Genomic DNA, 43,165 nt, shown 5'->3' on the forward strand with positions numbered 1-43,165 from the left:
ACAATATCCCCATAATTTAAGTCTGTGACTTGCGACATGGTACAAACATATATTTTGTTTATCGAATTAGAATATGAAACATCCTTAATAGTGTTTGGGTTTTCCGTTCTTAAAATAGAATCAGGAAACATTATTGAATGATATTTAGGATAAATACTTAACAAGTATTTTCGCACAAAGTTTGTATTGATATAAGGATAGTCCTTATAGATATTGTTTGTAATTAGTTTCATCTGTTTTAAATATACATTTTCTTTGTGATTGCCAGTTCCTTTTTGTCCATATAAATTAAAGCCAAATTGTTCTACTAAATTTATGAGAGCAATCTGTTTTGGAAATATTGTTGCATAACATACATCTACATTATTATTTACGGCACAGTCCATAATTTTTTTTATAAATTGTTCTCCCATTTTAGTGCCATGAGCTTCAATCTTAAAAGTGCCTACTTTTAAAATAGTATTTGCCGTAATATTAGGTATCGTGTCACTTACAATTTGTTTTTCAATTTTTAAGTATAAAAAACCTGTTATTCGATTGCTATCATCGTATTGTACAAGTGCGGACTGATTTTTTTTCCTCTTAAACCATTCATCAAAACCATCGTAATCTTGGCGTAATGAGTCAAAAAAAGAGTCGTTTAAATTTATTTCAGAAAATTTTTTGTAATTAATGTTGTTCATTATGTAACCTCCTCTTTTATAAATTGCAATTTAATAATACCAATATCGACTAAAAATGTCAAAAAAATCTCTTGATTTTACATCAGGAGATTTTTAAGAGTATGTCTGTATTTTGTTTTATACTTACTCTACACACTCACCCTTTACAGAACAGGGGGAGTATATGAGGAGAAAATACATAAATTATTATCAAAGAACTATATATGCAATTTATTACAGAAGCACAAAAACAATTTACTATAACCTTGCATTTGCAGGAGATACAAAACTGATAATATTCAAATAAATGTAAAAAGGGGTGAGTGTATCAACTCACCTCGTTTTTTTCCACCTGGATAGGCGGGGCTATCTTTTCTAATTTTTCCGGAGTATCCGGAACAAAAGCTGCTGGATTTTCATCATATCGTAATATGCCATCTGAGTCGGCAACAGAGTTATACTTTTCTACCATATGCTGCAACGCTTCCCAGTCTTTCTCATCGAAGAGAGCAAATGTTTTAAAAATATTTTTCACAAACTCATTTTCACTTGACAGCATCTGTTCAATAAGTGCATTGTACTCTGTTTCATCGCTGACAAACATTTCACCCTCACCGTCTAAAAGCCATTTTTCACTTACATTAAATTCTTTGCACATCAATTTGAGTAATGAAAGTTTTTGCTCTGGGCGTGCAAGACGATTACGCTCGATATTGTTGATTGTGTCACGACTTACTCCAAGTTGTTTGCCAAAAGCATCCATGCTCATTTTTAATGTGTCTTTTCTTAAAAATCTGATTCTTTCATGAAGTTCCAAAATATCAATCCTCCTCTTCATTATCATCATTATGAATTGCCTTTAAATATTTTGCCAGAAATACAATCAATATTGCATCACATATAACAGAAACAATATCGAGTATAAATTTAAAAATTTCCCATGCAGTCATTTAATCACCTCATTTCTATAAGTTGTAAATATAATACTATAGCTGATTAGGTTAGTCAACTAAAAAAAGTTGTAAAAAGTATTCAAATAGTGTTGACAAACCATATTACAAATGGTATAGTTGGTTTATCAACCAAAACGAAAGGAGACAAAACAATGTCTAATAAGAAAAAGCAAAAGAAAAACAAAAAACCAGATAAGGAGCCGAAACTTCTTACCTGGTTGACGATAATGAACGGTATCGTCTTAATGCTTCAGGGACTAACAACATTGGTTGATAAACTCATAGAGTTAATCGACCACATCTACAAAATGTTGTCCTGATGCAAAAGGGGGAGCAAGTTACCGGCTTGCTTCCCTGGTTAAATAATATGCTTTTTCTAAAGAGTTGTCAAATAGATAGAGAGGTGGAAATGTTATGGAAATTTTACAGTTATTATTTGCGATTGTGCAGATAGCGGTTGGAACAGCAACATTGGTAGTAGGTATAAAGGTTTTGAGAAAAGAAAGAGGTGAGGATGATGAAAAATAATAAAAAAGAAATCGTGGAAAAGGTAACCAAAGGATTTCTGGAATTAGGTACAGATAACAAGATGCTGATTATTGGCTATATGCTGGGTGTTGAGCATGAAAAGCAGAAAACAGCCGGGATGCGTGGACAGTCATGTAAGGCAAAAATAACGGCATAAAAAAACAACACTTGACAAACCCCGTTGCCAAAGCAACGGGGAAAACCCCGACTTTTTTCGTATGATTATGACATCAAATTGAAATGAGGTGTGTGTGGATGATAGTAACAACATTAAGACTTCCGAGAGAACTTCATAGAAAATTAAAAGAGGAAGCCGAGGAACAGGGAATGACATTTAACGGGTTTGTGTTAAGTCTTTTGTGGAGATATGTGAAAGCGAGGTGAGCCGGATGAGTAAATATGAACAGAAAATAAAAGCCGTAAAAGATTTACAGGAAGAATATGACCGCAGAAGTGAAATTGAGGAGCAGGCATTTGCACTTCTGGCAGAGGGAAAGATAGAGGAGGCAGGAGAACTTCTTAAGACATTAGATGATGAAATAAAAAAAGAAAATATCAATTTAAAAAGCCAGGAACAGTGGTTGAAAAATGAGTATGAAAAACTTTATACAAAATACTGTATCTGTGTAGAGATTATTGTAAGCATTGTTACCACAATACTTGTAACTATATTTATAAGAAAATTCACATAAAAGAGGAGATAAAGCATGAAGATATTTGATGTAGATGTGTCGGTAAGATATATCATATTTAAGATGGATGGTCATAAATATTGTATTCAGTTTAGGGAAAACAAAAGAAAAGGTATTTATGAAATAGAGGTATGTAGAGATGGAGAAGAACAGGAAGTAGAGATTAAATTAACATATCCGCCACTGAGATACATCATAAGTGAATTGTGGCGGATACATCGAAAACTTTGGATACGGCAGAAGATTAAATTATTTTTGCACAGATATAACCAATAGTTCTCATTTTTACATCAATGTAAAAATTGTTTTCTAACTCTGCAATAGCCGCTAATTCGTTGCTGCGAATTATAGGGTCAGGAGATAAGTAATATTTAGGGTCAGATTGAAAAAATATATAAATTTTTTCAGCTAATTCACTCATACGAACCCCCCCTTTCTAAATACTCGGTCGTTGGAGCAACCTGTATTTAGATTATAGAGGAGTATAGAGTGAAAAGCAATAGAGAGGAGGTGAAACATGGAAATATTTGATGTAGATGTGTCATTAAAGTACATAGGATTTAAGATGGATGGTCATCGGTACACGGTTCAGTTTAGAGAAAACAAAAGAAAAGGGATATATGATGTAAAGGTACTTAAAGATGCACAATGGAAAAGTGTAGAAGTCGAATTAACATATCCGCCTTTAAAAAGAATTCTAAAGGAATTAAGGCGGATATATATTCCTAATTGGTTAAGAGGAAAAATTAAAGAATTTCAGCACAAATATAACCGAGAGCCCTAGCAGTAACTCGGATGTAGTCATTTTTTACTAATTCTTTAATGGCAGAATCTTCAAGAGCTTTGACAGATAAATCTCTTGAAAAGTTATATTGTGGATGAGATTGAAACCATGTATAAATTTTTTCAGCTAATTCACTCATACGAAAATCCCCTTTCTAAATACTTGGTCGTTGGAGCAACCTGTATTTAGAGTATAGGGGAGTATAGAGTGAAAATCAATGTTTTCAGAAAAGAGGTGAGAGAGGTGGCAGATAGAGAAAAACAGACTGCTATAGAAAAAAAGCAGTCTGTAGAAGAATTATTAAATATAAATTTAACTGATAAAACAATCTTTATATGTATTACATATAAAGATTAAAAGGCACTGAGAAAGAGGAGTGATAGAAAAGAAATGAGAGATTTATTTTCATTACAGCATAGCATTTTTGAGGATGTGAAAAAAGACGATGCAGCGGGGATGGAACAGGAGTTCATAAAGGAGCTGTTTAACGATTTATGCCTTGAGATTGAAAAAGGTACGGATTTAAGCAAGTATCTGACTGTCAGTTTCAACAAAAAGGAAGAATATGTTATTCAGCTTAAGTTACCGATTTCTTCTGGAATTTTTAATGTAAATGATGAGAAATTATCAGAAAAGCGAAAGAATTCGTTAAAATGTATAGCTCATTGGATGAACTGTTTATATCAGGACATGATACATGAAAGAACGGCAGGAGAAGAATTTCCATGTCAGATATGTCCGATAAGTCCTGCACCTGTTTCGGAAGGAAAATGTGCAGGACCTACTGATATGTTTCAGCCATTTATGCGGATTAGTGGTGAAAGGATTTATTTCTTTAGCAAGGACTAATCAGCATCGAAAAATGGTTCTGCAATTTGGCATTGTTGATGTGTGCATATATTGGCATATTCGCAATCAACAGTTCCAAGAAGATAGTGACCGTTTGGGTCACCTAAAGGGTGGATGTATCGGTATCTTGCATTGACGGTAACATCACTGTTAGTTACAGGACAAGTACCTGTAATAGGTATGGTTTTAAATGTACTCATATAATATATGCCCCCTTTCTAAATACTCGGTTGTTGGCGCAACCTGTATTTAGATTATAGGAGAATACAGAACAAAAAACAATAATAGGACAAATTGAGATATACATATTTATAAACAGGAGGTGGAAAACATGGAGACAGTCACTACTGACCAGGGAACATTTGAGTATGTTGGAGAGTTTCATTATGAAGATGGTACAGTACACAGATACCGCAGGATAGATACACCGGAGGAAGAAAAAGAAGAAATCATCATGGGTATAAAAAAGATTTGCTTACAGTATCAGTTGAGAAAGCAAAAAGAAGCAGAGGAACAGAAAAGAAAAGAACAGGAGGAAAAGAAAAATGCAGGAGATAGTATCAGTAGAGGAACAGAGGATATTGGACGAGAGGATACGCAAGAGTCAGTTGGAGTGTCAGAAGTATAAACTTGAAAACGAGAGAGCAGTTATTGACAACCAAAGATTAAAGATTATTGCACACACAACATTGTTCGTAGCAGCAGTATTTGTAGCCGGGGCAGTGAGTGTGATAGTCACATTAGCAGAATACGGGGTGATTTGATGAAGTTAAAAGAACTTACAGACAGCATAGCAAATGCCACCAGAGTACATATAAAAGCGGATTCGCTTCTTTATGTCGGGTATGTTGGAAATCTTGCTTCAAAAGCCGGGGAGCTGCTTGAAAGGAATGTAAAAGAAGTAGGTTTTCACTGCATACCACGCAATAAATCAAAGGATGAAATCGACCAAAAAGAACTTGATGCGTATGTATGTGCAGATGTCTGGTTTGAGATTTATTTTGAAATAAAAATAGCATGAAAAAAGCCGCTTGGGAAAAAGCGGCTTAATTGTGACTTGCACAAAGTACAAGCACATGGCAATTCAAATATACCATAGTAAACAAGGTTTTGCAAGGGGGACAACCCCTTTACCGTCCTTGTAATGAGTATTAAAAAATGGGACATATGAGGTAGCACATGGCAAAAGAGGGAAAAAAGAGCAGATGGTATCAGTACAGCTTTGAGGATGTATATGGTAAGGAATGGAAAACCAAACCGCAGGTACCTCATGCACAGCTTACATTAGATGATATATATGACAGTTCGGTTTTAGGACAGGCTGATCCGGTAAAAGCAAAAATGGATTATATAAGAAAATGCAGGATATGTGAAAAGACGATAATATCAGGCAACTTTGTTGAGTGCAATATCTATCCGGTATGGAATACCAGAAAAGATACTCCAAAGACTAAAAAGAGCAGAGAGTCAAGAGAAGCACAGAAAAATCTAAATAATAAAAATGCACAGCTTACTGTTATCAGGCTGTTAAATACTAATTTTGTTAAAGGTGATCTCCTTATAACGCTTACATACAAAGACGGATATTATCCGACACTGGAGAGAGCCAGAAAAGATATAAATAACTATATTAAAGCATTAAAGAGAGAGCGTAAAAAACAGGGGCTTGATGAGCTTAAATATATTTATGTTATCGAGTATGTTCCGGAGGGTGAAGATACAAAGAAAGTGCGTATTCACCATCATATCATCATCAATGCCATGGACAGGGATGTGGCGGAGAGCAAGTGGAAGTTTGGCAGGAGCGAAAGCAAGATTGCACAGCCTGATGAGGATTTCGGTCTTGAGGGTTACGGCAGATACATAACCAAGCAGGAAAAGAGAAGTCACCACAGGTGGGCTTCGAGCCGCAATCTTAAAAGACCTATCGAGCGTGTGAACACTACTACACTCACAAAGAAAAAGATGTATGACATGGTAAAGTCAGGTGATGATATATCATCAATATTTGAAAAGATTTATAAAAATAAGTTTACATATACGGGTTCAAAGATTTTTTACTCTGATTATGTAGGTGGATTTTATATATATGGCACATTGAAAACAAAGAAAGGGGTCGTTGTGATGGAAAACAGGGAAGTTGCACCGGTGCAACCTGACCTGCCAAAGAGCAGGGTGTTTGTTGATATGACATGGACAGGCTCTATCAGGTGCGGTATTGCGAATTTTTCCGTAGTTTTTGAAACTATCGTGAACGGTAAGACTTACACGGTTGAAAAGTACGGAAAGATTTCAGGTACTACAAAGCATAGGGCAGCACTTTTGATAGCTGATTATGTCCTCAGTCAGTTTACAAAGCGGTCAGATATTGAGCTTCACATAGATGATGCACTGTTGGCAGCAGGAATAAATGACGGTAGATTTAGGGCTCAGAGAGAGTCGGGTTATAAAGGAATTAAGAACCTTGAGCTTATTGACGGTCTGCTTGCTGATATGGCATTGGGCGGTCACATTGTTTCGGTCGTTGATGAAAAGAAAAATGAATACAGTGAAGCGGAGTTTATACAGCTTCGTAAAAGGATTGCAAATATGCAATATGATTTTGAAATGGAGGATAGGAGATAATGGCAGAATTACATCATATAGTGTTCAGAAGCCAGGGGGGATTGAACTTTAAGTTAAATCTTATACCGCTTTCCATTGAAGAACATAAAGGTGATGACGGACCACATAAAAACCGTCAGAGAGATTTGGAGTTAAAGCAGTGGTTACAGGAACAGTTATTTGATTTATTTGACAAAGAAAAATCATACACACTTAAGGAGATTGCAATAAAACTCGGTATGAGAGAAAAGTCTTTATATAAGCCGTTTAAGAGCGTTGAAATGACAGCGGGCGAGTATATTGGACTAAATGTAGTAAAGCGTCTTATGGGTGGCAGATTTTATTGACTGTACCGCTTTATAGCGTATCACATACAGTAATTTACTATTTATTTTAATCTGTGGGGAATATCCCCACAGGGAAAGGAGCTTCGCATGGCAAGAGAGGTTAAAAAAGATGCAAAGGAAGAAATGTTTAAGGTGTTTGGGGAGTTTGAGTCTGCTGAGGAAATAAACAAGAGTGCTGAGGGACTTTTAGAGGAGGGTGACAAGGAAAATCTTTATGTGCTTGCAGAGGAGAACGGATTGGATAAAGAGGATGTGGATGATTTTATTGACGGCATGGGTGCGTTTTGTACACCTTTTTCTGCGGCTGTCGGTAAGCTGAATATCGAAAAGAAATATGCAGACAAGGATACGAAGATGATACTTAATACTATTGCGGCAATGGCTATGACTTTGTGCAGGGATGAGTCCTTTGCGGCAGCAGTAAGAGGAAAAGGCAAAAGTATTAAAGAGATAATAGGCAGTATGAAAAGTGCGGCAGGCAAACATAAGACGGGCAGCATGGGAGTGTGCTGTGGCACTGACAAACAGCTTATTGCCGTTATAAAAGCATATTATCTTGATGGAAAAGAAGCTATGGAAAAGATGATTGAGTCATTGTACTAAGGGGGCAGAGAAAGATGAAGAAAAAAGCAATACTTAAGATACCTCCTATTCCTACGGAGTACAGTGAGCGTGGAAAGCGTTACAGCGTATCGGCAGGAGTGGTGGATATAGACGGCAGCAGTATATTATTACTTGATGTTTATCCCAAAAATCGAAAGAAACCCCTTAGGCGGATTATAGTCACTCCGGTTGATTATGGCATTTATGAATATGACACAAAGAACTGGTCGGGCAAATCAATAGAAAATTCAGAGATATGGTTTCCGCAGACAGTACCAACACTATATGCAAGCCGTGATATGGCTTATTCTAAAGAGACATATGACATAGTGGCAGGATATGCAAAGAAAGTTAAAACGATACGGTTTATTGACGAGAATTTGTTTTATGTTGTAAGGCAGCTTGAGAGTGCCATTGCAGGTGAAAAGGCAGACAGAGCATATAAGAGGCGTATGCAGCGGCTTAAAGAAAGATGCAGTTATGTAGAACCGCTTGACGATGAGTTTAAGGCATATTGCAAAAAGAAGTTTGACAGGTTCGGTAAGCATATCATGTGGTATAAGCGAAAAGGGCGGTATGCTGATTTTAAGTGTTCGGCTTGCGGTTGTGAGTACAGACGGGCAACTGAGTACGGTGTGAGCTATGAGAGTCAGAGTGAAAATATTGTTGCAACACCAAAGCAGGGTATCATAAGCCGCTGTGAGATATGTGGAGCAATGGGAAAGTACCAGGCAAGGGAAAGAAAGTTTAATGAACAACTGACATTCTATAAGGCAGATACTTACAAAGACGGACTTGTGATAAGAGAGGTAGCCGCATCACAGGTGATAAGAAAAGATGTGAAGGAGGCTTATGAATATACTGAGATGACAAGGCTTTTCATAACAAAGGCAGAGGAACATAAAGACTTTTGTTATTATGACGGTTGGACAGATAAGACAGAGTGGTATGACAGAAATAGTTCGGGGATGTACTCATACCAGAGTCCAAAAGGTTTTTTATACGAGCCGTCACTTGCAAATATAAAAAAATCAGCTTTTAAATACTGTGCCATAGACAGATTTTTAAGTAAATATCCTAAGTCAGATATTCACGGATATTTTAAGGCATATAGGAGATACCCGCAGCTTGAATATCTTGTGAAAATGCAGTTGTGGAAGTTGGCAGAGCCGCTTACAGCTAATTTTTACCAGACAAATGATATGGATATGGCAGCAGCAAGACCGGAGGATATGCTTGGAATACAGAAGAAAGATATACCTTATCTTGTAGAACAGGAGGGAAATATAACAATATTGAATATATGTCGGCTTCAAAAGCAGACGGGGCAGCAGTTTGAAATGATATATTGTGCATGGCTTTATGAGATACTTTCAGTCGGTTATTCATCACATAGGATATATGAGCAGCTTTTACAGATTGCTGAACATATGAGTATTAAAAGGGTTATAAATCAGCTTGCAAAGTATGTGGGATATGAAAGTCCTGATGATTTAGAGGGCGATTATCCTAACAGATTTGGTTATCATTATCTGAATGAAAGGGCAGGAAAATATCTTGATTATTTACAGATGCGTATAGAACTTGGTTATGACCTTAGTAACAATGTGTATTCAAAACCCCGTGACCTTGACGCAGCACATCAGGAAATGGTTATGCAGAGCGATGCAAAGAAGATAAAAGAAAAAAGCATGACTGCTGATGAAAAATATACACAGATACCAAAACTTATAAAACAGCTTTCAAAAGTTTATATGTATAAGGATGAAAAGTATCAGATAGTTATTCCAAAGTCGGCAAGTGACATAATCGAGGAGGGTCATGTACTTCATCACTGTGTAGGCGGGGATAATTATCTTCGTGCACATAACAGACAGACCAGTACAATATTGTTTTTAAGGCATAGCAAAAATCCGGATATAAGATTTGTCACTATTGAGATTAAAAAGGATCATATAGTGCAATGGTATGGAGCATATGATAAAAAAACTGAGGAGACAGAAGTTAATAAATGGCTTAGAACATACAGAGAAATAGTAAATAAAAGATTGTCTGCTGATACGCAGAAAATAGCATAGGAGGTTATATGGAACTTACTGAAAAGAAAACATACAAGGAATTTAAAGCAGAGCTTGACAAAGAGATGCTCGTGGCGGCAAACAGTTTTTGTAGGATAGGATATTTGTTAAGAATAGCAAAAGACACAACGATATTGCATGAGAGCGGATATGCAAATATAAATGATTTTGCCAAATCGGAATATAATTTGTCTAAGGACATGGTAAGCAGGTATATAAGGATAAATGAAAAATATTCGGAGGGTGGATACGGAGAGCATATAGCGGCTGCATACAAGGATTATGGAGTAGCTAAACTTGCCGAGATGATAACACTCCCTGATGCTATAGCTGACAATATCCCGCCTGAAATGACAAAAGGTCAGATACAAAATATCCGTAAAGAAGTGAGGGACGAAGAAAAGATAACAGATATAGAAGTAGCATTGGAAACACCTGAAAAGCCTGCAGAAGAATTTGAAAATATATTTGAACAGTGGATGTATGTCTATTTTAAAGAAAATAATGAAAAATTTAAAACGGCAGCAGAGCTTTTAAAAAAGTATTCAGGAAATCCGATGTATAGCGAAAAAGAATTTGCTGAAAAGTTTTCAGATATTTTGAGTCCGAGCGGTGTGGATATGATTCCGGCAAGGGTAAAGGGAATAGGAAAGCTGATGCTGTCAATAAACGGCATTGATGAACCACCTGTTATTATAAATGTCCGTACCGGAGAGGCAGAGGAAACGACATGGCAGCAGTTGACTGATGCGTTTAAATTTGTATATGAAATGTGTAATGAAGATATTAAAATTGAGCCGGATGTTGATGAAGATGAGCAGGATATTATAGAACATGAACATACTGCCGTTACTAAAGAAAAGTCGAGTGCTGTTGAAAATAAGCAAACAGAACAGAAAAGTGATATAAGCGGTGATACAGTATCAAAAGAACCTGAAAATGCTGTGAGTGGTAATGGTTTCGATGCAATGAATCCTCCGGAAGAAAATGACACAGAAGAAAGCGATGTTGTTTCCGGTCAGTATGAGATACACAATTATCCTGAGGTATTACCGGAGAATGAAAAGTTTGTACCGGCTTTTGGTGAGTGGGTATCGACGAGAAGAAAAGCCTGCCCTGATGAGCCGGGAGAATATATCGCATTTAGAAAGATTGATGAAGAACAGTGCAGGCAGTCGCTTATGAGTGTTGTAGAGGATAACGGGAAATTAAGATGGAGTTTTGCGGCGGACAGGATAATGTTCTGGATGCCATTGCCGGAAAATCCGGCACCTGAAGAATATTGATGGAGGTATAGAAAATGAGAGAGTATTTCAGAAACATAAGACAGAACCGTATAAAATTAAGAATGGCACAAAAGAGATTAAGAGATATGCAGGAAAACATGGCGGCAATATCCTCTCCTGACTTGTCAGGTATGCCAAAAGGCAGCCGCTCATCGGGAGATGCAAACATGGCACATGATGTATCTGAGATACTCGAACAGGAAAAATATATTGATATTCTCAAAAGCAGGACTGCGAGAGAAAGCATAAAGGCAGAGAAGATAATCCGAAGCTTAAAAAATCCAGTAGAGGCAGCAGTATTATTTGCAAGATATATTGATATAAAAGAGTGGAATGATATTGTGAAATTTATATACAGTGATAAAAAAGACCTCGACTATAATTTTGAGAAATATAAGAAAAGAGTGTATAGGGCACATAAAAAGGCATTTGAGCATTTGGAGGAAAAAAGAAATGAAAGTTAATAGGTTATGTTCAGGTTTAAGAGATAGAAATGGTCATTTTATTTTTGAAGGTGACATATGTATGCGCAATGGTGACAGGATGGAGCTTGTGAAAATATGCTATGGTGAATTTGATGTAATAGAACTTGAAAAATACAGAAGAGTTGACAGTGTGAAAGGCTGGTATTGTGATGTACTAATAACTGATGAAATGAGTTTAATGCGGCCATATAATATAAGACTTCCATTAAACAACTTTTACATTGAGCATTGGAACATGGAGATAGTCAGGGATGCTGAAATATATGACAAGTATTCTGATATAGAATACAATGCAACGGTTTTAAAAGAGACAGCAGAGTATAAAATAAATCAAAAAATTATATGTAATTTATAAAGTTTATATAATTTTAATAAAAATGGGAGTAAATGTCAGTGAATGTCACCTGAAAAGTATGATATTGTTATACTGCGAAGCAAAAGAAAAGTAACCTCCTTGTTAATTATGTAGATATGCGAAAGACCGGTGTAAAAGCCGGTCTTTTCAGTGTATAGGAAAATGCTTGTAATGTAGTGTGATGCCATTTTTTCTGTACACGGATATACATAAAACGAGTGAGGCGGCAGCAGAATGACCGGAGGTGAGCGGATGATTTATTCTAGAGGTTTAAGAAAAAAGGCAATAATCAGAAGATTATTAACAATATGGTTTTCATCCGTGTTCACAGGCGTTTTGCTTGGAATATTGCTTGGCTATATCATATTTTGAAAGGCAGGTGTGTTGTGATATGGCTAAATTAACAGAAAAGCAGCAAAGATTTGTTGAAGAATACCTCGTTGACCTGAACGCAACACAAGCCGCCATAAGAGCAGGATATTCAGTAAAAACGGCAGATGTGCAGGGCTCAAGGATGTTAAGAAATGTTAAGGTTCAAAGTGCTATTGGAGAGGCAATGGCATTGAGGAGCAGACGCACCGGCATAAATCAGGACAGAGTAGTCTTGGAACTTGCAAAGATAGCATTTGTCAAGATTACGGATATTGTAGAAAGCAGCGGAGAGATAAAAGAAGATGCCAGACCAGAGGACCTTGCCTGCGTAGAATCGATAAAACATAAATCTTTCAGCGGAGAAAACGGAACCAGTGAAGAGAGTGAGATTAAGATTTTTTCAAAACTGAAAGCACTTGAAATGCTCGGAAAACATCTTGGAATGTGGAATGACAAGGTAGATGTAAATGTTGCCGTGCCGATAGTAATATCCGGTGAAGATGCTTTGGAAGATTAGGTAAGTGCTTATGGTAAAAAATAGAATATCTTCACAGCACATATTCGCTTATCAGAAATTTATATTATATCCTGAAGAAAATAAAAAGACTAAGTCCGGAAAAGTAAATGTAAGACTGCCGGAGCTGGTCGGAAAAGGATATGGGACATACTGGAGATATAAGGGCAGGTATCGTGTATGTAAAGGTTCACGAGCGTCAAAGAAATCAAAGACGACAGCTCTATGGTATATCACCAATATGATGAAATATCCTGATGCAAATACGCTTGTAGTCAGAAAGACCTACAGGACTCTTAAAGATTCATGCTTTACCGAGTTGAAATGGGCTATTCACAGACTGGGTGTGGATGCACACTGGGATATAAAAGAATCGCCGCTTGAAATGACATACAAGTCGACAGGGCAGAAGATATATTTCAGAGGACTTGATGACCCGCTGAAAGTAACATCAATAACGGTTGATGTAGGCTGTCTGTGCTGGATGTGGCTTGAGGAAGCATATGAGATAAGTTCAGAAGATGACTTCAATATGCTTGACGAGTCGATTCGTGGAGCTGTTCCCGATGGCTCAGGACTTTTTAAACAGATAACGCTTACTTTAAACCCGTGGAATGAACACCACTGGATAAAGAAGCGTTTTTTTGATGCAAAGAAAGACCCTGATATACTTGCAATGACTACGAATTACAAATGTAATGAGTGGCTTGACGCAGCGGATTTAAAAGTTTTTGAAACAATGAAAAAACAAAATCCGAGAAGATACCAGGTAGCGGGACTGGGAGACTGGGGTATAGTTGACGGTCTTGTATATGAAAACTGGGAAGAAAAAGCGTTCTCGATTGAGGATGTAAAGAAAATATCAGGAGTAAAGACAGCATTCGGACTTGATTTCGGTTATACGAACGATCCGAGTGCTTTATTTTGCGGTTTTATTGATACAAACAGCAAAACAATATGGGTATTTGATGAAATGTATAATCCGGGCATGAGCAACGAGTCGATTGCCACGGAAGTTGAAAAGATGGGTTATCAGAAAGAAAAGATAACAGCAGATTCAGCAGAACCAAAGTCAATAGACCGTTTGAGAGAACTTGGACTAAAGGGCATAAGAAAAGCCAGAAAAGGAAAAGACAGTATCAACAATGGTATTGATTTTATACAGGATTATCACATTATCATACATCCACGATGTGTAAATTTCATCACAGAGATAAGCAACTATACATGGGATACAGATACAAAAACAGGAAAAAAGATAAACAGATCGATTGATGATTTCAATCATCTTATGGATGCAATGCGTTATGCACTTGAAGATATATCAAGAGGTGATGCGTTTAGCTTTGATTAGGAGGAAACAGTGAACGGATTTAACAGATTGATTGACAGGATAGCTCATTTCATACTTTACGGAGTAAACGGCGATATGAGCGACAAGGAATTTCTTGAACAGTCCATAATGCGGTGGAAGAACTCACCCGAAAGGCATATGCAGATAAAAGGGCACTTATATTATGACAATGAGCACGACATACTGATGCGAAAAAGGACAATGATAGGTGAGGACGGCAAACTGCAGGTAGTTGAAAATCTTCCGAACAACCGTAATATAGATAACCAGTATGCAAAGATGGTAAATCAGAAAAGTAATTATCTGCTTGGCAATCCGTTCACGATAGAAACGGACAACGAACAGTATTCAGAGCTTCTGAAAGAGGTTTTTAATAAAAAATTTATGAGGACTTTGAAAAAGTCAGGTAAGTATGCCTTAAATGGAGGTATGGCATGGCTTTATCCTTATTATGATGAGGAGGGCAGTTTTACTTTCAGACTGTTTCCGTCATATGAGATACTTCCGTTCTGGGCGGATTCAGAGCATACAAAGCTGCAGGGTGCGGTAAGGCTTTATCTTGTAGCCGGCTATGAAAAAAATATTCCCGTGGTTATAGAAAAAGTAGAAGTGTTTGACATGATGGGGGTGCACAGATATGTGCTTGACGGTGCCACACTCATTCCTGATGTGACTGTAAATGAACAGGACAGTTGTTATGTGACTATGACGGACGGAGACAGGGCAGCAGACGGTTTAAACTGGTCCCGCATACCTCTTATACCTTTAAAGCGAAATGAGCTTGAAACACCGCTTATAAAGAATGTAAAGACATTGCAGGATGGTATAAATGTAATGTTATCTGATTTTGAAAATAATATGCAGGAGGACGCAAGGAATACAATACTTGTATTAAAGAACTACGATGGAACAAACCTCGGAGAGTTCAGAAAAAATCTTGCCACTTTTGGAGCTGTCAAAGTCAGATATGACGGAGATACAAAGGGCGGCGTCGAGACTCTGGAGATAAATGTAAATGCAGAAAATTATAAAAGTATATTAGAGATATTCAAAAAAGCACTAATAGAAAATGCAATGGGCTATGATGCCAAAGATGACAGGCTCGGCGGTAATGCAAATCAGATGAATATCTTATCAATGTATTCAGATATAGATTTAGATGCAAATGATATGGAAACAGAATACCAGGCGGCATTTGAAGATATTCTGTGGTTTGTAAATATGCACCTTGCAAATACGGGGCACGGTTCATTTGAAAATGAAAAAGTAAACATAATATTCAACCGTGACATTCTGATGAACGAGGGAGAGATAATTGACAACTGCCAGAAATCATCGGGACTTATATCAAATGAAACCATAATAGGCAAACATCCGTGGGTGGATGACCCAAAACTTGAAATGCAAAGGATTGAGGAGCAGAAGCAGAAAGAGCAGGAGGAAGCCGCATCTATGTATGAGCCGTTCGGGCAGCAGGACGAGGAGGACGGACAGCAGGATGATGAAAAACAGGAAGAAACACCGGATGAGCGGAAAAAGAAAGAGGATGCAGGTGAAGAATAGTGCCAAATGCAGATTATTGGAAAAAGAGGTTTTTACAGCTTGAAGCAGCACAAAACCAAAAAGGAAAAAACTGTTGTAAGGAAATCGAACAGCAGTACCAGACATCAATAAAAAGTATAGACAAGAAAATAAATGAGTGGTACGGCAGACTTGCCGCAAACAATGATGTGACTGTGCAGGATGCGTATAAACTGCTCGATGCAAATGAACTTAAGGAATTTAAGTGGGATGTAAACCAGTACATAAAGTACGGCAGGGAAAACGGTGTCAACGGCAGATGGATGAAAGAGCTTGAAAACGCATCTGCCAAATATCACATATCAAGACTTGAAGCCATGAAAATGGATTTAAGGCAGGAGATTGAAAGCCTGACAGCCGGTCAGCAAAAGACTATAGATAAAACAATGCGAAATGTCTACAAAGATGGCTATATGCACACCGCATATGAAATTCAGAAAGGTATGCACATAGGCTGGGACTTTTCCACAATAGATAAAAGAAAGATAGACAAGGTCATAAACAGTCCGTGGGCGGCAGACGGTAAGAATTTCTCTGAACGCATATGGGGCAATGGAACAAAACTTGTCGGTGAATTAAACCAGATACTCACACAAAATATAATACTCGGTGAAAGTCCTCAAAAGGCAATAGATAAATTGTCAAAAAGAATGGATGTATCAAAGAGGGCAGCAGGCAGGCTTGTTATGACAGAACAGGCCTTTTTTAGTGCCGCATCGCAGAGAGAAGCCTTTAAGGAACTGGATGTAGAAGAATTTCAGATAGTGGCGACGCTTGACAGTCATACATCAAATATCTGTAGGAAAATGGATAGAAAACACTTCCCAATGTCAGAGTGGGAGGTCGGAGTAAATGCACCGCCGTTTCATGTATATTGCAGGAGCACAATAAAACCTTATTTTGATGATGAGGAAGAACTGGGCATAGTAGGAGAGAGAGCCGCAAGAAATGAGGACGGTGAGGTCTATTATGTGCCGGGGAATATGACATATAAGGAGTGGGAACAGGCATTTGTAAAAGGCGGGGCAAAAGATGATATGGAGCAGTTGAGTTTGCCGCTAAAAAAGATGCAAAATGGGTTGGAAGATGATATAATGAAATTGTCAGATAATGAATTGGGAGCAATTATAAGATATAAAAGTTTTGACTCCTATGTGATAAATGAAGTACTTAGAAACACAGACGATATTACAAAATTAAGTAATGAACAGCAGAGGTTTATAAATTTGTTAGACAGTGCATTGTCAAAAGTTCCGAAATATAAAGGTGATTTATTAAGAACTGTTGATTTTTCAAGTTGGTCGGATGCTGAAGAAAAAACAAGGGGTTTTGTAGAAAGTTTTGTGGTTGGGAAAATAACACACATACCACAATATTGGAGTACAACGACAGGAAAGGTGGATGTTGGTAATTCAGAAATACAGATTTATATTCTCGGTGCTAAAAATGGACATGATATAAGAAATATAGGATTAAATGAGAATGAGGTGCTTTATGAAAGAGGTTCAAAATTTTTAGTTATAGATAAATATTTTGCTGATGACAAATGGAGCATTTTGCTTAGGGAGGTATAGATATGTTGACTGCGAGAGAATGGATTTTATTGCCACAAGAAGAACAGATAAAAAGAGGAAAAGAGCTTTCACCAGAGGAATGTAGAAAACTTAGAATGGAATTGTCAATACCTAAGTTTGTAACAATAGGAGATGGTGAATTGACAGAGGAAGAAAAAGAAGAAGCATACACACATAAAATGCTGGAGAAAGTAATGCATGAATTTGGAACGCTTGCTCCGGATAAGCATCTTACTGACGACGAGGATGTACAAAACAATGAGGATGGGGACAGTAAAAAATGACAACACTAATAAAAACATTAAATATCACAAATGCAGAGCTTAATGTGATTACAGCAGGCAGGAGATTACCGCTTGCAAGGTTTGCTGGAAAGATAGAGATAAAAGAAATAAAAAACATAACTCCGATATTAGGCAGACAGTGTAAAGGTGAAAAGATAATTCATGCATCATTTATGCTGTGTGAGGATATTGAATATCAGATACAAAATGAGTTCAATTCGGGAAAAGTATATGAAGCCTTAGGAGATGTGCAGGGTGAGAGTTCATGTGAGCGTTTGCTTTTTTCGGGACTTCGATATGAGGACATGGAGCCTGTGAGTGGGAAAGTAACATTCGAGGTAACGGATTTAGAACTTATAAGAAAAATGCTTGATATGTGATTAAAGAGGTGAATGGCTTGAGATTATATAATATATATTATCTTTGTAAAACAGCAAAACGAAGTATTGATGAAATTACTTTTTCTGATTTTAATGGTTCAAGAGAATTTGAAATAAATGGGTGGGAAAATGGAATTACAGCTTTGAGTTTACTAAGGGAAATGGAATTTATCAAAGATTATGCAGATAATGCAATAAAAATCATTCCTGTATATGTAAGAAGTGATGCAAATCCAAGAATAGACGCTGTTACAAAAACAAATTTTAACAGTGTTTTAAATGAGATAAAAATCAGACTAGACTCGGTGGTAAAATTATATGAGTCATTAGAAGCTGGTGAAGCTAAAGAGGGAATTGATATAAAAATACCAAAGTGTAATGATTTAAAAGAATATATACAATACATGAAAGATATTGATTTTATATTAAGTCAGTGTCCTTTTATAAGTGGAAGTGGAGAGGAGATTGTTTTTAACACGGTTGATGTGGGTTCTATGTGGTTGTCTCTTTTTATTAAGGCGGCAGCAGGAAGTCATGTCATTATGTCGATTCTTTCAAAAATGTCGGAGATTGCAACGCAGTTTCGTTCTAATAAAGTGGTTATAAATCAACAGAAAGAAATTCTTGAAACTATGCGGCAAAAAAATGAAGTAGGGCAGGAGATGATAGATACCTTTAGAAGAATGAAAACGCTTATGCTTGATGATGCAGTATCTCAAATAGAGGAAAGTAGTGGTATAAAACTTGTAAATGAGGAAGAACGAGATAAGGCAAGGAGGGCTATAGATACATTTTCCGAACTTTTGGACAAGGGTGTAGAATTGTATTCGGCAATAGAGACACCGGAAGATGTAAAGGTAAAATTTCCTTTTGCTGAAAATGACCCTTTACTGTCGGAGGAGGCTTTAAAGCTGATTGAGGATAAGGAAGAAATAGAAGATTAAAAAAGTTGCACCGGTGCAACCATAAAGATATTAAAAGACCAGATTTTTTCATGGTCTTTTTTTTATACATAAAATTGCCGGGTATGACAAGGCATTAAACCGATACGGAAAGGATGGTGTAGATATGACACGACAGGAACTTGAAGATTTAGGTCTTGACAAAGAGCAGGCGGACAAAGTTCTTAGCATCAACAAAGCTGATGTGGAGGATGCAGGCAAAGAAGTGCAGACCGAAAATGCAAATCTCAAAAAGCAGGTTAAAGAGCGTGATAAACAGCTTGAGAACCTGAAAGCATCTGCCGGTGACAATGAGGAGCTTAAGAAACAGATTAAACAGCTTCAGGAGGATAATAAGACGCAGGCAGCAGCACATGAAAAGGAACTTACACAGCTTAAAATTGATACGGCTGTTGATAAGGCACTTACGGAGAGTGGTGCAAAGAACAATAAGGCAGTAAGAGCATTGCTTAATCTTGATGATGCAGCGTTGTTAGATGACGGGCTTGTAAAAGGTCTTTCGGAACAGATTGATAAACTTAAGGCAGACGACGGCTCAAAGTTTTTATTTAGTGAGTCTGAGCAGCCACAGACAAAGTTTACCGGATTTCAGCCGGACAGTTCATCAATGGTGCCAAATTCAAAGCAGGCAGGCTATGAAGCAAGACTTGCGGAGGCAAGAAAGAACGGCAACCAGTTAGAAGTTATCAATATCAAACAGGAAGCATTTCAGAATGACGGGATTGCTTTAATGTAAAAGAAAGGAAAGGTGATAGAATATGCCACAGAATGTAGCAGGGACAGGTAACACATTTAATTTACCAAATTATGCGGGTGATCTATTTACGGCATCACCTACACAGACACCGTTTTTATCTATGATAGGCGGATTGACAGGTGGAAAACAGACAGATAATTTTGAATTTTCAACAGGTGTTGAGTATTCACTTCCGGAGGCAGTACAGCCTGATATTTCAGAAAACGCATCAGTGACAGCTCCGGCAGCAGCACATATAGCAAGAGATCAGAAAACAAATGTCGTGCAGATTCATCAGGAGACAATAGACCTGACATATGCAAAGCAGTCAAACAGCGGCAGGCTGTCAGGTTTAAATTCGGCTAATCAGTCGGCAAATCCAAATGATGAAAAAGCATTTCAGATTCAGCAGAAACTTATTAAGATTGCAAGAGATGTAGAGTTTTCATTCCTCAATGGAACTTACAATAAGACAACGGATGGAGATACGGCAAACAAGACCCGTGGAATGTTGGAACTTTGTACTTCGGATGCAGGAACATCCATCGATGCAAAGAGTGGCGCATTATCTAAGGATATGCTGGATCAGTTGTTTAGGGAAATGGCTGACAACGGAGCAATGTTTGGTAATATGGTACTTTTCTGTAATTCATATATTAAACAGGTTATAACAAATCTGTATGCTGATTTCTTCAAAGCACAGATGCAGATGACACAGAACATTGCCGGAATGAACATCACACAGATTGAAAGTGATTTCTGTAAGGTCGGAATATGCTATGATCCGTTTATGAAGAAAGACGGTCTGCTTGTGGCAGATGTGGCACAGATAGCTCCTGTATTCCAGCCGGTACCGGGAAAAGGAAACTTTTTCGAGGAGGAACTTGCAAAGAATGGTGCATCTGACAGAATACAGATTTATGGCCAGATAGGACTTGCACATGCACCGGCATTTTTACATGGTGCAATAACAGGACTGGAAGTAAAATAAAGCGAGGTGATAAGAATATGTATATCATAAATAAAAAGCCTCTTACTGCAAATATCATATGGGATAAGGAAAAAGGCTGTCAGCTTTGTAAATTTGTAAATGGCAGATTTGAAACAAATGATACAGAGCTTGCGGAAAAACTTCGTGATATGGGATATGAGATATCGGGCGAGCCTGATGAAGAAAAGAAATCAGACGAAGAAACTCCGGAGCCTGATGTACAGACCAAAGGAAGAACAAGGAAAGGCAAGTGATAAGGTATGTTTAATACAGATGCGGTCTTAAAACGATTATCTTCTTTGGGGGTTGAAACTGACAGATCAGATGAGTTTGCAATCACATTTGCCGTTGAGAAAGTGAGAAGCACGATAAAAAATGAAATAAACTGGCAGGATGTTCCGGAGGGGCTTGAACATATAGCTGTTGATATGGCAGTGGGCGAATTTCTCTTAAGCAAAAAGACATTTGCCCCTGAGAGCCTGAACATAGATTTATCATATGCTGTTAAGCAGATACAGGCAGGAGATACGAACACGGTGTTTGCCACGGGGGAAAGTTCGCTTACTCCGGAGCAGCGGCTTGATAATTTTATCAATTATCTTAGGTCATATGGAAAGAGCGAATTTGCATCATTCAGGAGGATAAAATGGTAGATGTGGTAAACAAAGCATTTGAAGCCGCAAGAAAGGCACAGGAAGCAGCATACAGCGGTAAAATGACAGTGTATGAACATAAGAAAGTCAAAGATGAAAAAACGCATCTGACGGCTTTTAATGATGTGGCGGTGCTTAAAGACATACCGTGTAAGCTGTCTTTTCAGAGTAAACAGGCGGCAGCAGATACGGCAGCGGCAATGGCGGTATCACAGACTATTAAATTATTTATGGCACCTGATATAAACATAAATCCCGGAAGTAAGATAACAGTGACGCAAAACGGTGTGACAAAGGATTATACATACAGCGGTGTACCTGCAGTATATGTGACACATCAGGAAATAGTGCTTGAATTGTTTGAAAGGTGGGCTTAGATGGCTGGAATGGGCAGTGTGGATTTAAAAGAGTTAAGAGAATTGCAAACAAAACTAAACAGGATAAGTCAGAGTGATGCCGAAAAATTTTGTGAGTCATGTGCCAAAGAGATTGCGGCAAGACTGCTCAGAAAGGTTATCAAAAGGACACCGGTTGGCGATTATTCAGATACATATGACCTTGAGGATGACAGCGAGAATAAGTTTCTTGTAATGTCCTCAAGAAAGGGTGGAACACTGCGCAGGGGCTGGACTTCGTCCAGTGGCTCTGATGGAGGAACATCTAATGTTGAGGACTTCGTATCAGGTCTTGAGATAAGGAATACAGGTAACGCATATGAAGTGGAGATAATAAATCCTGTTGAATATGCAAGTTATGTCGAGTACGGCCACAGACAGACACCGGGCAGATATGTGCCGGCGATAGGAAAGAAACTTAAAAGTGGCTGGGTAGAGGGTCGTTTTATGATGACAGTATCCGTGCAGGAGTTACAAAATGCCGCCCCAAAGATAATTGAAAAGAAAGTTCAGAAATTTTTGGAGGGAGTGTTTAATGATGATAACCGGGATAGCTGAGTCAATAAGTAATGTGCTTTATTCAGAATATGGATATGAAAATTATATAGAGAGTATAGAGCAGGGTTTAGATGAACCTTGCTTTTTTATTCAGAGCTTAAAGCCGGGGATAAAAAAGTATCCGGGAAAAAGATATTTAAAGCAGAACCCGTTTTGTATCCAGTATATTTCAGAAAGTACCACAAAAAGGGAACTGTACGATATTGGAGAGAACCTGTTAATGCTTCTTGAGACAATACCGTATGACTCAGGTTTGCTTCGTGGTACGGATATGAGCTATGAGATAACGGATGATATTTTACATTTTTTTGTAAATTATGATTTCTTTGTAAGAAAGCCGGAAGAGGATGTACCAAGAATGGAAAGCGTGAACTCCAGAGTTAAGGCGAAAGGATAGGTGATGATTATGCCGCAAAACAAAAATAAGTCCGTAAGTGTCCGAAAAATGGATGCTGCGGCAGATAATAAAAAATCTGAAAATAAGCCACAGGCTGAAATCAGATTTAAGAAAGATAATCTGGTAACATCTGCCAGATATATTGATAAGAAAGATGTTGTCAATGCCGTGCTTGAAGATGGAAAAGAGTACACATTGGCAGAGGTTGATGAGCTTATCAGAAAATTTATGAAAGGTAAGGTGAGATAATGGCATTAGGTGGAGGAAGTTTTACAACGCAGAACAAAGTATTACCAGGAACATATATAAACTTTGTGTCGGCTGCGGCGGCAACGGCAAGCCTGTCTGACAGAGGTATATGTACAATGCCGCTTGAACTCGACTGGGGTCCTGACGAACAGGTCTTTACTGTGACAAATGAGGACTTTCAGAAAAATTCAAAGATGATATTCGGATATGCGTATGACAGCGACAAATTAAAAGGGCTTCGTGACCTTTTTATCAATGCTGTAACGCTTTATGCGTACCGTTTAAACAGCGGTGGAAAGAAAGCGTCAAGTGACATTGCCGAGGCAAGATATGCAGGCACGAGAGGAAACGATATTACGATAAGTGTTTCCAAGAATGTGGATGAACCGTCAAAATTTGATGTAGTAACATATCTTGATGCCTCAAAAGTTGACAGTCAGACAGTTGCAAATGCAAAAGAGCTTGCAGCAAATGATTATGTTGTATTTAAGGCAGATGCAGAGCTTACCGTGGCAGCAGGGATTAAACTCTCAGATGGAACAAACGGAACCACATCCGGAGAATCTCATCAGAAATATCTTGATAAGATTGAGTCCTTTGCCTATAACGCAATGGGTGTTGTGGTGGAGGATGAAGTTACAAAGAGACTTTATGTATCATTTGTTAAAAGGCTTCGTGATGAGATGGGAATCAAATTCCAGCTTGTATTATACAACTACAAAGAAGCAGATCATATGGGAGTTATCAGCGTGAAAAACAAGGTACTTGATGATGGAGAGTCTGCAGCATCACTTGTGTATTGGACGACAGGAGCAGAATGTGGATGTTCCATCAGTGCATCTGTGCAGAACAGAGTATATGATGGCGAGTTTGAAACTGATACTGATTATACGCAGACACAGCTTAAGACGGCTTTACAGAGAGGTGAATTTGTATTTCATAATGTGAGCGGTGAAGTCCGTGTACTCGATGATATAAACACGATGGTGACGACAACTGACACGCAGGGAGATGTATTCAAAGATAATCAGACTATCAGGGTCATTGATCAGATAGCAAATGATGATGCTGTTTTGTTTAATACAAAGTATCTCGGAAAGATGCCAAACAACCAGGCTGGCAGGACTGCACTGTGGACTGACCTTGTAAAACTCCGCAAAGAGCTTCAGCGTATTGGAGCAATAGAAAACTTTAATGAGTCAGATGTTAAGGTTTTACAGGGTGATACAAAGAAAGCTGTAGTAGTTGAAAATGCTGTAACTGTAGTTAATGCAATGTCAAAGATGTATATGACAGTCACAATATCGTAAAAAGGGGGATATTCAGATGCCAGAAGAGACAAAGAAAAATGTTGTTATGCTTGCAAAAGATACGGTAGCGGCACCTCTTGCCGAGTGTTATATCACTATAGGCGATAGAAGATATAACTTTATGCAGGCATTAAATGTTGAAGTGACATTTACAAAGACAAAGAGTAAGATTCCTATTCTCGGTCAGACGGGAAAAGGAAATAAGGCAACCGGATGGGAGGGTACCGGTAAGGCAACTTTCCATTACAATACATCTGTTTTCCGTGAGATGATGTACAACTATAAGGAATCAGGCTTGGATACATATTTCGATATGACTATAGTCAATGAGGACAAAGGTTCAGCGGCAGGACGACAGGAGATCGTGCTGACAGGATGCAATATAGATGGTGGTGTACTTGCAAAATTTGATGCTGACGGAGAGTATCTTGACGAGGATATGGATTTTACATTTGAGGACTTTAGTATTCCTAAGAAGTTTGCTGAATTAACCGGATTTTTAATGTCGGAATAATGAAAAGAAGCTGTAGAACAAAATAAATTTATAAAAGAAAGGAAATAAAAATATGTCAAACTTAAGCAGATTTATGAAAAATAACAAGATTCAGAAGAAAAATGAGGAGTACGCACCGACTAAGTCAATGCTTGGTAGTGATGGAAAGCCACTCCGCTGGGAATTTAAGCATATCAGTTCAAAACTTAATGAGTCGATTCGTGATGACTGCACAATAGATGTTCAGGTAAAGGGTAAGCCGAATATGTATCGTCCTAAACTTAATACATCAAAGTATCTTGTAAGTATGATAGTTGCTTCTACGGTAACACCAGATCTTTATAACAAAGAACTTCAGGACAGCTACGGGGTAAAGAAACCTGAGGACCTTGTATATGAAATGGTGGATGATCCGGGAGAATATCAGGATTTATGCACATGGGTTCAGGATTTCCAGGGCTTTTCTGATTCATTGGATGACAAGGTGGAAGAGGCAAAAAACTAATAAACGGAGGGGATAATGAAGCCGCATACGCTCATTATGCCCTTCATAAACTTAAAATCAGACCGTCAGAATGGATTGAGATGGAAGAAAGTGAAAAAAGTTTTATTATAGCTTCGATAAATATTGTTATTGAAGCAGAAAAGGAAGAAGAAAAAAAGGCTGAGAGAAAGGCGAGAGGCAGGTGATGATATGGCTTCAATACAGGCAGGAATACAGCTTGTAGACAGATTTAGTGCACCGCTTATGAATATTATCAATTCAGTGAACATGGCTGTGTCGCAGATGGAAACATTGAACAATACAATGAATACAGATGTGGATGCGTCTGCCTATGAGAATATCAGAAGTGAATTGCATCAGGCGACAACGGCAGCACAGGGATTGAGAGAGGAATTATCCCAGACGGCAGTTCCGGCGGCAATGACAGAACAGACAAGCCGTGTCGGTGATGCAATCGAACAAAATACGAGAAGCCAGCAAAACTTTAATCAAAGTATGCAGGGCGGAGTATCAGGTGCAAAGTCACTTGTAGGAGCTTTAGCGGGATTATCAATAGTCAAATCAGCTATAGGTGCGGTTAAAGGTCAGATGGACGCAGCTATAAACAGAATGGATACCATGAGTAACTATAGCAGAACAATGACAGCGATTACAGGAAGTTCAGATGTTGCCACGGCATCACTTGCAAAACTTAAGGATATGACAAAAGGTACAGCCTATGGCCTTGATACCGCTGCAAGTTCTGTTCAGAATTTTGTTACAAGAGGAATGGGAACAGGTGATGCCGTAAACCAGGTAAAGGCATGGTCGGATGCCGTTGCTTTTTATGGCGACGGGACAAATGATTCTCTGCGTGAGGTGACGGACGCATTAGGAAAGATGATGACAAAAGGAAAAGTTGAGATGGACCAGCTTGACCGATTGACAGACAGAGGAATAGATGCTGTAGGAATATATGCAAAAGCAACAGGACAATCATCTTCCGTAGTGCAGTCAAATCTATCAAAGGGAACAATATCCGCACAGGACTTTATCAACACGGTATCAGGTGCTTTTGAAAACGGAACAAATGGTGTGCTTAATATATCAGGTGCCGCAAAAAAAGCAGGTGATACATGGGCAACTTCCATAGCAAATGCTAAGGCAGCAGTAACAAGAGGTCTTATCAGTGTGATAGATGGTGTAAATGAGGGACTGTCAAATGCCGGCTTTGGAACGATATTAGACGGCATAAAAAGTCTTGGCAGTACGGCTGAAACAGTGCTTAACAATGTAGGAAATATTGCATCAGGGACAATAACCCTGCTTGCTCCGGTGGCAGGCTGGATAGCAAATTGTGCATCATCTGTAATAAATAACTGGTCAACGATCAGTCCGATAGTATATGGTGTTGCGGCGGCATTGGCGGCATATGCTGCAATCATGGGTGTAGTAAAAGCAGTAGAACTTGTATCGACAGGTATAAAGATGGCAATGTGCGTGGCAGAATACGCAAAAGCGGCTGCAACAGGGACAGTGGTAGCCGCAACAACGGCAGAAACAGCCGCAACAACAGCCGCAACAGCCGCAACAAGGATAGCGGTAGCAGCAAAAACAGAAGAAACAGCCGCACAACTTGGACTAAATACTGCATTATTATCTTGTCCGCTAACATGGATCATACTCTTGATTATTGCTCTTATAGGAGTGCTTGTATTGGTTGCAGCTAAAATAGCTCGAACAGGTGGAGTTGCTAAAAGTACATTTGGTGTTATATGTGGCAGTCTGAAAGTTGTAGTATCAGTTGTAGAAAATCTTATCATAGGAGTTGTCAACACTATTATTTCATTGTTGATTGAACTTTGGAATTTAATTGCTAAACTTGCTAACTTTTTAGGAAATGTTTTTCGTAACCCCGTAGGAGCTGTTGCAAAACTCTTTTGTGACCTGCTTGATACGATTATGTCTGTTGCCCAGTCAGTTGCTCAAACTATAGATGCACTTATAGGAACAGATTTATCAGATGGAATATCTGGGGTTAGAAATCAGTTTAGTAATTATGTTGATGGGATTGTTGGAAAACAGGAAGTATATTTTAAGCCAGTTGACCCATCAAAATATATGATTAAAAGAAAAAATTATGGTGAAGCCTACAAATCAGGTTCATCATTTGGTGACGGAGTGACAAACAAAGTCAAAAATATGTTTAGTGGCAAAAAAGCTGCAACGGATATGAATAAAAATGATTATGAGAAAACTTTAAGAAAAACTCAGGGAACTAATCTGAATCAGGCTACTGCTGCAAATACCGCCGCAACTGCGAAAAACACGGCAGGCACGGCAAAGAATACGGCAAAGTCGGCACAGGCACTTACGGCAACAAGTGAGGACTTGAAATATATCCGTGATATGGCGGCACAGAAATACATAAACCGTTTTACTACGGCAAAGATAACAGTGCATCAGACAAATCACAACAAAATAAGCAAAGAACTCGACCTTGACGGTGTGACAGAGCACCTTAGAAAGACAATGGAAGAACAGATGATTTCAGCAGCGGAAGGAGTGCATATATAATGTATTCAATGTATATAGAAGATGTGCTGTTTCCTGTAACACCCGGAAAAATATCATATAAGATTGGCAATAACAATAAGACTATCACCCTTATTAACGAGGGTGAAGTCAATCTTATAAAGACCCCGGGTCTGACGGAAATAACAATAGACGAATTGATATTGCCGGTATTTCAGAAATATCCTTTTGCTCAATATGAAAAAGATGTATTTCAGAATGCGGAGTATTTTCTGGGAAAACTTGAAGAATGGAAAAAAAGCAATAAGCCGGTAAGTTTTAAATTGGTTAAAAATGTAGATTTGTATGACGGTCAGCTTGGGATTATAAACGGAACAGGGATTCATGTAACGGAAATTATTAAAGACAGGAGAAAACATTATTATGAGATTGCAACTAATTTGGAGACAGTCTTTAAGTATGTAACAATCGAAGATTACGAGATAATGGAAGATGTCGAGAGTTATGGGCTTGATATTGCCGTAAAACTTACAATGAAAGAATACCGCCAGTGGGGAATAAAAAAACTTGTGGTTAAAAAATCATCAAAGAAAGCGTCAAAAAAGAAAACAAGAAAAAACTCTAAAAGTGCGGCAAAAACCTACAAAGTAAAAAAAGGTGATACTTTGCTCAATATAGCGAAAAAACAGCTCGGCAGTTCATCAAGGCGGAAAGAGATATATAAACTCAATAAAAGCAGGATTGAACAGGCGGCGAAAAAGCATGGCAGAAAGTCATCGTCTAACGGATTGTATCTGTATAAAGGTACGGTTTTGAAACTGCCAAAGTGAGGTGTGTTATGGCGAAAGATATAGTAGATGTTGCGATTGGCGAGCTTGGATATAAGGAACAGGGGAACAATCGCACAAAGTATGGAGCGTGGTATGGCATGAATGGAGCTGCATGGTGCCATATGTTTGTTTCATGGTGTGCATATAAAGCCGGGGTGTCAGTTTCGATAGTGCCAAAGACAGCGTCAACCTCTGCCGGAATGGCATGGTTTAAGAAAAAAGGATTGTTCAGATACAAAGGCAGATATACACCAAAGCGTGGAGATATAGTATATTTCAAGACAAACAGAAGTCATGTCGGGATTGTTGAAAAAGTTTCTGGAAGTACATTACATACCATTGAGGGAAATACCTCGGACAAGGTTGCAAGGCGGACATATCCACTTTCAAATGCAACGATAACAGGATATGGTGTACCTAAATATCCAACAAAAACTACGACGAAAAAAACTAAGAGTAGTAAAAAAGAACTGGCTGGTCTGAAAAAAATCTTGAAAGAGAAAGAAACGACGCAGAAAAAGATAAGTGCCGATATAAAGGAAACAACAAAGCTTCCTGAGGGTATAGTGACTATTACTGTAGTGAATGGAAACAAGAGATATGATATACCTGCTTTGGAGGGTGCAAGTATTACATGGGAGAGAAGTGGGACACCCGGCAAGCTGACCTTTGAAACTAAGTATAAGAAAAAATATAAGATAGTTGAGGGAAACAGTGTGCTTGTTACCGTGGATAAGAAAAAGATCTTCTATGGATTTATATTTACAAGGTCATTTAAAAAAGACGGCTTTGTTACATTTACCGTATATGATCAGTTGAGGTATCTGAAAAATAAAGAAACTCTCATATATAAGAAAAAGAGGGCGGATGAAGTTATCAACATTATAGCAAAGCGTTTTAATATGAATTGTGGAAAACTTGCGAATACAGGCTATAGAATGTCAGCTATTGAGGATAACACAACGCTTTTTGATATTATACAGAACAGTCTTGATGATACCGTGCTAAGCACCGGAATGGTTTATGTTTTGTTTGATGAGGTCGGAAAGCTCCGTTTAAAAAAGATTTCCGACATGAAAGTAAATGGCTGTCTTATCGACAAGGAAACCGGTGAAGAATTTTCATATCAGACAAGTATAGACTCGGATGTATATAACCAGATAAAACTTATTTATGAGAACAAGGACAATAAGAAAAAGAAAGGTACTTATGACCTGTATGTTACAAAGAACAGTAAGAGCATAAACAGGTGGGGTGTTTTGCAATATGTAGAAAAGATTAACACACCCAAACTTGGAAAACAGAAATCGGCGGTACTGTTGAAAATATACAATAAAAAGCAAAAGACTTTGAGTATAAGCGGTGTCATAGGAAATACGAATGTGCGTGCAGGTTCGCTTGTTCCGGTTATGCTGGAGCTTGGCGACATGAAAGTATCAAATTATATGCTTGTCGAAAAGGTAACACACAAGTTTAACAACAGACAGTACACTATGGATCTTGTTGTATCGGGAGGTGGTTTTGTCAGTGGCTAATTCAAGTATTGTACAGCTTATAAAACAGATGGCGGTTGAAGCTGTGAAAGCATCAAGACCGTGTGATTATATTGTTGGAAATGTAATAGGAACAGACCCGCTTAAGATTAAAGTATCAAATTCCCTTGTAATAGAAGATGATTTTCTGGTAAAGACACGGAATGTAACTGACTATGTGCAGGAAGTAGGCGAGGGAGTGGCAAAGAAAAATGTAAAAATCTACAATTCATTAAAGGAGGGTGATAGTGTTTTGATGTTTCGCAAGGCAGGCGGACAGGAATACATTGTAGTAGACAGGATGGTGGCAGATGATACCTAATAATGAATATGACGAGGAAGTCGACGAGGAACAGGATTATGATTTTGAAGAATATGAAGAACCATCAAAGACATATGCAATGTATCTGACGGATGACAAGTCAGGGTTTCTCGGAAAGACGGATGATGAAGCGGCGGTAAAACAGGCAATTCTTAAGATCTTAAATACGGAAAGATACGCTTATGAAATATATTCGTGGGACTACGGCATAGAGCTTAATGACCTTATCGGAAAATCAATGTTGTATGTACTTAGTGAGATAGAACAGAGAGTTACTGAGGCGGTCACGGCGGATGACAGAATAGAATCAGTGGAAGATTTCGGGGCGGCAATAGTTGATAAGAAAACCATTTATATAACATTTACGGCGGTCACGGCACAAAACGAGCAGATACCTATAGAAAGTGAGGTGGAATTATAATGTTTGAAGAAAATGATTTTGATACGCTTATGGAGCGTATGCTTGAAAATGTGAGTGATGAACTTGACAAGAGAGAGGGCTCGGTAATCTATGATGCAATAGCACCGGCGGCACTTGAACTTGCAAATATGTATGTTGCACTTGATGTGGTTATGGATGAAGTGTTTGCTGACACGGCATCTTATTATTACCTGATAAAGAGGGCCGCAGAAAGAGGTATTTATCCGAAAGAGGAGACCAATGCGGAGTGTGAGCTTTTAGTAGTGCCGTCAGATACGCAGATAGCCGTAAATGACCGTTTTGCTCTGGGAGAATTTAATTATACCGTTGCTTCTGTTATAGATGCCACGCAGGGTCTTTACAGGCTTATATGTGAGACGGCAGGCAGTGCGGGAAACCAGCAGTTAGGCGGGCTCATACCTTTAGAGACAAAAGAAAATCTAAATGATATGGAGAGTGCCACGCTTACACGGATACTTATTCCAGGAGAAGATGAGGAGGATGTGGAAGTATTCAGAGAAAGGTATTTCTCGTCATTTAATCAGATAGCCTTTGGAGGAAATAAAGCGGACTATAAAGAAAAGATAAACGATATTGCAGGTGTAGGCGGCTGTAAAGTCATCAGGGCATGGAGCGGCGGCTGCAAGCCTGCCGACATGATACCGGGTGAAAATGTAACATCGTGGTATGAAAGCCAGTCAGAGAGTACACTTGGGAAAGATGTTTATTCATGGTTAAAAAATGTATATGGTGCTGCGAAAGAAAAACTTCTTACAATAGGTGGAACAGTAAAAGTAATAATCATAACATCAGAATTTAGTGTACCGTCAGATGTTCTGGTAAATACAGTACAGACAGCATTAGATCCTGAAATTTCAGGAGAGGGTGACGGGATAGCACCGATTGGCCATGTTGTAAATGTTAAAGGAGTACAGGGACACAGGATAGACATATTGCTAAATCTTGTATATAAAGAGGGTTTTACATATACGGGATTAGAAAGCAACATAAAAGATAGTATCGATGCATATTTTTCTGAACTTGCAAAGACATGGTCTGAAACTGAAAATCTGACGGTACGACTTAGCCAGATAGAATCAAGAATGTTGATGATTGACGGGATTTTGGATGTTGAAGAGGTAAAACTTAATGGTTCATCTGAAAACATAATTCTTGAATATGACGAGATACCGATAAGAGGTGATGTAAATATATGATAGAGAAAAAAAGGCTGATAGAATATCTTCCACCGTTTATAAAACAGTTTCCTGAAATGCAGGAAATAATGAAAAGTGAGAACAAGGAGACAGACATTGCCGATAAGAAAATGTCGGAAGTTCTTGATAATGCCTTTATTGAAAGCTGCGACGGGTACGGAATAAAAAAGTATGAAAATATGCTGGGAATAAATCCGTCAGACAGTGACACATTAGAACTGCGTAAAACAAGAGTATTAAACAGGTGGAATGACACGGTACCATATACATATAAAGTATTGCTGCGTCGATTAAATATATTTTGCGGAGTAAACAATTTCGATATAAGCGGAAATCTTAAAGATTATGAATTGTTTATTACCACAAATTTATTTAAACCGGGGCAGGTAAAAGAATTTGAGATAATGTTAGACAGGCTGATACCGGTAAATATATATTTGAGAACAGATAATAAAGCGGCACATGATATATCAGGAAAAGAGAGTATAGGCGGAAATGTTACTTATACAAGAATGAGAACAATAGGAAAGGCGGTGTGATAATGGAAAACATAGTGATAACAGAACAGGGCAAACAGCTTATGTCAAAAGTTATTTCAGAAACAGAGTCAATGACATTTACAAAGATAGCGGTAAGTGACTATGATTATAGCGGTATTGAGCTGCAAAATATAAGCGAATTGCAAAGCGTAAAACAGACGGCTATAATAGCCAAAATATCAAGAACAGATGGAAAGACAGTGGAAATATTAGCCGCAATAAACAACGAACAAATACCGGAGGCATATTATGTAAGAACTCTGGGTGTTTATGTAAAGGACAGCTCAGAAAATGAAATATTATATGGTATCAGTATATCGAGAGAAAATCCGGATTATATGCCTGCATATGATGGAAAAACATTGTCAGGAGTATCCTATCGTATAAATGTGACGGTAGAGGACAGTGAATATATAACAGTCAATGTAAATCCGGCAGCAGTTCCCACGATAATGCAGGTAGAGGATATAGAGACTGCTTTTAGAGAGCATACGGAGGATAAAGTTTCTCATATAACAGCGGCGGATAAAAAGAAGCTGGATGGGATAGAAGATGGAGCGAATAAAACTATTGTTGATAATGAACTAAATTCATATAGTTCAAATCCTGTGCAAAATCAAGTAGTTTATGAAGAAATGTTAAAAAGAATGGCACAAAAATGGGTTAGAAGTCATCTTTATACATTGTATGGAATAGAAGAACCGTCGTCAGTTAATGGGGCTAATACGGGTTCTCATTATCTTGATGTGAAAACAGGTAACACTTATATTATGACAAGATATACAGATAGAGGTGCACAGGCATGGACTAATACAGGGACTTTACAAAGTGTTGAAGAAATATTGAATTCTAAATTCGATAAATCAAATATAGCAAACAACCTTGTTACAACAAGAGAGGGATATGCACTTGATGCAAGGCAGTTGAATAAAAGTGTGGCGGGTAGTTTCGCCGAGAGCGTTGATAACAGTATCACTGCGTTAAATAATGCTTTAACACCTTTCAAATTTACAAATGTTGCTAGCGGAACACAAAACATTATGGCATTTTATAATTCAATTACAAAAATGATGTTTGTGAGTTTTAATTATAATATAGCTCGTGTAAATGAACCAACAAGTCTAGTTATACTTAACGACAATGCTCATACCATAGATACTGATAAATATAGATTCCCCGTTAGTGCTTGGGATGGTACAACCGGAAATATAGTATTATCGTATGGATATGTATCCGGACAAAACATATGCATATATGCTCCGCCATGCAATGAATTTAATGCTTATGCTGCATTTTTTTACCATTGCAAATAGTATTTAACTCTATATTGATTTTATATAAAGAAAGGAATGACTATTATGAAAATCAAATTAAAAGACAACACAGAACTTACGGTAACAGATGCTTGCACATCAACATCAATAGTAGCTGAGTTTATCTCAGCTGAGGAAATTGAAGATTTCCGTAAAAAACTTACAGACGAGAATTTATCATCTTTTGCATATGTAAATGATGAAGAAGAAAGTAGTGTGATAGGTGAATATCAAAATTATACCTTTGAGAGTGTAACATATGCAGAGAAAGAAAATATATTTGTTGCAACATTTAACATCCGTCAGCTCAGCAATATAGATGTGCGTCTTGCAGCCATTGAAGCAGGGCAGACTACTCAGAATGATGCCATTGCTGAGATGTCAGAGGTTATTTATAGTGAATAGAAAGGGGGTGGACGATATGGTGAAATTTTGGTCTGAGAGAATTGCATACGATTTGAATCGTATTGACGAAGTTCCGGCGAAATTAAGAGAAAAAGTAAAAAAATATATCGAACAGCATAGTGAAGCGTAAAAGCTTCTTTTTTTATGCCTAAAAAGGGCAGGAAAGGACAAAGAAATGGATAAAATACAGATTTATGCAACACAGTTAGGGTTATCAACTGTCATTGCAGCAATATCCTCAGAATGTGGATTGCTTGGCTGGCTGCTTTTTGCGGTCACTGTTGCAATGATTATCGATTTTGCCGCGGGTATGGCGGCAAGTGCAAAAGAAGCTGTTGAGCATCCAAACAACAAAAAGTATGGATGGAACAGCAAAAAAGGAATGATAGGCATTTTTAAGAAAGTTGGCTACATATTGGTGATTTTTACGGCAATGATAGTTGACTTTCTTATCTATGAATTATCCGGATATTTAGATATTCATCTACCTATGAACACATTTTTTTCAACGCTTGTGACAGCATGGTTTATTTTAAATGAATGTCTGAGTATTACAGAAAATGCCGGGCGAATGGGTGTTGCCGTACCCGGATTTCTGACAAAGATAATAGCAGTGCTTAAGGGTACAGTTGAGGAAAAAGCAGACATATTAAAGGATAAAGAGGAAAGTGAGGAAAAAGATTATGAGTAAGATAAAAGCAGTAACGGTACACGGAGGACACAATCCACAGGGTAAGATAGCTTGTGGAGCATCTGACTATATTGACGAGAGCAGAGAGGATAGAATTATTACCAAAAAGGTAATAAGACTTTTGAAAAAGAATGGTATCAAGGCATATGACTGTACAGTAAACAATGGAACCAGTCAGACAGATGTGCTCAGAAAGATTTGTGAAAAATGCAATTCCAAAACAAGAGATATTGACATCTCAATTCATTTCAACTCAGCAGTTCATCAGAAAGTGCAGGATGGTAAAACAACAGGAACGGAAGTCTGGGTGAGAGATACATCTGGTGTCAAAGGAGATTTAGCAAAGAGAATATGCAATCAGCTTTCTAAGATTGGTTTTAGAAACAGAGGTGTGAAAACAACATCGGGATTATGGGTTTTAAATAAGACTGCAAAACCTGCCTTGCTCATTGAGGTGTGTTTTGTATCGGATCCAGACGATGCAAAACTTTACAAGAAGAACAGAGATGCCGTAGCAAAAGCTATAGTGCAGGCGATTCTTAATTATAATAAGGTGCATTGAGTTTGAATGTATAAAATTGTAGAACAGCAGATAGTAGGTAACTGACCTATGGTGTTAAGCCTTGCCATACCAAAAGAGGAATAGAAAATCCCGAAAGTCTGGTACACTTTCGGGATTTTTGTTTTGTTGTCCGATACGGACTTATTCTATTGTTTTGTCTGACGACATTATATCATATGTAAAATTTGTTTGCAATATACGAATTAAAAACTGTACTTCATACTGTGTCTAATGTTGATAGCTTAGACTGGAAAAATTATGGTGTTGATTCAATCCTTACAACCGTACTAAATCACAAACACTTAGGAAAAGGTTCAATAATACTCTGCCACAATGGAGCAAAATATACGGCTAAGGCACTTCCAAAACTTATTGATAGCTTAAAAGAGAAAGGATTTGAGTTTGTAAAAATGTCCGAACTTATCTATACTAAAAATTATGAAATGGACACGGAGGGACGCCAGCACAGTATAAATAATACTGCTGCTCCGAAACAGACAGCTTTTGAACAAAGCTAGTGTGCTGACCTATTCATATTTAGCTAAATAACTTGCCTGAATTTTCATCTGCTGCGTTTTCATCAATTGCCGTAGCCCGCTACGGCTCATTCTTCCGCCTTGCAGAATGAAAAATTCATTCTGTGTCATTTAACTAAATAGCAACATGCCAGTACACTAGAAAATACCCTTGCACATAATAGAAGTATGTGCTATCATATGAAAGTAAATTAAAGAAAATTCTTCAGGGCGGGGTGTGATTCCCCACTGGCGGTATAGTCCGCGAATCGATTATCAATATCGACCGAATCGGTGAAACTCCGATACCAACAGTATAGTCTGGATGAGAGAAGATTTTGGCTTGTTTTGTTATATTATGATTTGAAATGTCATGCCCTGGGATTATCGTATTTCAGGGCTTTTTGATTTTAAAATCCGTATAGTGCAATAGCAGGCACCTCAAAGAATTTTCTGCATAAAGATCAGATAATAATATGGTAAAGTTATTATTTATTTGATCGTATTAAAGAAAGGAAGAGGAAACATGGCATCAGCAGGAAAGACATTACAATTTACAAATGATTCAAAGAAAACAGAAAAAAGAGGAAATATTAAAAAAATGACGCTTACGGCTATGCTTGCTGCTATTGCAGTCATTCTTATGTATATGGAGATACCGGTACCGTTTATGCCGGGATTTATAAAACTTGATATATCAGATCTCCCGGCATTATTTGGAAGTTTTATATATGGTCCGCTTTGCGGAGTGTTTATATGTCTTGTAAAAAATGTACTTCATTCATTTGCAACTAATACGATGTTTGTCGGTGAGATTTCAAATTTTATATTAGGCTGTGCATTTGTGATACCGGCAGGTCTTATCTATAAAAAGAAAAGTGACAAAAAAGGAGCAGTGATAGCTTCGGTTACAGGAACGGTAGCTATGTCGCTTTTAAGCATTGTGTCAAACTATTTCTTCGTATATCCTATTTATTATAATTTTATGCCAAAGGATGTGATACTGAAAGCATATCAGGCAATTTTTCCGGGAGTGCACAGCATTTTACAGGCACTTGTAGTATTCAATGTTCCATTTACTATGTTAAAGGGATTAATAAGTGTTGTTATTGCGTGGCTGTTATATCTGCCACTGGCACCTATGATGCGTATTGAAGATTAAAAACTGCATTATGTAGAAAAATTATTTTTGCAATACCGATTTTCAAAGATTAGAGTATAGGTCTAATGTTAGAAAATCGGTATTTTTAATGTTATATGAAAATGCTTGTAAAATAGTGTGACACCAGGAGCAAAACGCTGGTTGTGCTCTTTCTTAGATTATTTTTGGAAATAGCAGAGATTTACGCAGAATAAAAAATACCCCAAAAGGCTCATTTGATTTTTAAAGGTCTAAGTTGTATACTGTAAAAAAATATGAAAAATAAAATGAGGATTGGTAAGTTATGGATTTATTAACAGGAATAGTATTGATGGTGGCTTTTTTTGTTGCAGCTATTGTTCTTATTTATCTGGCGGTAAGGTCTAAGAGAGAACTTGAACGCAAGAGAGTAGATTGTACGGAAGCCGCATCAGGAACAGTTGAAAAAGTAAGAAGGATAAGTGTAAGTGGTGAAAGTTGTAATTATTATCCGACTTTTGCTTTTTTTGACGGAAATCACATAGTGCAGGAGGAGTCTAAGATAGGTTATGCAAGAGACATCTGGAAAAAGGGTGATAAAGTTCAGATAAAATTCAATGCAAATGATCCGTCAGATTTTTTTATAGTGCATGAATCAATACCGACATGGGTGTGGCTTATATCAATAGGTATAGGATTTGCGGTCATAAGTGTATTTGGAGCCGTAATATGTTATTTTGCAGCAAAATATTAAACAAAGAAGCAATATTAATCAGAGAGAAAAAAACGGTTAAGTTCATTCTTGGATTTATATTGATGGCGGTAGTTTTGACAGCGTGTGGAAGTACAAAGAAAGGCAAAGCAGACGGGTTAATCGCTTATGCAAGATTTTTCACATTATGCAAAAAAGTGCACAGAAATGAGGGTTATTATGCAAGATGAAAAAAAAATTGATGAAAGTCTTTTAGGTAATGAAAAAATCGAGGAGGCAATAAAGCTGCTTCAGGGAGAGTGCACACAGGAAATGCTGGCACATACCCTTACAGTCATAAGAAAACAGATGAGAAAAGGCGGGCAGTTTATAATTGCGGTAGAGCCGTATATATCATCTGAAAAAATAAATATTGGTGTGGTACAGTCTCCAGACGGATTAAAGTGGTGGAGTGCGTTCACAAGCTTTGATGAGGAGCTTAAAGGCGGTAATGAAGTTAAATCTACATTTTTAACAGATATAGAACAGCTTTTTAAATCGGCACTTGAAGTTGGTGAAATATCAGGAATTATATTAAACCCATGGAATCGTACAATAATGCTTGATAAAAAACTTATCAGTATAATTCTTGGAAATGAAAACAGCTAAGTTTACCGCATATGTGTGGATGCAGATAGAAAACTTAGCTTTGTAATAGTTGTTATTAAAATTATACACACTTTTTTACCTGTTGTCATCAAAGTCATATCAGCTTTATTAATTGAAAGTTTTTAACTGTCGTTATCAAAGTTATATATGATTTTTAAACTGTTATTTTTATAAATGTATATACAGGATACCATCTGAGTGACGACTATTCTGTCAGGTATAGTTATCCTGTTTTTCTTTATGATTTCATATATTATATCCGGAAGTGACTTAGGATATATTTGTTTGTCTGTTTTGCGATTGCACGGTTGTGGAGTATTAGAGTCGACGGAATGAATTTTACAGGGAGCAGACAGTTTAGGATAAGCATTATGAGGAGTAAGATACTCTTGCAGCTTATAAATCTGCTCGTTACATCGGCTGACAAAAGTTTCAAATTCATCGTGCGTTATAAGGTTTTCGTTTAGATTTTCTAAAAATTGCATTTTTTTGTGATTGAGTTGTCTGAGCCTGTTTAAGATATAGTTATTGTTTTCGGAATTATCAGATGTTTTTACGGCATAAGCAGGTTCATTTTTTAATAATTGTTTAAAATTTTCAGTGTTCTTTAGTATATTGTTAAAATCATCTGATATTATATTTAAAATTGTTGATTCACTTATTTTGTGAGAACTACACTTATCAGTACCATATCTGTTGTAGCTCCCGCATACAAAAAATATTTTATCTTTATTTTTTATCTTGACCATGGCACGCCCGCAGTCACCGCATTTTAACAGACCAGCAAGGATATGTGTATGTGAAGAAGTTTTCATTTGTCTTACATTATTTGAAAGCATACTCTGAACAATATCAAATGTCTTTTTATCAATTATCGCTTCGTGTGTATCAGGTACTATTATCCATTTTTCGTGTGGAAGTGGTGAAGCTGACTTACTGCACATCATACGGAAAGATTTGTTCTGAACCATACAGCCAGTGTATATTTCGTTTTTTAAGATACTTCTTATGCTGCTGTATGTCCAGTAGGTAGTGGAAGTTAATCTGTTTGAATTTTTATAATTAAGTCCCTGCATTTTTTTATATTCGGAAGGGCAGGGGATATTGTCTGAATTAAGGATTTTAGCTATTGTATTTTGACCTTTTCCGGAAAGATACATGGAAAAGATTTTTTTTACGATATCGGCAGCAACAGGATCAATAATAAGTTTATTGTGGTCGGTTAGGGATTTTTTGTATCCATAACACGCAAATGCACCGATAAAATGTCCTGCCTTTTGTTTAGCTCTGAAGGTTGAACGGACTTTGCTGCTTATATCACGTGGATAAAAACCATTGAATAGATTTTTTATATCTATTATCATGTCATTTGATGTGTCAATATCAAAAAAATTTTTATCTATATTGTCATCAATGGCAATAAATCTTATTTTATGTGCTGGAAAGTAATCGTGTATAAAATAGCTTGTTTTAGGACTATTTCGTCCGAGTCTCGATAAGTCTTTAACAAGTATTCCTTTGATTAGACCATGTTCTATATCGTATAAAAGTTTTTTGAAACCGGGTCTGTCAAAAGTGGTTCCACTAAAACCATCATCGATATAAAACTTTTGAATTGAGTTATTATCGAGTTTTTTTATATATTCAGTAAGTTTTAGTTTTTGATTTGAGACGCTGAGACTTTCGGCTTTGTCGCCGTCCTCATGGCTGAGCCGTATATATAGTGCCCAGCAGCAGTTTGCATTATCTGGCATTGTGTTCACTCCTGTCTGATTGTTTTGATTTTGTGTAATTGTGAAAATAATGATATATTGTGGTGTGCTAATTGTTCAAATATAACAATTTAATAGCAGATTATAATAGTTTTGCAAATGCTTAAATAAGTACACGGTCAGTGGTTCATTTTTTAGGGATAAAATATGTATTTCTGCTACAGATTTCAGCATTGGGGATTTTGTCTAATGAAAGTTTAGAATCTCTATAAGATTCAAGTTCAAAATGTATTATTTTTTTTAACAGGTTTTCTGATGAATAAAGTCCTTTGTATTCACGAATAACAATGAGCTTATCATTTTCAATTTTCATAAATCTGCTCCTTCATCAATATAATATTCCCCCATGCAGCATCAAATGAGAGTGCTATTTTGGGTTTGTCGGTATCTACACAGTAGATAGGAAGCTTCTTTTTTGAAATTGTCGATGACATGGCTTGTCTTGATGTGCTTTTTTGTGTGCCTGACATTACAAATGCTATGGCAATGCTGGCAATACATACTGTTGACAGAATATATATTCCCGTTTTAATAAAGCAATATAGTGAGGATGTGTTTTGAGTGTCAGATGAATTTTTTTCGTTAAAAAACATTTTTAGATTCAAAACGGCCTCCTGAAGAATTGTTTTTTATATTTGTATGAATTTAATAAAATAATATGCGTTGTTTGTTTACGGAACGCTTAAATGATGTTAAAATAGCATAAAAAGTAATATATAATTATTAAAATGAGGTAAGTATGGAAAATGTAAAGATTTTAGAACATCCTTTATTACAGCATAAAATTTCGAGATTAAGGGATGAAACAACGGGAACAAACGAATTTAGAGCGTTAGTGGAGGAAATAGCGATGCTTATGGGTTACGAAGCACTCAATGACCTTCCGACAGAGAATGTTGAAGTAAAGACACCGATAGAAACCTGTAAAACGCCAATGCTTTCAGGTAGAAAGCTTGCAGTAGTTCCTATATTACGTGCGGGACTTGGAATGGTCGGGGGTATAACAGCATTAGTGCCAACAGCAAAAATAGGTCATATAGGTCTGTGCAGAAATGAAGAAACACATCAGCCGGAAGAATATTATTGCAAACTTCCTGATATTATAGAAGAAAGACAGATAGTAGTGGTGGACCCTATGCTTGCAACAGGTGGTTCAGCAATAGCAGCCATTAATTTCATAAAACAACATGGCGGTAAAAACATAAAGTTTTTATGTATTATAGCAGCTCCGGAGGGAGTAAGAGTATTGCATAGGTCACATCCTGATGTGCAGATATATGTTGGACACCTTGACAGAGAGCTTAACGAAGATGCATATATATGTCCTGGACTAGGTGATGCAGGTGATAGGATTTTTGGCACCAGGTAACAGTTCAGCCATAAAAAGATAATCAGAAATACATGAGCAACTCATTGTATTGCTGGTTATCTTTTTATGATAAAATAGCCATTCATTTATGAAATGATGTAAACGAAAGCTGCATTGCAGCGGTTGACAGCTTACGAATGTAAGAAATGGAAAACTGAACTGTTACGATGTTTTTTTTGCAAAGTGAAAAAGAAAAATGTGATTGTAAAAAAATAGGAATAATGCTTGACATTGATATCTCAGTGTGATAGTATAGTTTTCGCTGTCGCACAAAGACGGCTGGAAAGTGAGAGCTTGTGCAATAGTGAAGATTTAGTATATAGCATATTTGGTTGGAACAATTCAAAAGAATTTAATTTTCATAATGAAAAAAAGTTCTTGACATGATGCCGAATATGTGATAAAATTTTATCCGTTGTCGTGATTGAGAGATTGCACAACGAAAAGTAATTTGGTTTCGTTTGAAAATGATGAAATTAAATGAAAAAAAGTTCTTGACAATATCGAAAAGATGTTGTAAGATACATATCGCTGTCGCAAAAAGCGATAAGAAACAAAGCGTGAAAGCATAAAGTTTCTTGTTGGTGCGAAAGCAGGAAGTCAAAAAGATTTCCAAGATTTTATTTTTTGAAAGACTTCAAAAAATAAAATAAAAAAGTTCTTGACAATATCGAAAAGATGTTGTAAGATACATATCGCTGTCGCAAAAAGCGATAAGAAACAAAGCGTGAAAGCATAAAGTTTCTTGTTGGTGCGAAAGCAGGAAGTCAAAAAGATTTCCAAGATTTTATTTTTTGAAAGACTTCAAAAAATAAAATAAAAAAGTTCTTGACAAGCTAAAGCAAAAGTGATAAGATATATATCGCTGACGCAAACAGCAAGTCAGTAACACTGATAAAGAAATGTCAGTGTAAAAAAGGTCGGATAAAGACCTGGAACCTTGATAATTGAACAGTAAAACAACCCTGAAAATTCTAAAATAAATTTTCAAAGTTCTTATCTAACACATGCAGATAAGAACACGCGAGGTAAATCGGATTTCTTGATGAAATTCAGACGCGAAGTTGTGAAACAACTTCTAATGGCAAAGTTTATTAAAATTTTGTCTATGCCAAGTTTTACTTGGACAGGTCAAAACTTAAACATGAG

Annotated in this window: 63 protein-coding genes and 1 riboswitch (1 of these 64 running past the window's edge); of the genes, 54 read left to right on the plus strand and 9 right to left on the minus strand. The window is 37.3% G+C overall.

The annotated features are described in order from the left end of the window. Positions 1-683, minus strand: partial view of an N-acetyltransferase gene (locus DW721_RS06895; RefSeq protein WP_118745260.1) — the 5' portion only. Its footprint begins 361 nt before the window's first position; the window shows 683 of its 1,044 coding nt (coding positions 1-683); its start codon is at positions 681-683; its stop codon lies beyond the left edge, outside the window. 163 nt (positions 684-846) lie between these two features. Between DW721_RS06895 and DW721_RS16595 the strand changes: the two genes are divergently transcribed. Beyond that, on the plus strand, positions 847-969 hold the full coding sequence (locus DW721_RS16595) for a hypothetical protein (protein ID WP_279221150.1): 123 nt from the start codon (positions 847-849) through the stop codon (positions 967-969). Between the two features lie 21 nt (positions 970-990). Here DW721_RS16595 and DW721_RS06900 read toward each other — a convergent pair whose 3' ends face one another. After that, the gene (locus DW721_RS06900; RefSeq protein WP_182436245.1) at positions 991-1,479 is read right to left on the minus strand and encodes a helix-turn-helix transcriptional regulator; all 489 of its coding nucleotides are present in this window, start codon (positions 1,477-1,479) and stop codon (positions 991-993) included. A 4-nt stretch (positions 1,480-1,483) separates the two neighbouring features. Further along, positions 1,484-1,612 (minus strand): hypothetical protein, encoded by a 129-nt coding sequence (locus DW721_RS16600; RefSeq protein ID WP_279221151.1) that lies wholly within the window; start codon positions 1,610-1,612, stop codon positions 1,484-1,486. A 155-nt stretch (positions 1,613-1,767) separates the two neighbouring features. Between DW721_RS16600 and DW721_RS16055 the strand changes: the two genes are divergently transcribed. The 5 genes from DW721_RS16055 (at position 1,768) to DW721_RS06915 (ending at position 3,111) form a co-directional block, all read left to right on the plus strand. After that, on the plus strand, positions 1,768-1,935 hold the full coding sequence (locus DW721_RS16055; protein WP_182436246.1) for a hypothetical protein: 168 nt from the start codon (positions 1,768-1,770) through the stop codon (positions 1,933-1,935). Positions 1,936-2,132: 197 nt separating this feature from the next. Then, the gene (locus tag DW721_RS16060; RefSeq protein WP_182436247.1) at positions 2,133-2,300 is read left to right on the plus strand and encodes a hypothetical protein; all 168 of its coding nucleotides are present in this window, start codon (positions 2,133-2,135) and stop codon (positions 2,298-2,300) included. A 98-nt stretch (positions 2,301-2,398) separates the two neighbouring features. Next, entirely contained in the window at positions 2,399-2,527 is a 129-nt protein-coding gene (locus DW721_RS06905) for a YlcI/YnfO family protein (RefSeq protein ID WP_182436248.1), read from the plus strand. 5 nt (positions 2,528-2,532) lie between these two features. Beyond that, on the plus strand, positions 2,533-2,835 hold the full coding sequence (locus DW721_RS06910) for a hypothetical protein (RefSeq protein ID WP_118745263.1): 303 nt from the start codon (positions 2,533-2,535) through the stop codon (positions 2,833-2,835). Between the two features lie 15 nt (positions 2,836-2,850). Next, positions 2,851-3,111, plus strand: a complete 261-nt coding sequence (locus DW721_RS06915) for a hypothetical protein (protein ID WP_118745264.1) — start codon at positions 2,851-2,853, stop codon at positions 3,109-3,111. On the opposite strand, the gene DW721_RS16065 is transcribed toward DW721_RS06915, so the two are convergent. Then, a complete protein-coding gene (locus DW721_RS16065; protein WP_182436249.1) occupies positions 3,080-3,256 on the minus strand; it encodes a hypothetical protein in 177 nt (58 codons plus the stop codon). The genes DW721_RS06915 and DW721_RS16065 overlap by 32 nt on opposite strands. Before the next feature lie 96 nt (positions 3,257-3,352). Between DW721_RS16065 and DW721_RS06920 the strand changes: the two genes are divergently transcribed. Then, positions 3,353-3,619, plus strand: a complete 267-nt coding sequence (locus tag DW721_RS06920) for a hypothetical protein (RefSeq protein ID WP_118745265.1) — start codon at positions 3,353-3,355, stop codon at positions 3,617-3,619. On the opposite strand, the gene DW721_RS16070 is transcribed toward DW721_RS06920, so the two are convergent. Further along, positions 3,582-3,758 (minus strand): hypothetical protein, encoded by a 177-nt coding sequence (locus DW721_RS16070; protein ID WP_182436250.1) that lies wholly within the window; start codon positions 3,756-3,758, stop codon positions 3,582-3,584. The two genes, DW721_RS06920 and DW721_RS16070, sit on opposite strands and share 38 nt — an antisense overlap. 68 nt (positions 3,759-3,826) lie before the next feature. Between DW721_RS16070 and DW721_RS16075 the strand changes: the two genes are divergently transcribed. Continuing rightward, complete coding sequence (locus DW721_RS16075; protein WP_182436251.1) at positions 3,827-3,976, plus strand: hypothetical protein; 150 nt, start codon at positions 3,827-3,829, stop codon at positions 3,974-3,976. A 33-nt stretch (positions 3,977-4,009) separates the two neighbouring features. Further along, complete coding sequence (locus DW721_RS06925; protein ID WP_118745266.1) at positions 4,010-4,468, plus strand: hypothetical protein; 459 nt, start codon at positions 4,010-4,012, stop codon at positions 4,466-4,468. Here the strand turns inward: DW721_RS06925 and DW721_RS06930 are convergent. Further along, positions 4,465-4,668, minus strand: coding sequence for a hypothetical protein (locus DW721_RS06930; protein WP_118745267.1), 204 nt, complete (start codon positions 4,666-4,668; stop codon positions 4,465-4,467). The two genes, DW721_RS06925 and DW721_RS06930, sit on opposite strands and share 4 nt — an antisense overlap. 131 nt (positions 4,669-4,799) lie before the next feature. Between DW721_RS06930 and DW721_RS06935 the strand changes: the two genes are divergently transcribed. The 44 genes from DW721_RS06935 (at position 4,800) to DW721_RS07150 (ending at position 38,875) form a co-directional block, all read left to right on the plus strand. Continuing rightward, positions 4,800-5,096 carry a hypothetical protein gene (locus tag DW721_RS06935; protein ID WP_118745268.1) on the plus strand — a complete coding sequence of 99 codons (297 nt, stop codon included), beginning with the start codon at positions 4,800-4,802 and terminating at the stop codon, positions 5,094-5,096. Continuing rightward, positions 5,077-5,232, plus strand: a complete 156-nt coding sequence (locus DW721_RS16080) for a hypothetical protein (protein WP_182436252.1) — start codon at positions 5,077-5,079, stop codon at positions 5,230-5,232. The genes DW721_RS06935 and DW721_RS16080 overlap by 20 nt, the downstream gene beginning before the upstream one ends. Further along, positions 5,232-5,489: a hypothetical protein gene (locus DW721_RS06940; RefSeq protein ID WP_118745269.1), complete on the plus strand. Its 258-nt coding sequence runs from the start codon at positions 5,232-5,234 to the stop codon at positions 5,487-5,489. The genes DW721_RS16080 and DW721_RS06940 overlap by 1 nt, the downstream gene beginning before the upstream one ends. A gap of 158 nt (positions 5,490-5,647) precedes the next feature. Further along, positions 5,648-7,093 carry a hypothetical protein gene (locus DW721_RS06945; protein ID WP_118745270.1) on the plus strand — a complete coding sequence of 482 codons (1,446 nt, stop codon included), beginning with the start codon at positions 5,648-5,650 and terminating at the stop codon, positions 7,091-7,093. Then, positions 7,093-7,419, plus strand: coding sequence for an HNH endonuclease (locus tag DW721_RS06950; protein WP_118745271.1), 327 nt, complete (start codon positions 7,093-7,095; stop codon positions 7,417-7,419). Before DW721_RS06945 ends, DW721_RS06950 begins: the two co-directional genes overlap by 1 nt. Positions 7,420-7,506: 87 nt before the next feature. Then, a complete protein-coding gene (locus DW721_RS06955; RefSeq protein WP_118745272.1) occupies positions 7,507-8,022 on the plus strand; it encodes a hypothetical protein in 516 nt (171 codons plus the stop codon). A gap of 14 nt (positions 8,023-8,036) precedes the next feature. Further along, positions 8,037-10,100 (plus strand): PcfJ domain-containing protein, encoded by a 2,064-nt coding sequence (locus DW721_RS06960; RefSeq protein WP_118745273.1) that lies wholly within the window; start codon positions 8,037-8,039, stop codon positions 10,098-10,100. A gap of 8 nt (positions 10,101-10,108) precedes the next feature. Beyond that, complete coding sequence (locus DW721_RS06965) at positions 10,109-11,386, plus strand: hypothetical protein (RefSeq protein ID WP_118745274.1); 1,278 nt, start codon at positions 10,109-10,111, stop codon at positions 11,384-11,386. A gap of 14 nt (positions 11,387-11,400) precedes the next feature. Continuing rightward, positions 11,401-11,850, plus strand: coding sequence for a hypothetical protein (locus tag DW721_RS06970; RefSeq protein ID WP_118745275.1), 450 nt, complete (start codon positions 11,401-11,403; stop codon positions 11,848-11,850). Further along, positions 11,840-12,226, plus strand: a complete 387-nt coding sequence (locus DW721_RS06975; protein WP_118745276.1) for a hypothetical protein — start codon at positions 11,840-11,842, stop codon at positions 12,224-12,226. Before DW721_RS06970 ends, DW721_RS06975 begins: the two co-directional genes overlap by 11 nt. A gap of 391 nt (positions 12,227-12,617) precedes the next feature. Then, positions 12,618-13,115, plus strand: coding sequence for a terminase small subunit (locus tag DW721_RS06980; protein WP_118745277.1), 498 nt, complete (start codon positions 12,618-12,620; stop codon positions 13,113-13,115). Positions 13,116-13,125: 10 nt separating this feature from the next. Then, positions 13,126-14,466 (plus strand): PBSX family phage terminase large subunit, encoded by a 1,341-nt coding sequence (locus tag DW721_RS06985; RefSeq protein WP_118745318.1) that lies wholly within the window; start codon positions 13,126-13,128, stop codon positions 14,464-14,466. Positions 14,467-14,475: 9 nt separating this feature from the next. Continuing rightward, entirely contained in the window at positions 14,476-16,029 is a 1,554-nt protein-coding gene (locus DW721_RS06990; RefSeq protein ID WP_347560358.1) for a phage portal protein, read from the plus strand. Continuing rightward, a complete protein-coding gene (locus DW721_RS06995) occupies positions 16,029-17,621 on the plus strand; it encodes a minor capsid protein (protein ID WP_118745278.1) in 1,593 nt (530 codons plus the stop codon). Before DW721_RS06990 ends, DW721_RS06995 begins: the two co-directional genes overlap by 1 nt. Positions 17,622-17,623: 2 nt before the next feature. After that, positions 17,624-17,905, plus strand: a complete 282-nt coding sequence (locus tag DW721_RS07000; RefSeq protein ID WP_118745279.1) for a hypothetical protein — start codon at positions 17,624-17,626, stop codon at positions 17,903-17,905. Beyond that, positions 17,902-18,285, plus strand: a complete 384-nt coding sequence (locus DW721_RS07005) for a hypothetical protein (RefSeq protein ID WP_118745280.1) — start codon at positions 17,902-17,904, stop codon at positions 18,283-18,285. The genes DW721_RS07000 and DW721_RS07005 overlap by 4 nt, the downstream gene beginning before the upstream one ends. Before the next feature lie 17 nt (positions 18,286-18,302). Further along, positions 18,303-19,229 (plus strand): hypothetical protein, encoded by a 927-nt coding sequence (locus tag DW721_RS07010; protein ID WP_118745281.1) that lies wholly within the window; start codon positions 18,303-18,305, stop codon positions 19,227-19,229. A gap of 124 nt (positions 19,230-19,353) precedes the next feature. Beyond that, positions 19,354-19,983, plus strand: a complete 630-nt coding sequence (locus DW721_RS07015) for a phage scaffolding protein (RefSeq protein WP_118745282.1) — start codon at positions 19,354-19,356, stop codon at positions 19,981-19,983. A 22-nt stretch (positions 19,984-20,005) separates the two neighbouring features. Next, entirely contained in the window at positions 20,006-20,974 is a 969-nt protein-coding gene (locus DW721_RS07020) for a DUF5309 family protein (RefSeq protein WP_118745283.1), read from the plus strand. 17 nt (positions 20,975-20,991) lie between these two features. Beyond that, entirely contained in the window at positions 20,992-21,228 is a 237-nt protein-coding gene (locus tag DW721_RS07025) for a hypothetical protein (RefSeq protein ID WP_118745284.1), read from the plus strand. 6 nt (positions 21,229-21,234) lie between these two features. Beyond that, positions 21,235-21,627: a hypothetical protein gene (locus tag DW721_RS07030; RefSeq protein ID WP_118745285.1), complete on the plus strand. Its 393-nt coding sequence runs from the start codon at positions 21,235-21,237 to the stop codon at positions 21,625-21,627. Then, positions 21,621-22,004: a hypothetical protein gene (locus DW721_RS07035; RefSeq protein ID WP_118745286.1), complete on the plus strand. Its 384-nt coding sequence runs from the start codon at positions 21,621-21,623 to the stop codon at positions 22,002-22,004. The genes DW721_RS07030 and DW721_RS07035 overlap by 7 nt, the downstream gene beginning before the upstream one ends. After that, a complete protein-coding gene (locus DW721_RS07040) occupies positions 22,005-22,580 on the plus strand; it encodes an HK97 gp10 family phage protein (RefSeq protein ID WP_118745287.1) in 576 nt (191 codons plus the stop codon). It abuts the gene before it with no gap. Then, entirely contained in the window at positions 22,558-22,977 is a 420-nt protein-coding gene (locus tag DW721_RS07045) for a DUF6838 family protein (protein ID WP_118745288.1), read from the plus strand. The genes DW721_RS07040 and DW721_RS07045 overlap by 23 nt, the downstream gene beginning before the upstream one ends. Positions 22,978-22,986: 9 nt before the next feature. Continuing rightward, positions 22,987-23,226 carry a hypothetical protein gene (locus DW721_RS07050; protein ID WP_243035969.1) on the plus strand — a complete coding sequence of 80 codons (240 nt, stop codon included), beginning with the start codon at positions 22,987-22,989 and terminating at the stop codon, positions 23,224-23,226. Then, complete coding sequence (locus DW721_RS07055; protein ID WP_118745289.1) at positions 23,226-24,536, plus strand: phage tail sheath family protein; 1,311 nt, start codon at positions 23,226-23,228, stop codon at positions 24,534-24,536. The genes DW721_RS07050 and DW721_RS07055 overlap by 1 nt, the downstream gene beginning before the upstream one ends. Before the next feature lie 16 nt (positions 24,537-24,552). After that, positions 24,553-25,050 (plus strand): phage tail tube protein, encoded by a 498-nt coding sequence (locus DW721_RS07060; RefSeq protein ID WP_182436253.1) that lies wholly within the window; start codon positions 24,553-24,555, stop codon positions 25,048-25,050. Between the two features lie 52 nt (positions 25,051-25,102). Further along, complete coding sequence (locus tag DW721_RS07065) at positions 25,103-25,534, plus strand: hypothetical protein (RefSeq protein ID WP_118745290.1); 432 nt, start codon at positions 25,103-25,105, stop codon at positions 25,532-25,534. Positions 25,535-25,723: 189 nt separating this feature from the next. Beyond that, positions 25,724-28,090, plus strand: coding sequence for a tape measure protein (locus tag DW721_RS07075; protein WP_118745292.1), 2,367 nt, complete (start codon positions 25,724-25,726; stop codon positions 28,088-28,090). Beyond that, on the plus strand, positions 28,090-28,878 hold the full coding sequence (locus DW721_RS07080) for a LysM peptidoglycan-binding domain-containing protein (protein ID WP_118745293.1): 789 nt from the start codon (positions 28,090-28,092) through the stop codon (positions 28,876-28,878). Before DW721_RS07075 ends, DW721_RS07080 begins: the two co-directional genes overlap by 1 nt. An 8-nt stretch (positions 28,879-28,886) precedes the next feature. After that, entirely contained in the window at positions 28,887-30,413 is a 1,527-nt protein-coding gene (locus tag DW721_RS07085) for a CHAP domain-containing protein (RefSeq protein ID WP_118745294.1), read from the plus strand. Further along, positions 30,406-30,732: a DUF2577 domain-containing protein gene (locus DW721_RS07090; protein ID WP_147355387.1), complete on the plus strand. Its 327-nt coding sequence runs from the start codon at positions 30,406-30,408 to the stop codon at positions 30,730-30,732. Before DW721_RS07085 ends, DW721_RS07090 begins: the two co-directional genes overlap by 8 nt. Further along, positions 30,722-31,153 (plus strand): DUF2634 domain-containing protein, encoded by a 432-nt coding sequence (locus DW721_RS07095; RefSeq protein ID WP_118745296.1) that lies wholly within the window; start codon positions 30,722-30,724, stop codon positions 31,151-31,153. Before DW721_RS07090 ends, DW721_RS07095 begins: the two co-directional genes overlap by 11 nt. Further along, complete coding sequence (locus DW721_RS07100; RefSeq protein WP_118745297.1) at positions 31,153-32,370, plus strand: baseplate J/gp47 family protein; 1,218 nt, start codon at positions 31,153-31,155, stop codon at positions 32,368-32,370. The genes DW721_RS07095 and DW721_RS07100 overlap by 1 nt, the downstream gene beginning before the upstream one ends. Beyond that, positions 32,367-32,909 carry a putative phage tail protein gene (locus DW721_RS07105; protein ID WP_118745298.1) on the plus strand — a complete coding sequence of 181 codons (543 nt, stop codon included), beginning with the start codon at positions 32,367-32,369 and terminating at the stop codon, positions 32,907-32,909. Before DW721_RS07100 ends, DW721_RS07105 begins: the two co-directional genes overlap by 4 nt. A 2-nt stretch (positions 32,910-32,911) precedes the next feature. Then, a complete protein-coding gene (locus DW721_RS07110) occupies positions 32,912-34,222 on the plus strand; it encodes a hypothetical protein (protein WP_118745299.1) in 1,311 nt (436 codons plus the stop codon). A 45-nt stretch (positions 34,223-34,267) separates the two neighbouring features. Further along, complete coding sequence (locus tag DW721_RS07115) at positions 34,268-34,627, plus strand: hypothetical protein (RefSeq protein WP_118745300.1); 360 nt, start codon at positions 34,268-34,270, stop codon at positions 34,625-34,627. A 175-nt stretch (positions 34,628-34,802) separates the two neighbouring features. Next, on the plus strand, positions 34,803-35,318 hold the full coding sequence (locus DW721_RS07120) for a phage holin family protein (RefSeq protein WP_118745301.1): 516 nt from the start codon (positions 34,803-34,805) through the stop codon (positions 35,316-35,318). Next, positions 35,311-35,880 carry an N-acetylmuramoyl-L-alanine amidase gene (locus DW721_RS07125; RefSeq protein WP_118745302.1) on the plus strand — a complete coding sequence of 190 codons (570 nt, stop codon included), beginning with the start codon at positions 35,311-35,313 and terminating at the stop codon, positions 35,878-35,880. The genes DW721_RS07120 and DW721_RS07125 overlap by 8 nt, the downstream gene beginning before the upstream one ends. A gap of 224 nt (positions 35,881-36,104) precedes the next feature. Then, complete coding sequence (locus DW721_RS07130) at positions 36,105-36,398, plus strand: hypothetical protein (protein WP_347560359.1); 294 nt, start codon at positions 36,105-36,107, stop codon at positions 36,396-36,398. A gap of 215 nt (positions 36,399-36,613) precedes the next feature. Continuing rightward, a riboswitch (FMN riboswitch) is annotated at positions 36,614-36,736 on the plus strand. 185 nt (positions 36,737-36,921) lie between these two features. After that, positions 36,922-37,557 carry an ECF transporter S component gene (locus DW721_RS07135; protein ID WP_118745303.1) on the plus strand — a complete coding sequence of 212 codons (636 nt, stop codon included), beginning with the start codon at positions 36,922-36,924 and terminating at the stop codon, positions 37,555-37,557. Positions 37,558-37,840: 283 nt separating this feature from the next. Next, positions 37,841-38,269: a DUF3592 domain-containing protein gene (locus DW721_RS07140; protein WP_022014462.1), complete on the plus strand. Its 429-nt coding sequence runs from the start codon at positions 37,841-37,843 to the stop codon at positions 38,267-38,269. Further along, on the plus strand, positions 38,245-38,457 hold the full coding sequence (locus tag DW721_RS07145) for a hypothetical protein (protein WP_118745304.1): 213 nt from the start codon (positions 38,245-38,247) through the stop codon (positions 38,455-38,457). Before DW721_RS07140 ends, DW721_RS07145 begins: the two co-directional genes overlap by 25 nt. Beyond that, positions 38,447-38,875, plus strand: coding sequence for an SseB family protein (locus DW721_RS07150; protein WP_118745305.1), 429 nt, complete (start codon positions 38,447-38,449; stop codon positions 38,873-38,875). Before DW721_RS07145 ends, DW721_RS07150 begins: the two co-directional genes overlap by 11 nt. Before the next feature lie 122 nt (positions 38,876-38,997). On the opposite strand, the gene DW721_RS07155 is transcribed toward DW721_RS07150, so the two are convergent. The 3 genes from DW721_RS07155 to DW721_RS16675 all read right to left on the minus strand — a co-directional run bounded on the left by DW721_RS07155 (position 38,998) and on the right by DW721_RS16675 (position 41,252). After that, complete coding sequence (locus DW721_RS07155; RefSeq protein ID WP_118745306.1) at positions 38,998-40,629, minus strand: recombinase family protein; 1,632 nt, start codon at positions 40,627-40,629, stop codon at positions 38,998-39,000. Positions 40,630-40,774: 145 nt separating this feature from the next. Then, entirely contained in the window at positions 40,775-40,960 is a 186-nt protein-coding gene (locus DW721_RS07160) for a hypothetical protein (RefSeq protein WP_118745307.1), read from the minus strand. Then, positions 40,950-41,252, minus strand: a complete 303-nt coding sequence (locus DW721_RS16675; protein WP_022014457.1) for a hypothetical protein — start codon at positions 41,250-41,252, stop codon at positions 40,950-40,952. Before DW721_RS16675 ends, DW721_RS07160 begins: the two co-directional genes overlap by 11 nt. Positions 41,253-41,386: 134 nt before the next feature. Here DW721_RS16675 and upp point away from each other — a divergent pair, with 134 nt between their 5' ends. Further along, entirely contained in the window at positions 41,387-42,016 is a 630-nt protein-coding gene (upp, locus tag DW721_RS07170; protein WP_118745308.1) for a uracil phosphoribosyltransferase, read from the plus strand. Positions 42,017-43,165: the final 1,149 nt, after the last annotated feature.

The sequence above is a fragment of the Clostridium sp. AM27-31LB genome (assembly GCF_003480745.1).
GTDB lineage: Bacteria > Bacillota > Clostridia > Lachnospirales > Lachnospiraceae > Butyribacter > Butyribacter intestini.

Bases quoted from the DNA above. Each gene is read 5' to 3' on its own strand.
- DW721_RS16595 (WP_279221150.1), top strand. From the start codon at position 847: ATGAGGAGAAAATACATAAATTATTATCAAAGAACTATATATGCAATT.
- DW721_RS16600 (WP_279221151.1), bottom strand. From the start codon at position 1,612: ATGACTGCATGGGAAATTTTTAAATTTATACTCGATATTGTTTCTGTT.
- DW721_RS16055 (WP_182436246.1), top strand. From the start codon at position 1,768: ATGTCTAATAAGAAAAAGCAAAAGAAAAACAAAAAACCAGATAAGGAG.
- DW721_RS16060 (WP_182436247.1), top strand. From the start codon at position 2,133: ATGAAAAATAATAAAAAAGAAATCGTGGAAAAGGTAACCAAAGGATTT.
- DW721_RS06905 (WP_182436248.1), top strand. From the start codon at position 2,399: ATGATAGTAACAACATTAAGACTTCCGAGAGAACTTCATAGAAAATTA.
- DW721_RS06910 (WP_118745263.1), top strand. From the start codon at position 2,533: ATGAGTAAATATGAACAGAAAATAAAAGCCGTAAAAGATTTACAGGAA.
- DW721_RS06915 (WP_118745264.1), top strand. From the start codon at position 2,851: ATGAAGATATTTGATGTAGATGTGTCGGTAAGATATATCATATTTAAG.
- DW721_RS16065 (WP_182436249.1), bottom strand. From the start codon at position 3,256: ATGAGTGAATTAGCTGAAAAAATTTATATATTTTTTCAATCTGACCCT.
- DW721_RS06920 (WP_118745265.1), top strand. From the start codon at position 3,353: ATGGAAATATTTGATGTAGATGTGTCATTAAAGTACATAGGATTTAAG.
- DW721_RS16070 (WP_182436250.1), bottom strand. From the start codon at position 3,758: ATGAGTGAATTAGCTGAAAAAATTTATACATGGTTTCAATCTCATCCA.
- DW721_RS06925 (WP_118745266.1), top strand. From the start codon at position 4,010: ATGAGAGATTTATTTTCATTACAGCATAGCATTTTTGAGGATGTGAAA.
- DW721_RS06930 (WP_118745267.1), bottom strand. From the start codon at position 4,668: ATGAGTACATTTAAAACCATACCTATTACAGGTACTTGTCCTGTAACT.
- DW721_RS06935 (WP_118745268.1), top strand. From the start codon at position 4,800: ATGGAGACAGTCACTACTGACCAGGGAACATTTGAGTATGTTGGAGAG.
- DW721_RS06940 (WP_118745269.1), top strand. From the start codon at position 5,232: ATGAAGTTAAAAGAACTTACAGACAGCATAGCAAATGCCACCAGAGTA.
- DW721_RS06945 (WP_118745270.1), top strand. From the start codon at position 5,648: ATGGCAAAAGAGGGAAAAAAGAGCAGATGGTATCAGTACAGCTTTGAG.
- DW721_RS06950 (WP_118745271.1), top strand. From the start codon at position 7,093: ATGGCAGAATTACATCATATAGTGTTCAGAAGCCAGGGGGGATTGAAC.
- DW721_RS06955 (WP_118745272.1), top strand. From the start codon at position 7,507: ATGGCAAGAGAGGTTAAAAAAGATGCAAAGGAAGAAATGTTTAAGGTG.
- DW721_RS06960 (WP_118745273.1), top strand. From the start codon at position 8,037: ATGAAGAAAAAAGCAATACTTAAGATACCTCCTATTCCTACGGAGTAC.
- DW721_RS06965 (WP_118745274.1), top strand. From the start codon at position 10,109: ATGGAACTTACTGAAAAGAAAACATACAAGGAATTTAAAGCAGAGCTT.
- DW721_RS06970 (WP_118745275.1), top strand. From the start codon at position 11,401: ATGAGAGAGTATTTCAGAAACATAAGACAGAACCGTATAAAATTAAGA.
- DW721_RS06975 (WP_118745276.1), top strand. From the start codon at position 11,840: ATGAAAGTTAATAGGTTATGTTCAGGTTTAAGAGATAGAAATGGTCAT.
- DW721_RS06980 (WP_118745277.1), top strand. From the start codon at position 12,618: ATGGCTAAATTAACAGAAAAGCAGCAAAGATTTGTTGAAGAATACCTC.
- DW721_RS06985 (WP_118745318.1), top strand. From the start codon at position 13,126: ATGGTAAAAAATAGAATATCTTCACAGCACATATTCGCTTATCAGAAA.
- DW721_RS07000 (WP_118745279.1), top strand. From the start codon at position 17,624: ATGTTGACTGCGAGAGAATGGATTTTATTGCCACAAGAAGAACAGATA.
- DW721_RS07005 (WP_118745280.1), top strand. From the start codon at position 17,902: ATGACAACACTAATAAAAACATTAAATATCACAAATGCAGAGCTTAAT.
- DW721_RS07015 (WP_118745282.1), top strand. From the start codon at position 19,354: ATGACACGACAGGAACTTGAAGATTTAGGTCTTGACAAAGAGCAGGCG.
- DW721_RS07020 (WP_118745283.1), top strand. From the start codon at position 20,006: ATGCCACAGAATGTAGCAGGGACAGGTAACACATTTAATTTACCAAAT.
- DW721_RS07025 (WP_118745284.1), top strand. From the start codon at position 20,992: ATGTATATCATAAATAAAAAGCCTCTTACTGCAAATATCATATGGGAT.
- DW721_RS07030 (WP_118745285.1), top strand. From the start codon at position 21,235: ATGTTTAATACAGATGCGGTCTTAAAACGATTATCTTCTTTGGGGGTT.
- DW721_RS07035 (WP_118745286.1), top strand. From the start codon at position 21,621: ATGGTAGATGTGGTAAACAAAGCATTTGAAGCCGCAAGAAAGGCACAG.
- DW721_RS07040 (WP_118745287.1), top strand. From the start codon at position 22,005: ATGGCTGGAATGGGCAGTGTGGATTTAAAAGAGTTAAGAGAATTGCAA.
- DW721_RS07045 (WP_118745288.1), top strand. From the start codon at position 22,558: ATGATGATAACCGGGATAGCTGAGTCAATAAGTAATGTGCTTTATTCA.
- DW721_RS07050 (WP_243035969.1), top strand. From the start codon at position 22,987: ATGCCGCAAAACAAAAATAAGTCCGTAAGTGTCCGAAAAATGGATGCT.
- DW721_RS07055 (WP_118745289.1), top strand. From the start codon at position 23,226: ATGGCATTAGGTGGAGGAAGTTTTACAACGCAGAACAAAGTATTACCA.
- DW721_RS07060 (WP_182436253.1), top strand. From the start codon at position 24,553: ATGCCAGAAGAGACAAAGAAAAATGTTGTTATGCTTGCAAAAGATACG.
- DW721_RS07065 (WP_118745290.1), top strand. From the start codon at position 25,103: ATGTCAAACTTAAGCAGATTTATGAAAAATAACAAGATTCAGAAGAAA.
- DW721_RS07075 (WP_118745292.1), top strand. From the start codon at position 25,724: ATGGCTTCAATACAGGCAGGAATACAGCTTGTAGACAGATTTAGTGCA.
- DW721_RS07080 (WP_118745293.1), top strand. From the start codon at position 28,090: ATGTATTCAATGTATATAGAAGATGTGCTGTTTCCTGTAACACCCGGA.
- DW721_RS07085 (WP_118745294.1), top strand. From the start codon at position 28,887: ATGGCGAAAGATATAGTAGATGTTGCGATTGGCGAGCTTGGATATAAG.
- DW721_RS07095 (WP_118745296.1), top strand. From the start codon at position 30,722: ATGATACCTAATAATGAATATGACGAGGAAGTCGACGAGGAACAGGAT.
- DW721_RS07100 (WP_118745297.1), top strand. From the start codon at position 31,153: ATGTTTGAAGAAAATGATTTTGATACGCTTATGGAGCGTATGCTTGAA.
- DW721_RS07105 (WP_118745298.1), top strand. From the start codon at position 32,367: ATGATAGAGAAAAAAAGGCTGATAGAATATCTTCCACCGTTTATAAAA.
- DW721_RS07110 (WP_118745299.1), top strand. From the start codon at position 32,912: ATGGAAAACATAGTGATAACAGAACAGGGCAAACAGCTTATGTCAAAA.
- DW721_RS07115 (WP_118745300.1), top strand. From the start codon at position 34,268: ATGAAAATCAAATTAAAAGACAACACAGAACTTACGGTAACAGATGCT.
- DW721_RS07120 (WP_118745301.1), top strand. From the start codon at position 34,803: ATGGATAAAATACAGATTTATGCAACACAGTTAGGGTTATCAACTGTC.
- DW721_RS07125 (WP_118745302.1), top strand. From the start codon at position 35,311: ATGAGTAAGATAAAAGCAGTAACGGTACACGGAGGACACAATCCACAG.
- DW721_RS07135 (WP_118745303.1), top strand. From the start codon at position 36,922: ATGGCATCAGCAGGAAAGACATTACAATTTACAAATGATTCAAAGAAA.
- DW721_RS07140 (WP_022014462.1), top strand. From the start codon at position 37,841: ATGGATTTATTAACAGGAATAGTATTGATGGTGGCTTTTTTTGTTGCA.
- DW721_RS07145 (WP_118745304.1), top strand. From the start codon at position 38,245: ATGTTATTTTGCAGCAAAATATTAAACAAAGAAGCAATATTAATCAGA.
- DW721_RS07150 (WP_118745305.1), top strand. From the start codon at position 38,447: ATGCAAGATGAAAAAAAAATTGATGAAAGTCTTTTAGGTAATGAAAAA.
- DW721_RS07155 (WP_118745306.1), bottom strand. From the start codon at position 40,629: ATGCCAGATAATGCAAACTGCTGCTGGGCACTATATATACGGCTCAGC.
- DW721_RS07160 (WP_118745307.1), bottom strand. From the start codon at position 40,960: ATGAAAATTGAAAATGATAAGCTCATTGTTATTCGTGAATACAAAGGA.
- upp (WP_118745308.1), top strand. From the start codon at position 41,387: ATGGAAAATGTAAAGATTTTAGAACATCCTTTATTACAGCATAAAATT.